The organism is Mesorhizobium sp. M7A.F.Ca.US.005.03.1.1 (assembly GCF_003997975.1).
Lineage (GTDB): Bacteria > Pseudomonadota > Alphaproteobacteria > Rhizobiales > Rhizobiaceae > Mesorhizobium > Mesorhizobium ciceri.
This window is the reverse complement of record NZ_RZRO01000062.1, coordinates 1-42,268: the sequence shown is the minus strand read 5'-3', so window position 1 is coordinate 42,268 and position 42,268 is coordinate 1. Positions and strand designations below refer to the sequence as shown.

Sequence of the window (42,268 nt, the reverse complement as noted above, 5' to 3'; positions counted from 1 at the left end):
GAGGTTGGACAAAGGCTCGTCGAAAAGGAACAGTTTGGGGTCGCGCACCAGCGCCCGGCCCATGGCGACGCGCTGGCGCTGGCCGCCCGAAAGCTGGCTCGGCTTGCGCTGCAAGAGGTGGCCGATCTGCAGCACCTTGGCCACCTTGTCGATCGCCTTCTGGCGCTCCGCCGCCGGCACGCCGCGCATCTCCATGCCGAAGGAGATGTTTCCGGCCACCGTCATGTTCGGGTAGAGCGCATAGCTCTGGAACACCATGGCGATGTCGCGCTTGGAGGGGTGCAGATCGTTGATGGCGCGGCTGTCGACCCGGATTTCGCCCGAGGTGATCGTCTCCAGGCCGGCGATGGTGTTGAGCAAAGTGGACTTGCCGCAGCCGGAAGGGCCGACCAGCACCAGGAAACCGCCTTTCTCGAGCTCGACATCGATCCCTTTCAGGATCTCGACCTGGCCGAAGCGCTTTCTCAGACCATCAATTTCCAGAAAAGCCATCAGATCATCCTTTGACGGCGCCAGCCATGAGACCGCGCACGAAGTAGCGGCCGGCGAGCACATAGACGAGAAGGGTGGGCAGTGCCGCGATCATCGCGGCGGCCATGTTGACGTTGTATTCGACGACGCCGGTCGAGGTGTTGACGACGTTGTTGAGCGCCACCGTCATCGGCATCGCGTCGCCGGTGCCGGCGTAAGCCGAGGCGAAGAGGAAGTCGTTCCAGATGTTGGTGAACTGGTAGATGACGGTGACGACGAAGATCGGCATTGAGTTCGGCAGCATGATGCGGCGGAAGATCTGGAAGAAGGATGCGCCGTCGACCTGTGCCGCCTTGACCAGTTCGGTCGGAAACGCCTCGTAGTAGTTGCGGAAGAACAGCGTGGTGAAGCCGATGCCGTAGACGACGTGGACGAAGACCAGGTTGACCGTCGGGTTGCCGAGACCGAAGCTCGTTCCGACCGAGTTCTGCAGTGTGACGCCGAAGCGGCCGAGGCTGCCGAGGATGGTCGCCATCGGCAACAGCACCGACTGGAACGGAATGAAGCAGGCGAACAGCATCAGCCCGAACACCAGCGTTGCGCCGCGGAAACGCCATTTCGTCAGCACGTAGCCGTTCAGCGCGCCCAGCATGGTCGAGATCAGAACGGCCGGAACCACCATCTTGATGGAGTTCCAGAAATAGCCCTTAATGCCGGCGCAGGTGAGGCCGACGCAGGTCTCGCCCCACGCCTTCAGCCACGGGTCGAAGGTCGGCGCCTTGGGCAGCGCCAGCATGTTGCCGTTCTGGATCTCGTCCATGGTCTTGAACGAGGTCACCAGCATGACGAACAGCGGCATCAGGTAAAACAGCGCAAACAGAGCCAGCAGCCCGTAGATGACGATGCGGTTGATGACCTTGACGTTGACGCCGCCGGAGGCCTGGCGGGCGGGAGTGGTGACGGCGCTCATCGCGGCTTCTCCCGCAGTTCCGAATAGAGATAGGGCACGATGATGGCGACGATGGTCATCAGCATGATCACCGCACTGGCCGAGCCGACGGCCATTTCGTTGCGCTTGAACGTGTACTCATACATGAAGTTGGACGGCAGCCACGCCGAGCCGCCGGGCCCGCCGCTGGTCAGTGCGACCACGAGATCGTAGGACTTGATGGCGAGGTGCGCGAGCACGATGAATGCCGACAGGAAGATCGGCCGCAGCAGCGGGATGACGATGCGGCGATAGAGCTGGAAGGTGGTGGCGCCGTCGATCTGCGCCGCCTTCATGATCTCGCCGTCGATGCCGCGCAGGCCGGCCAGGAACATCGCCATGATGAAGCCGGAGGCCTGCCAGACGCCGGCAATGACCACCGTGTAGATGACGAAATCCTTGTTCTTGATCCAGTCGAAATGGAAGCTCGTCCAACCCCATTGATGCAAGGTCTGCTCGAGACCGAGGCCGGGATCGAGGAACCATTTCCAGGCGACGCCGGTGACGATGAAGGACAGCGCCATCGGATAGAGATAGATCGGCCTCAACACGCCTTCGCCGCGGATCTTCTGGTCGAGCAGGATGGCCAGGAACAGGCCGAGCGCCAGGCAGATCGCGATGTAGAGGAAACCGAAAATACCCATATTGGTGATCGACGTGTACCAGCTCGACGGCGGGTCTGTGTCGAAGGTCCAGCCCCACAGCCGCTGATAGGCGCGCGAGCCGGTTAGGACATAGGACGGGAAGGTCTTGGAATTGGTGAAGGACAGATAGATCGTCCACAGGATGAAGCCGTAGACGAAGACGATGGTGATGGCGAAGCTCGGCGCCAGCACGATCTTCGGCAATGCGTCCTGCAGGCGCGAGCGCACCGAGGCGCGTGGCCGCGCATGCTCCGGCGTCAGCTTGATCTGGCTTGTCGCTACCGTGCTCATGGGGCTCCTCCCGTCGACTCGCGGCCAACCAGCTTCGCGGATCTATGTTCGCGGATCTGGGCCTTCCCCGCCGGAGCGGGGAAGGCGTTTTTGGTGCGTGGCGCTTACTTGGCGTCGTCGATCGCCTTGACCAGCTCGGTCACGGCTTCGTCCGAGGTCTTGATCTGACCATGGACGAATTTGGAGACGACATCCTTATAGGCATTGGCGACCGCCGGAGGCGCGCCATAGCCCTGGGCCAGCGAGCCGAACAGCGTGCCGCCTTCATTGGCTGCCTTCAGGTCGGCGATGCCCTTCTTGCCGCAAGCGTCGAAGTCGGTGTCCGGAACATCGGTACGGGCCGGGACCGAACCCTTGACGACGTTGAAGGCCGACTGGAAGCTCTTCGACAGGGTGGCGGTGGCCAGTGCGACCTGGGCGGCCTTGCGGTCGTCGGGAACATTGAACATGCCGAACATGTCGGAGTTGTAGATCACCGAGCCGTCGGTACCCGGGAAGCGATAGCACAGGAAGTCGGTGCCCGGGGTCTTGTTGGCGGCGTGGAACTCGCCCTTCGCCCAGTCGCCCATGACCTGCACCAGGGCATCGCCCTTGATGACCATGGCGGTGGCAAGGTTCCAGTCGCGGCCCGAGAAGTTGGGGTCGACATAGGTGACGAGCTTGGCCAGATTGTCGAACGACTTCTTCATCGTGTCGGACTTCAGGGACTCGTCATCGAGGTCGTTGAAGGCCTTCTTGTAGAACTCGGGTCCGCCGGTCGACAGCACGACGGAGTCGAACATGGTGGCTTCCTGCCAGTTCTGGCCGCCGAGAGCGAGCGGGATCACGCCTGCCGCCTTGGCCTTGTCGAGCAGGGCAACGAAGTCGTCGAAGGTCTTCGGCTCGGTGCCGCCGATCTTGTCCAGGACGGCCTTGTTGATCCACAGCCAGTTGACCGAGTGAACATTGACCGGCGCCGCGACCCACTTGCCGTCATAGACCGAAAACTTCTGCAGGGCTGCCGGAACGGACTTGTCCCAGCCTTCCTTCTTCGCCGTTTCGGTCAGGTCGCCCATGACGCCGGCGGCTGCATAGTCGAGCACGGTGTAGCCGAGCATCTGCGAGGCGGTCGGATAATTGCCGGCCGCGACCATCGCCTTCAGCGCGGTCATGGCGGCATCGCCGCCGCCGCCGGCCACCGGCACGTCCTTCCAGGCATAGCCTTCCTTGGCCAGATCACCCTTGAGGACGTTGAGAGCAGCCGCTTCGCCGCCCGAGGTCCACCAATGCAGCATCTGGACTTCCTTGACGTCCTCGGCGTGGGCCGCGAAAGCCAGGCCCGACGCGAGAGCCGTTCCGATAAGCAGTTTGCGCAACATGTACTTCCTCCCTTGTTGCATTACACGACCGGCGGATGCCGCCGGGTTCTTCTCAACTCAGCCGACCCACCACCCGGTGCGCTGGCCGCGATGAAACTGGATTGTCTTTTCCTCGGTATAATCCTCGACGGCGCGTTTGCCGAGTTCGCGTCCGAGACCGGACTGCTTATAGCCTCCGAAAGGCAGCTCGGGATAACCTTCCATGAATGTGTTCACCCAAACGGTTCCCGAACGCACGCCGCGCGCGACCGACATGCAAGTGTCGATGCTGGCGCTCCACACGCCCGCCGACAAACCATAGGGCGTGTTGTTGGCGATGTGCAACGCCTTTTCAATCGATTCAAAAGTCAGCACCGAGAGCACCGGGCCGAACACTTCCTCGCGCGCTATGGCCATGTCCTCGGTGACGCCGCGGATGATGGTGGGATCGAGGTATTGACCGATATTGGAGGCCAATTGCTTGCCTCCGCTGTAGATGCTGCTGCCCTCGGTCGCGGCTGCCGCAACGTAACCGGCAACCTTGGCCAAATGGTCGGACGAGATCATCGCGCCGACCTTGGTTTGGTCATCGAGCGGATCGCCGACCGTGACCCTGGCGGCAAGCGCCTTGACGGCGCTGAGAAAATCGTCGGCGATCGCCTCGTGCACGATCAGCCGGCTGCCGGCATTGCAGCACTCGCCGGCATTGAAGAAGCCGCCGAACACCGCCGCATCGGCGGCCGCTTCGAGGTCGGCGTCCTGGAAGACGATCTGGCCGTTCTTGCCGCCGAGCTCCATCGAGACTTTCTTCAGCGACTGCGCGGCGGATGCCATCGTCATCTTGCCGACGCGGGTGGAGCCGGTGAACGAGACCATTTCGACCAGCGGGTGGCTGACCATCGGCGCACCGACATCGGCGCCAAGTCCGGCCAGGATATTGACGACGCCGGCGGGCAGGCCGGCCTGCATCAGGATGTCGCCGAGCACGAAGGTCGAGGCCGAGGTCATTTCGCTCGGCTTGACCACCGCCGTGCAGCCGGCGGCGAGCGCGAAGGGCAGTTTCTGGCTGACGATCAGGAACGGGAAATTCCACGGGGTGATGATCGAGACGACGCCGATCGGTTCGCGCAGGACGACACCCAGCATGGCGTCGCCGAGATTGGCGTAGGTTTCACCATGCAGGGTGCGGGCAAGCGAGGCGGCATAGCGCCAGATGTCGACGGCGCCGCCGATCTCGCCGCGTGCCTGGGCGATCGGTTTGCCCGATTCCAGTGCGTCGAGCCGGGCGATGTCTTCCAGCCGGCCCTCGATCAGATCAGCTGCCTTGAGCAGGATCCCGGCACGTTCGGCCGCCTTCATGCGCGGCCATGGACCCGTTTCGAAAGCCCTGTGGGCGGCAAGCACAGCGGCTTCCACTTCGGCCTCACCGGCCTGCGCATAGTGCGAGACGGTGAAGCCGTGGCCGGGGCTGTTTCGAGCAATCGTGCGGCCGTCGCGGGCATCGACATGCTTGCCGTTGATCAGCAGCTTGTAGCCTTTCGGGGCTTCGGCCGCCTCGGCCGGCATGGCGATCTTCAGGGGTGCGTTCATATGTTTGCTCTAGGATCTCGAAAAGGCCGGCTTCTGCTTGGCCTTGAAGGCATCGACGCCGGCCTTCAGATCGCCGGTCAGGGCGATGAAGCCGCTGGCCAGCGCTTCGGTGGCGGCGGCACTTTCCTCGCCTTCGGCGACCGCGATCATCAGCTTGGCGGCTTCCGTCGCCAGCGGGCCGCGCTCGGCGATCTTTTCCGCCCACGCCTTTGCTTCTTCGTGTGCGTTGCCAGTTGCGACCACCCGGTCGACGATGCCCAGGGCGAGTGCCTCGGGGGCGAGAAGGATCTCGCCGCCCAGCGCCATGCGGCGCACCGTCTGCGCGCCGAAGCGGCGCACGGCGCGCTGCGTACCGGACCAGCCGGGCACGACGCCAATCGAGGTTTCCGGGAAGCCTAATTTCACTTGTGTTTCCGCCACGCGCAAGTCGCAAGCCGCAGCCAGTTCCAGGCCGCCGCCAAGCGCATGGCCGGACAGGACGGCGATTGTCGGCTGCCGCAGCCGCGCCAAGCGGTCGAAGACGCGGTGGCCGTAGCGCACCCACTGCACCTGGAAATCGGCGGCACTCATCTGCGCCCAGGCTTCGACATCGCCACCGGCGCAAAAGCCCTTGCCTTCGCCGCGCAGCAGCACGACGCGGACGCCCTCGGCCATCTCGGCCGCGTCGAGCGCCGTCTCTAGCGCCCGCAGCATCGGAATGTCCAGTGCGTTGAATTTCTCCGGCCGGCGCAGCGTGATGGTACCGATGGCGCCATCCTGCTCGAAGGTGACGAGAGGCTCAGCCACGCGCGCCTCCGACCGAGGCGCCGCCATTCAGCGACAGGCCTATCGGTTGCTCCTGATAGAGGGCTGCCGGTGTCGTCTTGAGGTCCCTGGCAACGGCCAACGGAATTTCCGACTGGGCCAGCACATCACGCTGCAGATCGATGCCGGGTGCGAGTTCTGTGACGACCAACCCCTCCGGCGTCAGCTTCATCACGCAGCGTTCGGTGACATAGGTGATGTCCTGTCCCTGCGCCACCGCGCGCTTGCCCGAAAACGAGATGTGCTCGACTTCGTTGACCACCTTCTTGACCTTGCCCTCGTGGTCGATGCGGATGCCGCCATCGGCCAGAGACAGCTTGGCGCCGGCATTGAAGAAGCCGGAGAAGACGATCTTCTTCGCCCGTGCGGTGATGTCGACAAAGCCGCCGGCGCCGGCGGTGACATGCGGCCGCGCCGAAAGCTTCGAAACATTCACAGAGCCGTGTCGATCGATCTGCAGGAAGGACAGCAGCGAGGCGTCGAAGCCGCCGGCCTGGAAATAGATGAACTGGTGCGGCGAGGGCATGAAGGCGTCGGCGTTCGATGAGCAGCCGAATTTGAAGTCGAGCAGCGGCACGCCGCCGACCGCGCCCTGTTCGATCACCCAGGTAATTTTGCCGTGCTGGCCTTCCTCGAGAAGGATGCGCGGCACATTGGCGGAAATGCCGAACCCGATATTGACGGCCATGCCGTCGCGCAACTCCATGGCGACGCGGCGCGCGATCACCTTCTGCACGTTCATCTCCGGCGTGCGGAAGCTCGACAGCGGCCGGAAGATTTCTCCCGAGATCGCCGGGTCATAGGGTGTCAGCGTCGTCTGCAACTGGTCGGGCGCAACGACGATATGGTCGACCAGGACGCCCGGCACGCGCACGTCATGCGGTTTCAGCGTGCCGTTCTCGACGACGCGCTTGACCTGCGCGATGACGATGCCGCCATTGTTGCGGGCGGCGAGCGCCTGTTCCAGTCCGCCGAGATAGGCGCCCTCATGCTCGTAGGTGAGGTTGCCGCGCTCGTCGGCCGACGTGGCGCGGATGATCGACACCTGCGGCACGATAGAGCGGAAATAGAGCCATTCCTCGCCGTCGAACTGCTGCACCGAAACGATCGGCTCGCTGGCGGCGTCGTTCATGGCGCAGCCCTGGTGGCGCGGGTCGGCGAAGGTGTCGAGACCGACTTTGGTCAGCACGCCCGGCCGCTTGGCCGCGGCTTCGCGGTGCATATCGAACAGGATGCCGGACGGCACGTTGTAGGCGGCGACCGAATTGTCGCCGATCATCTTCCAGATCTGCGGCGGTTCGGAAGAGGAGGGGCCGGACGGGTAGGAGCCGCACAAGGTACGCTTCAGCAGTCCCGGCTTGGCCAGATGGTCGATGCCTTTGATGCCATACATGTCGCCGGCTGCGATCGGGTGCAGCGTGGTGATGTTCTTCGGATGGCCTTCTGCGTCGAAGCGTTCGCCGATCGCGGCGAGCACCGCATCGGGGCAGCCGAGGCCGCTCGACGAGGACACCGACACGACCATGCCGTCCTTGACCAGGCCGGCTGCCTGCGCCGCGGAGACCACCTTGCTCAATTCATACTCCCGAATTCAGGGTCGATTGCGACCGCCTTGCCTGATTTCGCGGTTTGCAATGCTGCTTCGGTTGACGCCGATGACCAGATGCTGTCCTCGCCTTGCGCGCGGATGGCGTTGATCATGAACTGCCTGACGATCGTGCTGGCGCCGATCAAGCTCCATTTGACGCTCATGCAGCGCCTCCCGAACCGGCCGCCCTGTTTCGAATGCGGCGATCCGGGCCGCAGCTTTCCCTGACCACCAGATTGACCGCGCCGATATGGTCTTCGGCCCGTGTGGTGCGCGACTGGATCATTTTCAGCATGACATGGGCGGCACGTTCGCCAAGACCCGCCGAGTCCACCGCGACGCTGGTCAGAGCCGGCATGTAATGCTCGGCCTCGGCCACATCGTCGAAGCCGACGATGGCGAAATCAACTCCGGGCTCAAGCGCGCGCTTGCGCAGCGCCAGCATGGCGCCAAAGGCGACGGCGTCGTTGAAGCAGAGTGCCGCAGTCGGCGGTTCAGCCATTGCGAGAGCGGTTTCGAGGCATGCGATACCACCTCTGCGGCTGGTCTCTCCCTCGACGACCAGAGTGTCGCGGTCGGAGATGCCCTGCGTCTCGCAGGCTTCGCGAAATCCGCCAAGCCGCTCGTGATAGACGACGAGATCGGACGAGCCGCCGAAGAAGACCAGCCGGCGATGTCCCTTGCCGATCAGATGAGCGGTGGCGAGATAGGCGCCGCGATGATTGTCGGGCGCGATGACCGGAATGCGGCTCTCGGGAAGCCGGCGCATGGCGAAGACCACCGGCAGACCTGCCGTCTCGATCCGCCTGAAGGCGCCCGGCGTCGTGCCGCGAGCCGGCGACACGATGAGGCCGGCGACGCCTTGCTCCATCAGCGACTTCAGCACTTCTTCCTGGCGCACCGGATTTTCCGCCGTGTTGGCGATGAACGGCACGATGCCGGCCGACTGGAAGACCCGCTCCATGCCGACCGCCAGCTCCGCGAAGAAAGGATTGGTGAGATCGTTGATGACCATGCCGATGACGTTGGAGTGCGCCTTGCGCAGATTGGCGGCGCCGCGGTTGTAGACGTAACCGACATCCTCGATCGCCTTGCGCACCTTGCTCGCTGTTTCGGGCCGGATCAGTCCGCTGCCCTGGAGCACGAGCGATACCGTCGATTTGGACACGCCCGCTTCGCGGGCGATGTCGAATATCGTCGCCTTGGCCCGGTTGGCCATCCAGATGCATCCTCCCCACTGCAGGCCCAAAACTATTGGAACGTTCTAATCTCTGCTCCGCTCGTGAGTCAATCGGGATTTTTCCCGCGCCTCGAACATCGATTGTGCGTACTCAAATGGCATGCTTCATAAGGCTTTCCTGTTGCAATGCAGCATTTCATCCTGCAGGGAGTTCGAATCTTAAAGGTCCTTGATTTATTGGAACGTTCCATTTAGTAGCGTTGTGAAGGGAGCGATGGATGGACATTTCCTTGCCTGGTGAGGGTGGCGGCAGCACCCGGTACACGCTGGTCGGCGAGCCCGTGCAGCCTGACATCGGCGCGCGATTTTCGCGTATCGCCTATGCCGCCGCGCACGTCGTTGCCGATCCGCTCGCCATGACCGATCCGTGGTCCAGACCGGTGATCGACTGGGAGAGGACGATGGCGTTCCGTCACCATCTGTGGCGGCTGGGCTTCCGCATCGCCGAAGCGATGGACACGTCGCAGCGCGGCATGGGCTTCGACTGGGCAAACGCGCAGGAATTGATCCGCCGCTCGATCGCCGAGGCGCGCACGGTCGATGGCGCCGATCTCGCCTCGGGCGCCGGCACCGACCATCTGGCGCCCGCCGCCGCCAAAACAATCGATGACGTCATCAAGGCCTATGAAGAGCAGTTCGCTTTAATCGAAGGGCTCGGCGGCAAGGCGATCATGATGGCCAGCCGGGCGTTGGCGGCAGTTGCCAAAGGGCCGGACGACTATGTCAGGGTCTACGACCGCATCCTGTCACAGTCCTCCGGCAAGGTCATCCTGCACTGGCTGGGCGACATGTTCGATCCGGCGCTCAGGGGCTATTGGGGCAGCGAGAATTTCGAGGTCGCTCTCGATACAGTCGTTGCCATCATCGAATGCCACGTTGGCAACGTGGAGGGGATAAAAATCTCACTGCTCGATGCCGGCAAGGAGGTCGCGCTGAGGAACCGTCTGCCGGACGGCGTCGTCATGTTCACCGGCGACGATTTCAATTATCCCGAACTGATCGCCGGCGACGAGAAAAGGCACTCGCACGCATTGCTGGGTATTTTCGACGCGATTGCGCCGGTTGCCAACGCGGCGCTGGCGAAACTGGCGGAAGGCGACCGCGCCGGCTTTGACGCGTTGATGGCGCCGACCGTGCCGCTGTCGCGAAAGATCTTCGAGGCGCCGACCGAGTATTACAAAGCCGGCATCGTCCTCATGGCCTGGCTGAACGGCCATCAGGATCATTTTGCGATGGTCGGCGGTATGCAGTCGGCGCGCGGCATCCGTCACTATGCCGACGTGTTCCGCCTTGCCGACCAGGCCGGATTGCTGGCCGATCCGGAACTGGCGGTGACCAGGATGAAGAGCCTTTGCACCGTCGCGGGTGTTTGAAGCGCGGAAAGTGGTTCTCATCATCGACGTAACAGGCCAGGAATGCCGGGCGTCGCTAATGTCTCCGCCACAGCCAAAAAGGCGCGATTGCCTCGTCTGGATGAAAAATGGGCTTGGTCGCCCTTCCCAGATCGGCAGGTGGCATTCCTGCGGGATCATGGTGCGTCAGGTCGAGAAGCAGCGGCCCAAGCCGATCCGGATCGACAGTTTCGGCCGACATGGTGTGTGGCTTGTTCTCGTGCGCAACAAGCCAGTGCAGCGCCTGGACCAGTCCCAGTCCCTCGGCTGTCTTGTGTTGCCAGAGATTGTCACCGACCGAAGACAGGACACGGGCCAGCGACGTCCAGCCTTGCAAGGTAAACATGGCGTAGTGCCTGGGGCGCGTGCGGGACAGTTCCCTGGGCAAGGAGCCATCGGCTGCGATCTGGGTTGCTAGTCTCTCCCGAGCATAGAGGCTGATCTTGGCCAGGGTGGCGCTGTCGCCAAGAAACGTGGCGATCGATGCCCGCTGCAAATCGTAATATGTTCCTTGGTTGCTGCTGCTGCAGAAGGCCGTCGCGGCTGCCGGCGCGGTGTCCAGCCATTCGCAGTAGGAACCGAGCCAGGCTCTGAACGCCTCGCGATCCTCGTCGCCCAGTACTCCTGTTCGCTCGAGCAGGCGTACGGCATCCAGGAAGAAATAGAAATCCTTCAGCTCGATGATGCCGTGGCCGGACCCTTCATTGTTGTCGTGGCCCGACCGCACCTGCGCATAGCGCAAATGCGGGTTCATTCTTGTCCTGGGATCGATAAACCATGCGCGAATGAGCCTGGCGGCGTGGACGGCATAATGATGCCCATCAAGCACGGTTGCGGCGAGCGCAAGCACGGTTGTGTCGTCGAAGACGCGCTGCAAGCGTGTGCGATCGTAGGTTTCGCTTCCTGCTGCATACAATGCCGTGCCGGGCACGCGTTCGCCATCGCGCCGGATATAGGGCAGGCCGTCGGGTCTGTCGGGGTCGGGCCACCAGTAAGGCGCGGGGTGAAAATAGTCCTGGGGATCCCCGCTGGGGGCTAGGCCAGTCTTGTCGAGCACGCTGAACGGACCGCGGGCGAGTGCCTGTCCGGCCGCGGTTTCGAGATGGTGCAGGATGAGCCCGTCCTTCACCGCGTGGGCCAGGGCGTCTTCGTCATAAAAGGCCAGGCGGGAGGCATCGAGCCGAGCGGCGACTGCCTTGGCGTCACATTGATCGACCATATCGACGATCGCCTGATCGCGGCTGACCAGACGCGCGACGAAGCCGGCCTTGCCGATCTCCAGATGCGAACGCCCTGAATCCAGGCGCGCCACCCAGCCCGCTTTCTGGAGCAGCCCGGCATCCGCTGCCCGGACCGGGCGTGGAAAATCCCAGGCGTCGTCGCGGTAGCGGTCCCAGGGGCCGGGAACTGCCAACCGCCACAGCATCTCGATTTTTGGCCGCCTTCCGTAACCATAGTTTTCGTCGAACAGTTGCGTGGTATCGGCTCGAAACATGATCTGCGGCTCTTCCTCGGCCGGCGGCTGGAAGCTCTGGTCCAGCAGAAGCGCATTGTCGACAATGCGCGCCATGGGCACCACAGCGTAGGGAAGGTGCGGGTTTTTCTCGATCGCGGACCGTATCCGCTGGAACGCAGAGTCTGTCAGGTAGCAGTTCCCGTCCCAGGGCATCAGCCATTTTGCCCTGTCGCGGGCAATCGCGAGCGCGGCGTTGCGAGCCCCATTGTTGTTCATCACATAGAGGTTCTTGCTGCGGCGGATGTGCGTTTCGTAACGCGCGGACTGTCCGCTCGCCCGGCCCTTCTCTGAGAATCGGAGGTCGCTGGCAACAAGCTGGTCGACGTCCCAGGATATCTTCCGGTACTGATCGAGTTCGAAGGGGATTGTATGAAAATTCTGGCGGCGGCTTTCGAGCAGGCCGATGATCCGGGCTTCCTCGTCGGTGTCGACTATTCGATTGACGATCCAGAATTTTTCGCAGGCGTCGAAGACCGGTTCGTTGTCCAGAATGAACAGCACGTTGTCGAATGACTGGCCCTTGCGGTGTCGCGGTTCCAGATCATTGCCGATGATCCGGACAAGCATGAAGCTGTCGGCAATCTGCGAGATCGGCGACGCCGTGTAAGTCTCGCGGGCGGCCTCGATCCGCTTGCCGAGTCCGCGCCGGTATTCAGCATTCTGCTTTGCGGAAATGAGCGCGTTGCCCAATGTCGACCACGGCGACCGCAATTGCGTGCGCACACGGTTCAGTTCGCGATATATCTTCGGCCAGGACGATAGTTTTGTCCTACCGGGCTGTGAGCTCATGACGGCACGCAGGGAGACCGGATCCCGATCACCGCCTCGGGGATGCGCGCGGTTTCGCCAATCATTCCGACTTCGACTCTGGACCATTTCTGAGCGTGAGGCGACCAAGCCCTGAATTGTGCGACACGATCAATCATGGAAAACGTCTCTCGCATGTAGCGTTGCGAATGTCCTGTTATGTTCTGCTGAATAAGTGACGGCAGGTTGCCAGGCAACGCCGACAGGACAATGCGATAAATCAAATCCGAAAACCACATAGCATGGCAAATGCCCCGGCATCGGCGATTCGCCTTCACGCAAAGGCAAGCTCGCGAAAGATGCGCCGGTGATCGCAATTTTCTTGGAACCAATCCTCCCGGCGCGCGACCAAGCGATGTGTCCAAACATGGTCAGCTTGTGGCGGCCGCATTCGACCGCCATTGCATCGAATGCATGAGTTATCTGCCACTCCCCGCATATCACCTCACGGCCCTAGCCTCGTCCGTCCTGCATTGTTGAACCCGACAACCCTTTGCTTACTATATGGTTTTCCAGGCCTTGCCGGCTGCTCCTATGCGTGCTTACTTGTGGTTGTTTTCATGAGGGGGATACAATCATGCGTTTTCTACTTGCTGCGGTCGCCATGCTGTCGTTCGCCGCCACCGCGGCTCTGGCCGATCCAGCTTCGGATTTCAAAAGAGCCGATCAGGCATTGAACCAGACCTTCAAGCAAATCCAGAAGCGGCTTACGGATGATTCCGACGGCAAGGCACGGTTCGTGAAAGCGCAGAGAGCGTGGATTGCGTTCCGCAACGCCGAATGCACGTTTCAATCCAGCGGTGACGATGGTGGCTCCGCGGCGCCGATGGTTGCCGCTGCTTGTCAGGCTGACCTGACCAAGGCCCGCACCAGGCAGTTGAAGGCCTACCTGAACTGCCAGGAGGGTGACCTCTCTTGCCCGGTGCCATCAGAATAATCTGGAGTGACAAAATGCCGAATTTCAAGATGAGATATGTGCTGATCGCGCTTGTGCCGTTGGCGGTTGCCGGTTGCGTCAGCGCTGAGGATCAGCGCGCAATGGATCAGCAACAGTGCGCGTCTTACGGCTACAGGCCAGGAACCAACAGGTTTGCCGACTGCATGATGCAACAGACCTCACAACGTTCAGAAGATGAGCAGCGCTCATTGGATCGCATGGCCGCGCAAGAACAGAGAGACAAGGATCGCAAGGAAGCGCGTCGAAAGGACGACAGCTACATCGATCCAAGGCCGAGTTACGACAAGGACGGCAATCCGAATTTCGACACTCAAGGCAATTACCAAGGGTGTCACGGCGCGGGATGTTTGGTCGACAATCCAGACAATAACGATGACGATGACCAGTAGGCTGGCTCCGCGAGGCTCTCCTTCCTGCCCCCTATAGTCCGGACCTCAACCCAATCGAGAAACCCTTCGCCAACTTCAAGCACTACATGCGGCGTTGCGCCAGGTGCAGGCTAGAAGTCAACCCAAATGCGAACCGCTCTACCTCTGGCGAACAGCCGGGAAATGCCGATCCTGCACACGCGATCCGCGATTCCATCAGCTTGAAGGATGGTTCCGGAACTTTTTGCCGCAATGGCAGGTTCGAGCGACATGACGAAACTATCTGACCCCTGGCCCGCCGTTCCCAGCAAGCTGCACGGCGGCCAGGATATCCCGGAAGAGAGCATTTCTATCCATGCTCATACCGCAGGCAGACGGTTGACCGGCGCGATTTACTCCAGGTGTTCTGGAGGAAGAGCCGGGGCATTGAGCGCTGGAACCGAGCCAGCTGCAACGATCATCGAATTTCCCCGAAGAAAGTACCTGCCTCTAGAAGCGCTTTCGGATCAGGGGCCGTTTCAGGGCAAAGCGGGCGATATTGTCGAGCGTTCTTGGCACCGCCATCTCCCCGATGCCCTCAATGGCGCCCTTGGCCGCTGCGTCCTCACGAAAGCGCACTATCCATTCTTCCGTGAGGCTGTCCCGTTGAACAGTGAATCTCGAATTGGCGGTGTCTTCCGGGACCTGGACGCCCATATAATCCGCCACAGCTTCCAGATAGGGCCGTGGGTCTTGCTGCAAATCTTCGTAGACGAATTGACGACAATCCAGCCCCGCAAGTTGTAGGTAGGACCTCCAGAACGCATAGCTTCGATCAATCTGGAAATACGCTTGGCTGATGTCGGCGAAGCTATAAGGAACAGAGCGCGGATTGACTTTCCCTTCGTGCCGGCTCGTCCACACTCCAGACATCCTAGCTCGGTAGAACGAAATAGCTTGCTGAATTCGGTCGCGACGTTCCAACAAAATGAATTCCAAGCCGTGTTTTCTTCGAATCTCGAATAGAAAATCCTTTCCGAATTTCTCCTTACACCAGGCCAGATGGCGCGGAAACAACTTGATCGCAAACCGCCCGTTGTCGGTCGACGCTTTCTCGATGACCGCTTTTTCAAGATCATCATAGGTGCGGGGATCGAAACGTAGATAGGCCGGATCAAGCCATTCCTCCGACCGTCCCATCAGGCCAGTTGCGTTCGTCAGGCTTCCCAGCCAGTTCGAACCGCTTCTTCCCTCTGTAAGAATCGCAACGCCCCGCATAAACTCCTCACTTCACCTTGTCCCGGAACGCATGCCGCAAGGCCCGCTTATCTTCAACCCAAATCAGTGCTGCGTTCCCGCCCCAGGTCCAGGAACACCGTGCTCAGCTTATTGCCGCCGTGATCTTCGTTGCCATCTTGTCGGCATCACCAGGGCTTTGGCTGGATTCTAGACCAGATGACCACGCAATTCATCTAGGACGCCGCATCGGCCGCCATCGTCATCGTGGGCGTGTTCGCCGTCGCCGACACGTCGCCACGCGATTGCTGCGCCTGCCCAGGAGTGTCCTCTGTCGAATAACCGTGAGGGTTGTTTTCGCCGCCATCACTATTTTTGTGAACCAATTCACCCGAGGCGCGACCAAGTGATGTGTCCAAACATGGTTCATCAAGGAGAACGTCTTATGTTTACTGTCTCGAGAAACGTCTTTTTGGCCGCCATCGCCGTTTCGGTGCTGGCCGGCTGCAAGACAACCGCTCCCAGGGAATGCGACAAGCTGAAGCCTGGCGTCACCTATAACGGCAAATGCTGCGGCATCGGCGAGCCTTGCCGCGAAGGCAAGGGCGGCGGCGACAGGCCGGGAAATACGCCTGATCCAGCGCCGCAATGATCTGATTGCGTGTCGCCCGTTCCGGTCAGCGCTGGGACGGGCGGGTTGCGCTCGAAAGCTCGCCAACGTCCAGCCTCCCCTTGAGGCACCGAAATCGTCCACCTCTGTGTAACGCGCGCCCTGGACGGCCCTGTGCCACGCTGTGCCCTGCTTATCCCAAGTGAGGCGTTCTTCCGCCAGCACCTCGACGCTGCTCATCCCGCGCGTCATGCCCACGCGCTTTGTCTGGCGAGCCGGCCAGCATGTCGATCCAAGTCTGATTTGTCTGGTTGGATGGTGGGCGTGACAGGGATTGAACCTGTGACCCCTGCAATGTCAATGCAGTGCTCTCCCGCTGAGCTACACGCCCATCCGAAGCCGCGCATACACCATTTTTGATCCAGCGCGTCAATAGCAGGAAAAAGGAAAGAAGGCGTCGTCTCGCCGCAGTGGCGAAGAGGTGCGGCGCCTCGCCTAGAAAACGGCTCAGGCCGCCTGCAGCATCTTCTCCACCTCGTTGACGAGGTCGCGCAGATGGAATGGCTTCGACAGCACCTTGGCGTCTTTCGGCGCCTTGGAATCCGGGTTCAACGCAACGGCGGCGAAACCGGTGATGAACATGACTTTCAGATCGGGATCGATCTCGGTGGCGCGGCGCGCCAGCTCGATGCCGTCCATCTCCGGCATGACGATGTCGGTCAGCAGCAGCGAGAACGGCTCTTCGCGCAGCCGCTCATAGGCGCTGGCGCCATTGTCGAAATCGCTGACCTGGTAACCGGCGCGCTCCAGCGCCTTGACGAGGAACCGACGCATATCGTCGTCGTCTTCCGCCAGAAGAATGCGTGCCATGATATCCTGTCCGAATCACCCGCCCGAGATTGCCGTTGGGCAAGCCCGTTAACCATCCTGTATATGAGGAGGTGAGGGTAAACATCAAGTGAACGCGGACGGCGATGATCCATATTTGCCGGGGGTGTGCCGCCGCTGAAATGCTGGACACGCGGCCTGCAAGGTGGCACTTTCACATCATGATGCACTGGTGTTTTCGGGTTCGTTCAAATTGAAGACGGCAGCCGAGGATTTTTCGGTCTTTCCACCCTTCGAAATCCGGTCGGGCGCCGAGCAGCGCGTCCCCTTCCTCTTCAATTCGCCGCATAGCGGCCGCTACTATCCCGAACGGTTCCTGGCCATGGCAAGGCTGGACCGCAACGCCATCCGCCGGTCGGAAGACTGTTACGTCGATGAGCTGTTCGGCGGTGCCGTGGCGCTCGGCGCGCCGCTGCTGGCGGCGAATTTTCCGAGGGCCTATCTCGACGTCAATCGCGAGCCGTGGGAGCTCGATCCTCGCATGTTCGCCGAGCCAGTGCCGTCCTTCTGCAACATCCGCTCGGCGCGGGTGGCGGGTGGGCTTGGCACGGTGCCGAAGCTGGTCGGCGAGGGGCTCGACATCTATTCCGGCCGCCTGCCGCTGTCGGAAGCCGTTGCCCGGATCGAAACCGTCTACAAGCCCTATCACGAGACGCTGAAGCGGCTTTTGACCCGGACCCATGCGCGGTTCGGTTTTGCCGTGCTGATCGACTGTCATTCGATGCCGGCGAGCATCCGTGTCGGCGACAGCGGGCTGCGGCCCGACTTCATCATCGGCGACCGTTTCGGCATCTCGGCAACCGCCGCCCTGACCGAGACCGCGATCGGCCTGCTCAGCGCCATGGGCTATTCGGTTGCCCACAACAAACCCTATGCCGGCGGCTTCATCACCGAGCATTACGGCCGCCCGGCGCGCCATCTGCATGCGCTGCAGATCGAGGTCAATCGCGGGCTCTACATGAACGAACGGACATTCGAGAAGGCCGCCGGCTTCGATGCGCTGGCCGACGATCTGACGCGGTTCTCAGCCGACCTGATGTCGATGCCCGACCATCATTTCATCGACCTGCCGCTGGCCGCGGAGTGAAATCGCGGCGTAAAAAAAGACCGCATCGTTTGCACGATACGGTCGAAGTCTAGGGAGGAAACGCCCAAGGAGGGCATGGACAGGAAACCCTGTCCGAGGTCAAGGGTATTGTGCGTTGCACAAATGTCAAGCGACCTTCAGGCTTTTTTAATTCACTCTGATGTGGAAATTGCGTTTCGACGACGCTTATGTGACATCCGGGCAACAGATGCCGTCGCGGAGAAGTCGTCGAACACACTTGTTTTGGTACGAAATTGGCGGCAGAGCACGGCTCGGACATGCTGCAGTGCGGGAGAATCAGTTGGACATCAGTGTCGATTTCATGCGCCGCATCGCGCAGGTGGCGGCGGCGGAGACCTTGCCGCGCTTTCGTGCCCAAGGCGCGGTCGCCAACAAGGAACAGGGCAGTTTCGATCCGGTCACCGAGGCCGATCGCGAGGCCGAGCGCGCTATCCGGGCGTTGATCTCTGCCGAGTATCCCGACCATGGCATTCTTGGCGAGGAGCATGGCAGCGAGAACATTTCGAGCCGGCATGTCTGGGTGATCGACCCGATCGACGGCACGCGCGCCTTTATTTCCGGCCTGCCGGTGTGGGGCACGCTGGTCGGGCTGACGGTCGACGGTGACGCCGTTGCCGGCATGATGGCGCAACCCTTCACCGGCGAGCTGTTCTACGCCAACGCCTCAGGTTCGCACTATGAGGGGCCGGGCGGGCCGCGAAAACTGACGACCCGCAAGACGACGAAGTTGGACCAGGCGACGCTGTTCACCACCACGCCGGCGCTATTCAAAGGCGAAGCGCGCAACCGTTACGATGCATTCGAAAGACAGATCCAACTCGCCCGCTATGGCGCCGATTGCTATGCCTTCGCCATGATCGCTTCGGGAAGCGTCGATATCGTCGCCGATCCCGGTTTGAAGCCATACGACATCGTGGCGCTGATCCCGATCATCGAGAAGGCAGGCGGTGTGGTCACCACATTCGATGGCGGGCCTGCGGAAAAGGGCGGCGATGTCCTGGCGGCTGCAACGCCGGAACTCCACGCAGCTGCCATGGCTGCCTTGCGCGGCTGACCAGCGACCGGCGGCCGTCAGGCCGTGGGGTCGTCGCTGCCGGGAATGAAGGCGTCGAAGGCGGCGAGCAATTGCTCGCGGTAGATGTCGGCTTCCTGCAGGATTTCGTGGCGGGAGCCGTCGATCATCAGCAATGAACCGAGCCGCAGACGCCTGGCGTAGGCTTCGACAGCCCTGGTCGAGACGACCTGGTCGGCGCCGGCGGCGATGATCAGCAGCGGGACCTGGATCCGGGCCATGAAGTCGGGGTCGTTGACGGCTTCCGAAGCTTTCGCGGCTGCCCGCAGCCAACGGATCGTCGGCCCGCCAAGCGCCAGTTGCGGGTATTCTTCATAGATCCGTGTGTTGCGCCGATAGCGTTCCGGGTCCGATGTCAGCTTGTTGGTCTCGAAAGGGGCCGTTACCCTCGGCCGCGGACCCCAGGCGGCATAGAGCCGGCCGAGGCCGAGAGCGCAGAACAGGGAACAGACGCGGCGAACCGTCGAGATCGAGACCGGCAGGTCGGGCAGCGTCAGGAAGGGCGCGATCAGCACCATGCGCCGGACGCGGTTCACCATCGACGGCGCGGCCAGCAGGGTGATCAATGCGCCTGCCGAATGGGCCAGGATGTAGTAGGGTCCGCGGCAATCGGGCAGCACGATCTCCTCGAAGAACTGTTCGAGGTCGGCGGTGTAGTCGCGGAAGCTGCTGACGTAGCCGCGCTGGCGATCGCGGATCAGCCGGTCTGAATCGCCCTGGCCTCGCCAGTCGAGCGTGGCGACGCCAAAGCCACGATCGGCAAGGTTGCGGATGGTTTCGAAATATTTCTCGATGCACTCGTTGCGGCCGGTGAGCAGGACCACGGTGCCCTTCATCGGGCGAGCGACCGCGCCGAACAGGCCGTAGCGGATATTCTTGCGGTCACGCGTGGTGAAGAAGCCGCCGGCGGCGTTTTCCGGCCGCGGATTGCCCTCGATTTCGTGAAAAAGGGAGTTTTCGGTGAAAAGATCCGTCATTCGGCGCTTCGTGCTCGGCGTCTCGCATGCCCGCCTGCGCTGGCCGGCTCCGCTAAGGTGATAGACGCCCATGCGCCAAAAGCCAAGGAATTCCCGGTGACTGACTGGGCTGCAACAGGGAAGGCCGGAAGCCGCTTGAAAGCGTGCTTCCGGCCTCTGTCGATCCGGGAGGAAGGGACGTTACACCCGGTCGGCCTCGTTGCGGTGCCTGTTGTGCAATCGGCGCCGCCAGTCCTTGATCCTGGAATGGACTTTAGCGCCGGCTGCCTGAACGCGCGCCGAAGTGCCGGTTCATCTGCCGTTCATCAAGGGCCCGGCCGCCGTGGCTTTTGCCGCCAGGTGAAATCTTGAAATGCTTTCCAGCGCTCCCCAAATGTCTCGTGCGGTCGCCAATGTCGGGGCCGCTGGCCCACCCGAAACGCCGCTCAAGGGTTTCGCACCGGCCATACGCAAACCATGTTGCTCAACAGGAGAACACCTCATGCGTCACGTTGATTTTTCCCCGCTTTATCGCTCGACCGTCGGCTTCGATCGTCTGTTCACGATGCTCGATTCGCTTGCGCAGCCGGATGGCGCGCAGACCTACCCGCCCTACAACATCGAGCGCACCGGTGAGGATTCCTACCGGATCTCGATGGCGGTTGCCGGCTTCTCTGACGAGGAAATCTCGATCGAAGCCCATCGCAACGTGCTGACCGTGAAGGGTGAGCGCAAGGACGAGGGCACCGGCGAAGGCTCTGAACTGCTCTATCGCGGCATTGCCTCGAGAGCCTTCGAACGCCGCTTCCAGCTTGCCGACCACGTCGAAGTTGTCGGTGCTTCGCTGAAGAACGGCCTGCTGTTCGTCGACCTCAAGCGCAACATCCCCGAGGAGCTGAAGCCGCGCAAGATCGCGATTACGGCATCTTCGGCCAAGGCCAAGCAGATCGAGGCCAAGACCGCTGCCTAAAGTACAAGTCTCCTCCCGAGACGGAAGCGGCGCCGAAAGGCGCCGCTTTTTTGTTATCGGGGATTTCGGTATCAGGCGATCAGCTGGCCAAAACGGTCGACCTCATCGGCCGTCGTCGCGAAGCTGGTGACGAAGCGATACAGCAACTCGTCCTCGCTGATGTGGCCGTCAAAGCCGTGCGGCTTGTGCCAATCATAGAACGCCGCACCCGCTGCCTGCAGCTTTTCAGCTTCGGCTTTCTTGATCACTGCGAAAACCTCGTTTGCCTGCGGCAGCCATGCCAGCTTTGCCGTGGCCGAATCCTCGATCGCAGCGGCAAGGCGTGCGGCCATGGCGTTGGCGTGGCGGGCGGTGTCCAGCCACAATCCGTCTTTGAAATAGGCCTCGAACTGCGCCGCGACGAAGCGCGATTTCGAAAACAGCTGGGCGGCGCGCTTGCGCAGGAACGCCAATTCCCTGGCACGATCAAGATCGAACAGCACGATCGCTTCGGCGCACCAGCAGCCATTCTTGGTGCCGCCGAAGGACAGGATGTCGACGCCGCGTTTCCAGGTCATTTCGGCTGGCGACGTGTCGAGCGCGACCAGCGCATTGGCAAAGCGGGCGCCGTCCATGTGCAAGGGCACCGAATATCGTTTGGCGATCGCCGCGATCGTCTCGATCTCATCCAGGCCGTAGATAGTGCCGACCTCGGTCGACTGGGTGATCGAAACGGCCATCGGCCGTCCCCAATGGACGATTTCCGGTGCGAAACGGCCGATGGTCCTTTCCAGATTGTGCGGATCGATCTTGCCCAGCGCGCCATCGATCTCATGCAGGCGTGAGCCGCCGGAAAAATACACCGGCGCGCCGCATTCGTCCTCGATGACATGCGATTCGCGATGAGCAAAGGAAATGCCGCCCGGCTTGTTGTAAGCGGTCAGCGCCAGCGAGTTGGCGGCCGTGCCGGTGGCGACGAAGAACACCGCGACCTCGCGTTCGAAAATCTCGCTGAAGCGCTGGTAGACTGCCTGGTCGAGCGCTCCGTCGCCGTAGGCGGTCGAAAAGCCGCCGGCATTGGCCGACAGGCCGGCGGCAATGTTGGGGTGGGCGCCTGCCCAATTGTCGGAAGCGAAGAACATGCATCTGCCTATGTCTTGGGAGAACGGGGGGTTGGGGAAATCAGATTGAAGTTGACCGGTTTCGCGTGCTGATCGCAAGGGCCAGGCGCCGGAAAAACAGTAAAGCCAGCCAACGGGCAAAGCCCAGGCCGACGACTGAAGCTTACGTTTTTCCTCAGCTTCACGACATTTTCTGTCGCGAATGCCCCAAGTTTTTTGCAAATCGGTCTTGTGTGGGTCCGGGATTTCTGCCATAAAAATTTAGGACAGTAGTGCTGTCTTATTTTGTCGCACAAAACGAGCTGGATTGGCGTATCATTTGGGCCTCTCCGGCTGTTGCCGCGAGCGACAGGTGGACAGCCAGACTCTGGCCTGTACGATTACCAGATGCGATCCATGCGGAAAGCCGCCTGGTTCGACAGGATTTCGCAAGACGTGCCACAAGGATCAGGGTGAGCCAAGCGCTTGCCGAGGCAAACCAGCGCCTGAATGGCTGGGAAGGAGGACAGGAGATGACGGACATGACGCACTCTGCGACGAACGGCCAGGCCGCGCAGACGAAAGCGGCAACCGTCAAAACCACCTTGCGATCCAATATTGGCCGAAGCGCCAACGGATTTTCCGCCCAGGGCCTCTACGATCCACGCAACGAGCATGACGCCTGCGGCGTCGGTTTCATCGTCAACATGAAGGGCGTGAAGTCGCATCAGATCGTCGAGGACGGGCTTGCTGTGCTCGAAAACCTGACGCATCGCGGCGCCGTCGGCGCCGATCCGCTGGTCGGCGATGGCGCCGGCGTGCTGGTGCAGCTTCCCGACCAGTTCTTCCGTGACGAGATGGCAGCCCAGGGCATCGAGCTGCCGCCGGCGGGCCAGTACGGCGTCGGACACTGGTTCATGCCGCAGGACGCGGCCCTTCGCGCCCATATCGAGGACATCATTGCCGAATCGGCGCAATCCGAGGGACTTCCGCTCATCGGTTTCCGTGACGTGCCCGTCGACAATTCGTCGCTGTCGAAGGCGCCCGACATCGTGGCATCCGAGCCGTTCCATCGGCAGATCTTCATCGGCCGCACGCCAGACATTACCGATGACGAGGAATACGAGGCCAGGCTCTATCTGCTGCGCAAGGTCATCTCGGGCCGCATCTATGCCGAGAACGACAACAAGGACATCGGCGCCTATTGCGTGTCGCTGTCGGCGCGCACCATCGTCTACAAGGGCATGTTCCTGGCTTATCAGGTCGGGGCCTACTACAAGGACCTCAAGGACCCGCGCTTCGAAACCGCGCTGATCCTCGTCCACCAGCGCTTCTCGACCAACACGTTCCCGTCATGGAAGCTGGCGCATCCCTACCGCATGGTCGCCCACAATGGCGAGATCAACACCGTGCGCGGCAACAACAACTGGATGGCTGCGCGCCAGGCGTCGGTCGATTCCGAACTGTTCGGCAACAACATCTCGAAGCTGTGGCCGATCTCCTATGACGGCCAATCCGACACCGCCTGCTTCGACAATGCGCTCGAGTTCCTGTTCCAGGGCGGGTACAGGCTCAGCCATGCCATGATGATGCTGATCCCGGAAGCCTGGGCCGGCAACAAGCTCATGGATGCCGATCGCAAGGCCTTCTACGAATACCATGCGGCACTGATGGAGCCGTGGGACGGACCGGCGGCGGTGGTCTTCACCGATGGCCGCCAGATCGGCGCCACGCTCGACCGCAATGGCTTGCGCCCGGCGCGCTACATCGTCACCGACGATGACCGCGTCATCATGGCCTCGGAAGCCGGCGTGCTGCCGGTGCCGGAGGAGAAGATCGTCAAGAAGTGGCGGCTGCAGCCCGGCCGCATGCTTCTGATCGACCTGGAGAAGGGGCGCATCGTCTCCGACGAGGAGCTCAAGTCGGAGATCGCGACCAAGCATCCCTACAAGACCTGGCTCGCCAACACGCAGCTGATCCTCGAAGATCTGAAGCCGGTCGAACCGCGCGCGTTGCGCAAGGATGTCAGCCTGCTCGATCGCCAGCAGGCATTCGGCTACAGCCAGGAGGACACCAAGCTGTTGATGTCGCCGATGGCGACGACAGGCCAGGAAGCGGTGGGCTCGATGGGCACCGACACGCCGATCTCGGCGATGTCGGACAAGTCGAAGCTGCTCTACACCTATTTCAAGCAGAACTTCGCCCAGGTCACCAACCCGCCGATCGATCCGATCCGCGAGGAGCTGGTGATGAGCCTGGTGTCCTTCATCGGGCCGCGGCCCAACATCTTCGATCTTGTCGGCAATTCGCGCCGCAAGCGGCTCGAAGTTCGCCAGCCGATCCTGACCAATGGCGATCTCGAAAAGATCCGCTCCATCGGCCACACCGAGGACCGTTTCGACACCAAGACGATCGACATCACCTATGGCTCCGCCGAAGGCGCCGCGGGCATGCAGGGCGCCATCGATCGGTTGTGCGAGCGGGCGGAGGCGGCGGTTGCCGGCGGCTACAACATCATCATCCTGTCCGACCGCCAGGTCGGGCCCGACCGCATCGCCATCCCGGCGCTGCTGGCGACGGCGGCGGTCCATCATCACCTGATCCGCAAGGGGCTGCGCACCTCGGTCGGCCTCGTCGTCGAATCCGGCGAGCCGCGCGAAGTGCATCATTTCTGCTGCCTCGCCGGCTATGGCGCCGAGGCGATCAATCCCTACCTCGCCTTCGACACGCTGCTCGACATGCACAAGCGCGGCGAACTGCCGAAGGAAGTGGACGCCTACGAAGTCGTCTCGCGCTACATCAAGTCGATCGGCAAGGGCATCCTCAAGGTGATGTCCAAGATGGGCATCTCGACCTACCAGTCCTATTGCGGCGCGCAGATTTTCGACGCCATCGGCCTGAAGACCGATTTCGTGCAGCAATACTTCACCGGCACCGCGACGCTGATCGAAGGCGTCGGCCTGGACGAGATCGCGGCCGAGACGCTCAGCCGCCACAATGACGGTTTCGGCAACGACCCCGTGCTGCGCAACAGCCTCGAGGTCGGCGGCGAATACATGTTCCGCATGCGCGGCGAGGCGCATATCTGGTCGCCAGATGCTGTCGCCACCTTGCAGCACGCCGTGCGCCAGGGATCGTGGGAAACCTTCAAGGACTATTCCGCCCAGATCGACAGCGAGACGGCCCGCGCCCAGACCATTCGCGGCCTGTTCAAGCTCAAGCTGGCCGGGGAAACCGGCCGCAAGAAGGTGGCGCTCGACGACGTCATGCCGGCGGCCGACATCGTCAAGCGGTTCTCGACCGGGGCGATGTCGTTCGGCTCGATCTCGCGCGAAGCGCACACGACGCTGGCGCGCGCGATGAACCAGATCGGCGGCAAGTCGAACACCGGCGAGGGCGGCGAAGAGGCCGACCGCTATCTGCCGCTGCCGGGCGGCGGCAAGAACCCGGAACGCTCGGCGATCAAGCAGATCGCCTCGGGACGTTTCGGCGTCACGGCCGAATACCTCGTCAACTCCGACATGATGCAGATCAAGGTGGCGCAGGGTGCCAAGCCCGGCGAGGGCGGTCAGCTGCCCGGCCACAAGGTCGACGCCACCATCGCCAAGGTCCGGCATTCGACGCCGGGCGTCGGCCTGATCTCGCCGCCGCCGCATCACGACATCTATTCGATCGAGGATCTGGCACAGCTGATCTACGACCTGAAGAACGTCAATCCGGCGGCCGACGTGTCGGTCAAGCTGGTGTCGGAAGTCGGCGTCGGCACGGTTGCGGCGGGCGTCGCCAAGGCGCGCGCCGACCACATCACCATCTCTGGCTATGACGGCGGCACCGGTGCCTCGCCGTTGACCTCGCTCAAGCATGCCGGCAGCCCGTGGGAAATGGGCCTTGCCGAGACACACCAGACGCTGGTGCTGAACGGCTTGCGGTCGCGCGTTGCGCTGCAGGTCGATGGTGGCTTGCGCACAGGGCGCGACGTCATCATCGGGGCGCTGCTCGGCGCCGACGAGTTCGGCTTCTCGACCGCACCGCTGATCGCGGCCGGCTGCATCATGATGCGCAAATGCCATCTCAACACCTGTCCGGTCGGCGTCGCGACGCAGGATCCGGTGCTGCGCAAGCGCTTCAAGGGCACGCCCGAGCATGTCATCAACTTCTTCTTCTACGTCGCGGAAGAGGTGAGGGAGCTGCTCGCCGAGATGGGCTACACCCATCTCGACCAGATCATCGGCGACACCGATCTTCTGGAAAAGCGCGACCTGATCGTGCACTGGAAGGCGCGCGGGCTCGATTTCTCGAAGATGTTCTTCAAGCCGGATGCGCCGCATGAAGCGGTGCACTGGACCGAGCGGCAGAAGCACCCGATCGACGACGTGCTCGACCGCAAGCTGATCGAACTGGCCAAGCCGGCGCTCGAGAGCAAGCTGCCGGTCAAGATCGAGGTCGATATCCGCAATGTCGACCGCTCCGCGGGCGCCATGCTGTCGGGCGAAGTGGCCAAGCGCTTCAAGCACAAGGGCCTGCGCGAGGATACGATATCGGTGAAGCTGACCGGCACTGCCGGCCAGTCCTTTGGCGCCTTCCTGGCGCGCGGCATCTCGTTCGAGCTTATCGGCGCCGGCAACGACTATGTCGGCAAGGGCCTGTCGGGCGGACGTATCGTCATTCGGCCGCCGGAAGAGGCCAAGATCGTCGCGGCTGAATCCATCATCGTCGGCAACACGGTGCTCTATGGCGCAACCGAGGGCGAGGCCTATTTCGCCGGCGTCGCCGGCGAGCGTTTCGCCGTGCGCAATTCGGGCGTCGCCGCCGTCGTCGAAGGCGTCGGCGATCATGGCTGCGAGTACATGACTGGCGGCATCGTCGTCGTCATCGGCAAGACCGGCCGCAACTTCGCCGCCGGCATGTCTGGCGGCGTCGCCTACGTGCTCGACGAGGCGGGCGATTTCGCCGAGCGCTGCAACATGGCGATGGTCGAGCTGGAGCCGGTTCCGGAAGAAGACGATCTGATGGAAAGGCTGCTGCACCATGGCGGCGACCTCGACCACAAGGGCCGCGTCGATGTCTCCGGCGACATGACCAGCCATGACGAGGAGCGGCTCTACCAGCTGATCTCGAACCATGTGCACTACACCGGGTCGGTACGTGGTCGCGAGATTCTCGACGACTGGGCGACGTTCCGGCCGAAGTTCCGCAAGATCATGCCGGTCGAATACCGCCGCGCCCTGATCGAGATGGAACGCATGCGCATGGGCGTTGCGGCGGAATAGGCTTTGCAATGGCCGGGGAGCCCAGGCTTCCCGGCCCATCTTCATCGACAGTTTGACCTCCGGCGCAAGGTTGCCATGGCTGCCTCAAGGGGTTAACGGGTGCGGCGAAAACCGCACCATCTGGACAGCAGGAACTGGACTATGGGCAAGGTAACAGGCTTTCTCGAAATCGACCGGCAGGTGCACAAGTACCAGCCGGCCTCAGACCGCATCCGGCATTTCCGCGAGTTCACGCTGCCGATGTCTGACAAGGAGGTCGAGAAACAGGCCGCGCGCTGCATGGATTGCGGCATTCCGTTCTGTCACGGGCCGACCGGCTGCCCGATCCACAACCAGATTCCAGACTGGAACGACCTCGTCTACAATGGCGACTGGGACAACGCGATCCGCAACCTGCATTCGACCAACAATTTCCCGGAGTTCACCGGCCGCATCTGCCCCGCGCCCTGCGAGGAAGCCTGCACGCTGAACCTCGAGGACATTCCCGTCGCCATCAAGACGGTCGAGCAGGCGATCGCCGACAAGGCCTATGAAACCGGCCATATCAGGCCCTATCCGCCGGAGAAGAAGACCGGCAAGCGGGTCGCCGTCATCGGCTCCGGCCCGGCCGGCATGGCGGCTGCCCAGCAGCTTGGCCGCGCCGGTCACGACGTCCATGTCTACGAGCGCGAAAGCCGGCCCGGCGGGCTGATGCGCTACGGTATTCCCGACTTCAAGATCGAGAAGCACTATATCGACCGGCGCATCGAGCAGATGCAGGGCGAGGGCGTGACCTTCCATTGCGGCGTCAATGTCGGGGTCGACAAGCCGGTCGCCGAACTGCTCGCCGAACATGATGCCGTGCTCTATTGCGGCGGTTCCGAAACGCCGCGCGCGGCCGGTATTCCCGGCGACGATCTCGGCGGCGTGCATGACGCGATGCCCTATCTGGTGCAGCAGAACAGGCGGGTCGGCGGCGAACCGATCCAGTCGGTGGCGTGGCCGTCGCATCCCATCATCGCCGGCGGCCAGCATGTCGTCGTCGTCGGCGGCGGCGATACCGCGTCCGACTGCGTCGGCACCGCTTTCCGCCAAGGTGCGGTTCGCGTCACACAGCTCGACATCCGCCCGCAGCCGCCGGAGAAGGAAGACAAGCTTTCGGTCTGGCCATACTGGGCGACGAAGATGCGCACCTCGTCCTCGCAGGCCGAAGGCGCCGAGCGCGAATTCCAGGTGGCGACGCTCGAATTCATCGGCGAGGAAGGCCAGCTGACCGGCGTCAAGTGCTGCGAGGTCGACGACAAGCGCAAGCCGATCGCCGGTACCGAATTCGTCATTCGTGCCGATCTCGCTTTCATCGCCATCGGCTTTGCCGGGCCGGCCGCGGCCGGTGTGGCGAAGGAATTGGAGGGTGAGATGAAGATCGCCACCGACAGCCGCCGCTCCAGGAATGTCGAGGCCAATGACCGCGACTACAAGACCAGCGTCGACAGGCTCTATGCGGCCGGCGACGTGCGTCGTGGCCAGTCGCTGGTCGTCTGGGCGATCCGCGAGGGCCGCCAGGCGGCGCGCGCGATCGACGAGGCGTTGATGGGGTCGAGCGTTCTCCCGCGCTGAGCCCGGCCTCGGAGCCGCGCTGCGACACTAACGATTGATCGCGGTCGTGGTGTCGGTCGCGGCTGCGGCCTTCGGCGGCCAGGAGAAATCGTCGGCGCGGCCGGGCGATGCAATCGGTGCCTTGCCCTCGACCACAAGCTTTTCACCGGGCAGGTCCGGATTGGCCTTTGCCGGCGGTGCCGCGCCAAGCAGCTCCGAGCCGCCGTCGAGTGCCGGATCGCTGAGCAGCATCGGCGCAGTGCGGTCGATGACGATGGGGGGCGCGGCCGGCGCCGGCGTCTCGACAGGGGCGCCTGCCGGAGCGGACGGTGTAATCATGCTTCCCGGCGCGGTCAGGCCGAGGATCTTCAGCAGCGGTTTTTCGGTGTAGAAGGCGAGCTTGCGCTTGCCCGCCTTCGAGATATTGATGCCGTCATCGGCGCGCAGCCGCACCGGCTGGCCGTTGATGTTGGGGCCGCTGGTGACGAAGGCGCCGTTCTCGTCGACAAAGCCGTCCCAGATATCGACGAATTCGCCGCCATGGCTTTCTGCGGCCTGATGGTAGATGTCGTTGAAGGCAAGCATATCCGAGGTCATCTTCGGCACCCGGAACGCCGGCATGCCGACCCAAAGGAAGGGGACCTTGGCCGCGGCGATGGCTTTGCCCAGCGCGTCGGTCCTGCGTTCATATTCCTTGGTCCAGTTCTCGGAACGTGGCTGTTCGCGCACGTCGCCCACCTTCATCGACTGGCGGTCGTTGGAGCCCAGCATGACGATCACGGCGGCGGGTTTTTCGGTCTCGATCAGCGATTTGATCTGTTCGGGCCAGTTGTAGAAATCATCGCGCACGAAGCCGGACGAGCCATTGCTGCGAACGACGATCCTGACGCCGGCATTCTCTGCGAAAGCGGTGTCGAGGCCTTCGGCGAGGCCGGCCGCCATGAAGTCGCCGACCACCAGGACGGTGCGGGCGTCCGGCGCCTTGTCGACCACCGGGATTTCCGGTTCCGCGGGCGGGCGCGGGGCGCGGGGTTTTTTCGCCTTGGGCCTGGGCCTCGGCTTCTGGATATCCAGCGGCGGCTCAATGCGCTCGCTGCGGCGCGGAAACAAAAGGTCGCGCAACGACCAGCCGCGGTTTTGCTGCTCCTGCGCCATGGCCGGCGCATGAAAGGCGCCAGCAACGCCGACGGCAAGCACGACCACGGCCAGGACGAGCACCGGCATGCGACGAACAAGCCCTGCGATGCGCGCAGCCGAAGCCAATCGTTTCCTCCGTCCCTTGGCGCAGTCCTGCCGAAAAACCGCATCGGTTTCTCGGCAAATGCCGCGCCAACCAGATTGCTACAGTGTCCTTTGCGCGCCTGGAAGGCCGCGCGGCACCGCAGGCGGCTCTATTTCTGCCGGAGCCACTTCAGCACTTCCATGCTCGGATAGCCGTCCTGGGTCAAGCCGGCCTTGGCCTGGAAGGCCATGATGGCAGTCTTCGAGCCGTCGCCGATCTTGCCGTCGAACTTGCCGTCGTAAAGGCCATGCTGGGAAAGCCGCTTCTGCAGCTCCTGTCTTTCCTCGAAAGTAAGCTTGGTGAAAGGCCGCTTCCAGTCCTGCACCAGACCGCTCGAGCCGGCGATTTCGTCGGCAAGAAGGCCGACGGCCAGCGCATATTTGTCGGCGTTGTTGTAGGCCTTGATGACCGTGAAATTCTTGATCATCAGGAAGGCTGGCCCGCTGCGGCCGTCCGGCACCTTCAGCGTCGCCTTGTCGGAGCCGTTCTTGAACGGCTTGCCGTTGGCCCTGACGACGCCGAGCGCCTGCCACTGCGACAGTGTCTTGGAACCGCCGGGAAGTTTTCCGGCTGGCAAGGCGACCTCATAGCCCCAGGTCTTGCCGGCTTGCCAGCCATTCTTCTTCAACAAATTGGCTGATGTCGCCAGCGCATCGGGGATCGAATTCCAGATGTCTCGCTTGCCATTGCCGTCCATGTCCACGGCATAGTGCAGATAGCTGGTCGGGATGAACTGGGTGTGGCCCATGGCGCCGGCCCAGGATCCGCTCAGATGGCTTTCGTCGATGTCGCCGGTCTGCAGGATCTTCAGCGCGGCGATCAGCTGTGTGCGGGCGAATTTCGCCCGCTTCGGATCGGCGTAGGCCAAGGTCGCCAGCGAGCGCACGACGTTGCGCATGATGTCGTCGCGCTTGAGGATCTCGCCATAATTCGATTCCATCGACCAGATGGCCAGCAGGATGTAACGGTCGACGCCGAACCTGGCCTCGATCCGATCCAGCCACGGCTTCCATTTCCTGGCCATCTGCTGGCCGACGGCGACGGACTGATCATGGACGCGGTTGTCGAAATAGTCCCAGGCAGGGGCCGTGAATTCAGGCTGCGTGCGCGCCTTTTCCAGCACCACGGGATCGATATCCCTGATGTTCCTGAAGGCCTGGTCGTAGAGGGCGCCGGAAACGCCGCTCTGCACGGCGGTGGCGCGGAAGCCGGCGACCCATTGCCGGAAACCGGCATCGGCGAAAGCGGGGCCAGGCATCAGCAGAGCGAGCGATAGGCTGGCTGCCGCCATGACGCTGGTAAAAATTTTTGCGGCATTGCGAACGGACATCTTTTCCTCCTTCTCTGTCTCAGGAAAGACCATTCATCGCCGAACCAGGTTAGGAATTAGTTTACCATAGGTGCCACCGGGAACGAAAAGACGCTTCGAAGCTTTACCGGTGGACGTTCCCCTCAGTTTCCCAGTAATCCCCAATTCCGGCGTGAAAATGTCTTGAAACGGGGATTGCGGAGCTGGCCCTCAAACGGATAATTGAAAGCATGAAGAGAGTTCGCAAGGCAGTCTTCCCGGTCGCCGGTCTCGGCACACGGTTTCTTCCGGCCACCAAGGCTGTCCCCAAGGAAATGCTGACCGTCGTCGACCGGCCGGTGATCCAGTATGTGGTGGATGAGGCGCGCGAGGCCGGCATCGAGCATTTCATCTTCGTCACCGGTCGCAACAAGGCCGTCATCGAGGACCATTTCGACATCCAGTTCGAACTCTATGACACGCTGGCCCAGCGCGGCAAGGACGACCAGCTCGCCCGCCTGCAGCGGCTGCAGCCGGCGCCGGGGCAGACCAGTTTCACACGCCAGCAGGTGCCGATGGGACTTGGCCACGCCGTCTGGTGCGCCCGCGAGCTCGTCGGCGACGAACCCTTCGCGCTTTTGTTGCCTGACATGATCATGCAGTCGGAGAAGAGCTGCACGAAGGCAATGGTCGAGCTCTACGAGGAGACGGGCAACAACATCATCGCGGTGCAGGAATGCGATCCCGCCGAAACCCACAAATACGGCATCGTCGGCCGCGGCGAGGACACGCATCACGGCTTCCGTATCACCGAGATGGTGGAAAAGCCGAAGGCCGGCACCGCGCCGTCCAACCTCTACATCAACGGCCGCTACATCCTGCAGCCGGAGATCTTCAAGATCCTAGAAGGTCAGGAAAAAGGCGCCGGCAACGAGATCCAGCTCACCGACGCCATGCTGAAGCTGGAAAAGCAGCAGCCTTTCTACGGCTACCACTATCGAGGCCGCACGTTCGACTGCGGATCGCCGGAGGGTTTTGTCGAGGCCAATGTTGCCTTCGCGCTGTGGCGCAGCGACATGAACGAGAACATGGCGGGCGTCATCCGCACGCTTCTCGACGAGCTGAAGCCGTTAGAGCGCCGTGGCGCTGCGTTTTAAAACATCCTAGCGAGCGGCCGGATGTCGTTGGTGCGGCCGTTCAGCGCTGCACCTTGACGCCGAGGAAGATGCTGTTGGCGGTGTAGTCCCGGCCCGGCAGGTTGCTGGTCAGTTTCTCGGTCCTCACTCTTGTGGTCAGGCCGGCGTAGCGGTTCAGCCACCAGGTCAGGCCGGCCTCGGCGCTCAACACCCTGTCATGGCCGTCGATGCCGATGTAATCACGCCAGTCGAGACCCAGAGCCGCGTTGGCGGTGAGGTTGGCGCGAATCTGGCGTTCGCCGGTCAGGCGACCGGAATAGAGGATGTCGCCGCTCTCGCCCGATGTGGTCGTGGGCTCGACGGTGGTCCGCCCGGTCAGGCCGATTATGGTGCCGCGCTCGGGTGACCATTTGAGGTCGGCGTTGACGGTGGCACCCGATATCGCATCAAGGTTTTTGTCGTCGATCGCTTCCCTGAGCCAGCCGGCCGAGAATTCGCCCGACAGCTTCTCACCCATGTCGAGTGCAAGGCCGGCGCGGGCGCCGAGTCGCGTCGACGAGCGCTCGAAGCCTTCATTGTCGATGCGTTGATCATAGGTCCGGCGGCCGACCTCGATTTCGGTGAAGGGGGTCAGGGCAGGGGAGATCTCGTAGCCGGTGCGCAACGTCGCCGTGTAGAGCGTCGAGTCCTGATCCTTCTGCGATAGCGAGGTGCCGTCCGAGAGCTTGGCGTCGCCGTAGAAGTCGTGCGAGACCGCGCCGGTCAACGTGTACTGCATCTTGCCGAGATGCTTTTCGACGGCCAGGCTGCCATCGATGGTCTGCCGCAGCGGCTGCTTGCTGACGCCGGCAATGGCATCAGGCGATGATGCCGATTCCGGCACGGCCTCGTAGCCGAGCTTGGCGATGGCGCGCAATTCATTGTCGAGATCGACATTGAGCTGGCCTTCGATGCGGCCTTGCTCGTCGTGAACCGGGTAACCCGAGACGGTCTCACGAAAAAGGCCATAGCCGTCGATCGTAGCGGAGTTCTCGCGCCAGTCGGAGGCGGCGGAAAAGCGCAGCGCGGTCTCGGACAGCAGCGCCGACTTGCCTGCACTGCTCGAATCGCCGTTCGAGGTGGCGGTCAGGCCCTGTTCGATCGTCGGCCGGATGACGAAGGAGCCCCATTTGACGCCGGTGGCGGCAAACGGATCATCCTCCAGCTTCTTCTTCTGGCCTTCGATGGCGTCCGTACGCTCCGCTCCTGGGTCGAGCTTCTGCCTGTCGGCGCTGTCGATGGTGAGTGCGCGGCGGTTGGCCGTGTCCGCATCGGTCTCTGCAGCATCGGTGGCGTCCGGCGTGGAGGCGGTCGTGGAAGCGGTGATGTCGGAGGTGTCGGCCGTCGATTTCTTCTTCTTTTTCGACTTGTCGGCAGCCCTGTCCTTGGCCTGGTCAGCCGCATTCTGCCTGGCGCTCGATGAGCGGCGGCGAGGCTTGGGCGGCGCCGCCGTGTCGGCGGACGTGTCGTCAGTGGCTGCCGGCGGGTCAAAGAGGCTGCCGGTCGCGGTGGCGTCGCCAGTGTCGGCGTCGTCAGGCACGGCACCGGCGCTGGCCGGCAGATAGGTGCGGGCCGGCGCATTGTCCTGCGCGGCGTTGGCCGGCTGTTGACCCTGCGCTGCCAAGGCCAGCTGTCTCGCCTTGCGCTGCTGGTCGGACAGGATCGCCGATTCCGAAACTTCGCCGCGCAGTTCGGTTTCCTGGGCATGGAGCGCCGTTGGGCGCAGCAAGGCAAACATGCTGGTTGCCAGCAGCAAGGCGCAGACCGCCTTGCCCCCACGTCGCGTCGAATTTTCTGGCTGGACCCCGGACATCGCCACCACTGCTTGCGCGGCGCACGCGCGCCATACTTACCGAACCGTAAATGGGGATGGTTAACGGAGGGTTGAGGCAGCGGCCCGTCAGCTGCCTGAAGCGCTGATTTCCAAAGGGATTCATACTGCGTGCGTTTTCTCGCCTGCCGTCGTCTGAACCACCGCACACGTTCGGGCGATATGCCTGGGCCATTTCCGTTGGACAGCGCGCCGGCAAAGCGCTAATCGCATCAGCCATGCATGCGGGATCCCTGGATAAGAAGCCTTTGGACAGGCAAGCCTCGATCGCTTCGGCGCTGAGGACGGTGGCGACAGAACAGGCTGGTGTCGCAGCCCTCGCCGAGGCGCTGGAGAATGGGCTGGCCGCGCCTTTCGCCCAGGCGGTCGAGATGATCTCGGGGATTGAAGGCCGGCTCATCGTCACCGGCGTCGGCAAAAGCGGCCATATCGGTTCGAAGATCGCGGCGACGCTGGCCTCGACCGGCACGCCGGCTTTCTTTGTCCATCCCGCCGAAGCCAACCACGGCGATCTCGGCATGATCGCCAGGGACGACGCCATCATCGCCATGTCGTGGTCGGGCGAAAGCAAGGAACTCATGGGCATCGTCGCCTATTCCAGGCGCTTTTCCATTCCGCTGATCGCCATCACCGCCGGAGAGACATCGGCGCTGGCGCGGGCGGCGGACGTGGTGCTGCTTTTGCCGCGCGCTCCGGAGGCCTGTCCGCACGGCCTGGCGCCAACGACATCGACGCTGCTGCAACTGGTGATGGGCGACGCGCTGGCGATCGCGCTGCTCGAAGCACGCGGCTTCACGCCGGACCATTTCCGCACCTTTCACCCGGGCGGCCAGCTCGGCGCCAACCTGACGCAGATCCGCGAGATCATGCATGTCGGCGACAGGCTGCCGCTGGTGGTTGCGGGCACCGGCATGCAGGACGCGATCCTGGAACTGTCGCGCAAAGGGTTTGGCTGCGTCGCGATCACCGATGTCGACGGTGCGCTGGTCGGCATCATCACCGATGGCGACATCCGCCGTCACATCGGCAGCAATCTGCTGGCGATGACGGTGGATCAGGTGATGACAAGAGGTCCGAAGACCGCGACGCCGGACACGCTGGTGGCAACGGCGCTGCAGACGATCAACAATTCAGCCATCACCAGCCTGATGGTGGTGGAGGGCCGGAAACCAGTCGGCCTCATCCACCTGCATGATCTGCTGCGTATCGGCGCCGCCTGAACGTTCAGACCGCCTCGACGGTCAGTTCCAGATCCGTATCGGCCGCACCCGTCACGCGCACTTGCGTGCCGGCCGGCAGGTCAGGGCCGGAGACACGCCACAGTGTGTCGCCCAGCTTGATGCGGCCGCGCCCGTCACGGATCGGTTCGGCAAGTGTCGCCATCCTGCCGACCATTTGCGCGCCGCGCCGGTTGAGCAGCGGCTGATCGGTCGGGTCGTTGCGGCTGCCGACCAGCTTCTTGCCGACATAGGCCGAGACCAGCGACAGCGCCAGGAAGGCGAGGACCTGGACCTGCCATGTCCAGAAGCCGGTGTCCCAGATCAGCAGCGACACAGCGCCGATGATCAGCGCGGCGATGCCGATCCACAGCATGAAGATACCCGGCGCGATGATTTCCATCACCAGCAGGACGAAACCGAGAACCATCCAGTTCCACGGGCCGAGTTCGGAAACGATGCGGTCGATCATTGGTTTCGACCTCAGTTGTCGGTTGGGCGAACGACCGGCGGGCGCGCGGCCTGCCTCTGCGAGCCGGTCGTGCCTTCGCTGCGGAAGACTTCCTTGGCGATCTCGCCAATGCCGCCGAGCGAACCGATCAGCGACGATGCCTCGAAGGGCATCAGCACGATCTTGCTGTTGGTCGCGGTGCCGATCTTGCCCAACGCTTCGGTGTATTTCTGGGCTACGAAGTAGTTCAGCGCCTGCACATCGCCTTTGGAGATCGCTTCCGACACCACCTGGGTGGCGCGGGCCTCCGCCTCGGCCGAACGTTCGCGCGCCTCGGCATCGCGGAAGGCGGCTTCCTTGCGGCCTTCGGCCTCGAGGATCTGCGACTGCTTGAGGCCTTCGGCGGCAAGGATCTGGGCGCGCTTGTTGCGTTCCGCGGTCATCTGCCGGCCCATCGATTCGATGAGGTTGGCCGGCGGGTTGATGTCCTTGATTTCGACGCGGGTGATCTTGATGCCCCACGGGTGGGCCGCTTCATCGACGACGCGCAGCAGGCGCTCGTTGATGGCGTCGCGGTTCGACAGGAGTTCATCGAGATCCATCGAACCCATGACGGTACGGATGTTGGTCATCGTCAAATTGAGGATGGCATTCTGCAGGCCGGAAACCTGGTAAGCGGCCTGCGCGGCGTTGAGGATCTGGAAAAAGGCGATGCCGTCGACACCGACAATGGCGTTGTCGCGAGTGATGATTTCCTGGCTTGGAACGTCGAGCACCTGCTCCATCATGTTCATCTTGGCGCCGATGCGGTCGATGAACGGGTAAATGAAATTGAGACCCGGGCTCAGTGTCTTAGTGTAACGGCCAAAGCGCTCCACCGTATAGTTGTAGCCTTGCGGGATTGTCCTGATGCCTTTGATCAGCAGCACCAATACCAGAAGGGCAAGTGCACCAACCGCAATATCGAAACCACTGAAATCCATTTGGCTCTCCCTCAGACGAAGGCCGCACAAGCCATTCTCGCGCGGCCGACTTCACCAAAGACTTAAGTGTGTTTCAGATGCGTTACAATCAGGTGATGACGGATTGTTTGCGGGTGCGATCAGCGGTTGAAGGCAAACAATCTTGCATCCGTGTCCTCCAGCCCGTTGATCGAAGCCGGGACAATCTCGGAAGCGATCTGCGAGAAGGTGATGCCGTTGCCGCCGTAGCCCATCACCGCATGGATGCGCGGGTGGCGGGGAATGGCACCGATATAGGGCAGGCCGGTGGTTGTGGTGCCGAACGAACCGGTCCAGGCAAAATCGGGCCTGGTGTCGAGATGCGGAAATACCAGGCCGAGCTTCTCGGCGATGCGTGTGCTCTTGTCGGCGATCAGCTCGTCGCGCCGCGCTTCGTCGACAAAATCCTCGTCCTCGCCGCCGCAAATGACCCGGCCGTCGATCGTCGTGCGCATATACAGATACGGCTCCGACGCTTCCCAGATGAACGCTGCGTCCGGCCAGAGCTTTCGCGGTTGCGGGCATGTTGCGATCGCCCATGTCGAGATGATCCGGTGGGCCGCGGCCGGCACGATCTCCACAAGTTCGTAGCCGGTAGCCAGAACAACATGTCGCGCGGTTATGGTCGGGCCATCCCTGGTCGCGACGACAACAGCTTCGGCGCTATCCTCGATCACTGTCGCTTCGACGGGGGCGTAGAAGCGAGCCTTGCGCTGAAGGGATTTCAGCAGCAGCCCAGCCGTCAGCTTACGCGGGTCGAGCGCGATGTTGCCGTGGCTGAGAATGGCGCCTTCGCGGTCGATGCCGAATGTCTCCGCCAGCGGCGCCGGCGTCAGATAGGTCGCGGCGATGCCGGCTAGCCGCCGTGCCTTGGCCTCGTCGCGCAGTTCCGACGGACCAAGTATCGTGCCAGACAGATAGAGCGACGGCGCCCGGCTCAGGCCACAGTTGATGCCGAGTTCGGCGATGCGTCCGGCGAGATTGGAGACGGCGAGCCGCGAGCGCCGCCAGGCCTGCTGCGCCGAGGCTCTGCCGACCATCTTCGAGAGCGTGGAGAGAGGCTGGTCTATTTCGAATGCCACCAGTGCGGTGGTTGCGGCCGTCGAGCCCTTCAGCGGACCGCGCCGGTCGATACAGATCACCCGATGGCCATCGGCCGTCAGCGCCTCGGCCATCATGGCGCCGCTGATGCCCATGCCGACGACCAGCACATCTGCCTTGACGTCCCGGATCAGGCCGTCCGTCGGCACCGCAGGCGCGCTATAGGCTGACCAGACGGGCTGGCCAGTTCTGAGGTCGAGTTTGCGGGACATCGCATTCTCCGGCGGCGCGCCTTAACGCCCCGGAGCTTGTGTTGTTCCGGAGTTAGAGCGGCGAGCCGCTCTAACTCCGGTTGACGAAATTCCCAAGGGAAAGCGCTATCGCTTTTCCCGGGAAAACCGTTTCACACTTTTCCTGGAATTTCTCCTAGACCCAGCCAGACAGTTCGCGCCGCACCATCGCCTCGATCACCGCCATCCCCTCCGCGCTGTCGTTGAGGCAAGGGATATGGGCGAAATTCTTGCCGCCGGCATGGTGGAAGGTTTCGGCCGCCTCGCGGCCGATCTCATCCAGCGTCTCGATGCAGTCGACGGAAAAGCCGGGATTGACGACGGCGATCGACTTGACGCCGTCCTGTGCGAGTTTCTCCACCGTCTTGTCGGTATAGGGTTGCAGCCATTCCTGCGCGCCGAAGCGCGACTGGAAGGTGATGATCAGTTTCTTGTCATCCCAGCCGAGCCGTTCGCGCAACAGCCGCGTCGTCTTCTGGCAGTGGCAATGATAGGGATCGCCCTTCTCGAAATAGGGTTTTGGAATGCCGTGATAGGAGGTGATGACCACCTCCGGCTCGAAATCCAGCGTCGCCAGATGCCGTTCGATCGAACGCGCCAGCGCCTCGATATAGACCGGCTCGTCATAGTAGGGCGGCACGCTGCGGACGGCCGGCGCGCGGCGCATCTTCATCAGCGCGCGAAACAGCTGGTCGTTGGCTGTTGCCGTGGTCGTCGCCGAATATTGCGGATAGAGCGGAAACGAAAGAATGCGATCGCAGCCCTGGTCGGCCAGACGCTGGGCAATGCTTGCAGTCGAAGGATTGCCGTAGCGCATCGCCCAGTCGACGACGACATCAGGCAGGTCGCGCAGCGCTTCGGCCAGCTTTTCGGCCTGGGCACGGGTGTAGGTGCGCAGCGGCGACTCGTTCTTTTCCCGGTTCCAGATCCGGGCGTAATTGGCGCCGGACTTCTTGGGGCGCGTGGTGAGCACAAGTCCATAGAGGATCGGATACCAGATCGCCCTGTTGAGCTCGATGACGCGCGGATCGGACAGGAATTCACGCAGATACCGCCACATCGGCTTGAAATCGGTGCCATCGGGCGTGCCCAGATTGACCAGCATGACGCCGATCTTGCCCGCCTTGACCGGCGGATGCCCAGCGGGCAACGGGCCGAGCGCTTTTGCGACCTTGGGATCGGCAGGGGTGGGAAGCGTCATAAGGGTTCTCCGGGAGACGCGAACCTAACCATCTTGCGCGCGCATTCAATGCAGCGTCTGGCCGCACCTTAAAGCGGATTGTCCGAATGGATTCAGACGGCCCGCTTTAAGTCTTTGTTTTTATGCATGTCGTTCTCCCAAAACCGAGGTCACTTTTGAGCGACATGCATTAGCCCGAAAACAGGACGCCCGTCCGGTTTTCGGACGGGCGGTGTCATTCAGGCATATAAGCGAGCTATTTCGGCGGGATGGTCAGGGTTGCGCCGACAGGAAGCCGGCGGGGTTCGTAGCCCTTGTTGGCGCCCGAAATGACCTTCCACCTGGCGCCGTCGCCATAGGCTTTCTTGGCCAGATCCCAATAGGTGTCGCCGGCAACGATGACATGGCTGGCTTCCGCTGGCGCGGCCTCAGCAGGCTTTGCCGGCTCGGCCGGTGCCGGCGCGGCTGGTTGCGCTGGCGGGGGAGGTGCTCCTTCCGTCGATATGGCCGGTGGTGTGTTGGCGATATCGCCCGAGTTGGCCGGCAATTCAGGCATTGCCGGTGCCGCTTCGGCAGGCTTGGCGGCTTCAGCCGGTGCGGGCGCCGGGGTGGCCGGGGCTGCTTCGGCTGGCTTGGCCGGATCGCTTGCCGGGGCCGCAGGCGCCGCGGCGACGGTCGCGGCTATTTCGGTGATGCGGCCGTCGAGCTTCGGCGTGTAGGGCCGGTGGGCGCCGAGATAGTCGGCAACCACCTGTTCGAGGCCGGGGCCGTAGTCGTAGGCATTCCTGGCCTTGTCGGCAAAGACCTTGTAGCCGTCGCCGCCCTGGCGAACATAGTTGTTGGTGGCGACCAGATAGTCCTTCTCCGGCTTGATCGGCGTCCAGGCACCGCCTTCCATGACCTCCACCGATTTGACCCGGCCGGCATTGGGCGCAACGGATTTGTCGAAGGAATATTTCAGGCCGGCGACCTGGGGGAAGCGCCCGGCGCCGTCCTCGACCTGACTGAGACCGCCCTCGAGGCCGGCCACCAGATCCTTGCCCGAAATCTGGAAGGTCGCCAGCGTGTTCTGGAAGGGCAGCACGGTCAGCACCTCGCCCATGGTGACGGTGCCCTTGTCGATCGAGGCGCGCAGGCCGCCGCCATTGGAGATGACGATCTCGACGCCCTGTCCCTTGACGCGGTCGAGGATGGCGTCGGAGACGAGATTGCCCATCGCGCATTCGCGGGTGCGGCAGCTCTCGCGACTGCCGTCGATGACGTCGGTGGTTTCGGCCACTTCCTTGTTCTTCAACGCCTCGATCGGCGCCCCAAGCTCCTTGATGCGGGCGAGCACGGCCGGGTCGGGGGTGATCGACTTGTCGAGATAGATCGGGTCGCCGCTGGCCGATTTGACGACGCCATTGTCGTCGAACACCACCTTGAACTCGCCGAGATATTTCGAATAGGAGGCCGCCTGCACCACCGGCACCTTGTAGCCGTCCGGATTGTCGACCATCGTCGGGTAGGGGCCTTCCGCCTTCGGGTCGGTGTTCGACAGCAGGGAATGGCTATGGCCGCCGACGACGACATCGATGCCCGGGATCTTGGCGATGACGTCACGTTCGCGCCTGTAGCCGATATGGGTCACGGCGATGATCTTGTTGACGCCTTCGCCCTTGAGCTTCTCGACTTCGGCAGTGATCGACTTGACGTCGTCCTCGATGGCGACGTTGGGACCCGGCGAAGCGAGGTCCGGCGTGTCGTTGGTGATCGCGCCGATGATGCCGATCTTCTGGCCGCCGACCTCGACGACAACAGATGGCTTGACGCGGTCGCCGAGCTTGGATTGCGCGTTGGCCTTCACATTGGCGCCGAGCACGGGGAACTTGATCATGTCGAGGAACGGCGCCAAGGCGGCCTCGCCGTCGTCGAATTCATGGTTGCCGAGGGCCATGGCATCGAACTTCATGTCGTTGAGGAATTCGCCTTCGACCTTGCCCTTATAGGTCGTGTAGAACAGCGAGCCCTGGAAATTGTCGCCGGCGCTGAGCAGCAGCACGTTCTGGCCTTCCAGCTTCTTGCGTTCCTGGGCAATCGCGGTGATCAGCCGGCCCGCGCCGCCGATGCACTCGCCCTTGGTCTCCTCGTCCGCCGAGCAGGTCGATTCATATTTGTTGTTGCCTTCGATGCGGCTGTGCCAGTCGTTGATATGCAGGATGTTCAGCGTGTAGTCGGCAAAGGACGCGCCGGCCGACAGACCGAGGGCTGAGGCTGACAGGGCTGCAATGGCGGCAAGCTTCTTCATCTTCGTCTCCCGGAAAGCTGATCAGAGGCCATTAGCGCTCTTGCTTGACTGGAACATAACAGCCGGCGCTTTGGCCATGTTCCCATCGCGTTCCGGATGACGCAAGCGGAATCCGGGACCCTTTGCCGGCACAAAAAAGGACGGCGGCCAACCAGCCGCCGTCCTTGGAAAACGAATGGTCGTGGGTTCAGACGCGCCTTGTCAGCACGAAATTCTGACCGCTGGAGCTCGTGCAGTTGAGCTGGCTTGTCGACACCATCAGGCAGTTGAAGCTGACCGCGGTCTGGCGGATCAGCGAGGTGCCGTTGATCTGCACCGATGTGGCGCCGGTCATCGTGTAGCTGCCGTCGGCAAGCTTCTGGCCGGTGTCGGTGGCTACCGTCGTGAAGGTGCCGCCGGTGAAGGTCGACAGGCCGGTGCCCTTGGCGTCTATCCACGAGCCCTCGACGCCTTTCGGCGCCGCTGCCATCGGCGGTTGATCGGGGCCGC

The 42,268-nt window shown here is 62.6% G+C and carries 35 protein-coding genes and 1 tRNA gene; 11 read left to right on the top strand and 25 right to left on the bottom strand.

The genetic code is table 11. The annotated features are described in order from the left end of the window. The 9 genes from EN990_RS23105 to EN990_RS23065 form a co-directional block, all read right to left on the bottom strand. On the bottom strand, positions 1 to 492 hold a 492-nt coding region (locus tag EN990_RS23105; protein ID WP_164766147.1), incomplete at its 3' end, for an ABC transporter ATP-binding protein. 4 nt (positions 493 to 496) lie between these two features. After that, positions 497 to 1,441, bottom strand: coding sequence for a carbohydrate ABC transporter permease (locus tag EN990_RS23100; RefSeq protein WP_024502751.1), 945 nt, complete (start codon positions 1,439 to 1,441; stop codon positions 497 to 499). Continuing rightward, positions 1,438 to 2,394, bottom strand: a complete 957-nt coding sequence (locus EN990_RS23095; protein WP_024502750.1) for a sugar ABC transporter permease — start codon at positions 2,392 to 2,394, stop codon at positions 1,438 to 1,440. Before EN990_RS23095 ends, EN990_RS23100 begins: the two co-directional genes overlap by 4 nt. Before the next feature lie 104 nt (positions 2,395 to 2,498). Then, positions 2,499 to 3,752 carry an ABC transporter substrate-binding protein gene (locus EN990_RS23090; RefSeq protein ID WP_013529701.1) on the bottom strand — a complete coding sequence of 418 codons (1,254 nt, stop codon included), beginning with the start codon at positions 3,750 to 3,752 and terminating at the stop codon, positions 2,499 to 2,501. Between the two features lie 57 nt (positions 3,753 to 3,809). After that, positions 3,810 to 5,321, bottom strand: a complete 1,512-nt coding sequence (locus tag EN990_RS23085; RefSeq protein WP_063168955.1) for an aldehyde dehydrogenase family protein — start codon at positions 5,319 to 5,321, stop codon at positions 3,810 to 3,812. Between the two features lie 9 nt (positions 5,322 to 5,330). After that, positions 5,331 to 6,107 carry an enoyl-CoA hydratase/isomerase family protein gene (locus EN990_RS23080; RefSeq protein WP_013529703.1) on the bottom strand — a complete coding sequence of 259 codons (777 nt, stop codon included), beginning with the start codon at positions 6,105 to 6,107 and terminating at the stop codon, positions 5,331 to 5,333. Continuing rightward, the gene (locus EN990_RS23075; RefSeq protein ID WP_127369151.1) at positions 6,100 to 7,701 is read right to left on the bottom strand and encodes an acyl CoA:acetate/3-ketoacid CoA transferase; all 1,602 of its coding nucleotides are present in this window, start codon (positions 7,699 to 7,701) and stop codon (positions 6,100 to 6,102) included. The genes EN990_RS23080 and EN990_RS23075 overlap by 8 nt, the downstream gene beginning before the upstream one ends. After that, positions 7,698 to 7,877 (bottom strand): hypothetical protein, encoded by a 180-nt coding sequence (locus EN990_RS23070; RefSeq protein ID WP_063173051.1) that lies wholly within the window; start codon positions 7,875 to 7,877, stop codon positions 7,698 to 7,700. The genes EN990_RS23075 and EN990_RS23070 overlap by 4 nt, the downstream gene beginning before the upstream one ends. After that, entirely contained in the window at positions 7,874 to 8,932 is a 1,059-nt protein-coding gene (locus tag EN990_RS23065) for a LacI family DNA-binding transcriptional regulator (RefSeq protein ID WP_127365982.1), read from the bottom strand. The genes EN990_RS23070 and EN990_RS23065 overlap by 4 nt, the downstream gene beginning before the upstream one ends. Before the next feature lie 239 nt (positions 8,933 to 9,171). Here EN990_RS23065 and EN990_RS23060 point away from each other — a divergent pair, with 239 nt between their 5' ends. After that, positions 9,172 to 10,326: a dihydrodipicolinate synthase family protein gene (locus EN990_RS23060; RefSeq protein ID WP_127369152.1), complete on the top strand. Its 1,155-nt coding sequence runs from the start codon at positions 9,172 to 9,174 to the stop codon at positions 10,324 to 10,326. Between the two features lie 55 nt (positions 10,327 to 10,381). Here EN990_RS23060 and EN990_RS23055 read toward each other — a convergent pair whose 3' ends face one another. Continuing rightward, positions 10,382 to 12,649 carry an alginate lyase family protein gene (locus EN990_RS23055; protein ID WP_127388394.1) on the bottom strand — a complete coding sequence of 756 codons (2,268 nt, stop codon included), beginning with the start codon at positions 12,647 to 12,649 and terminating at the stop codon, positions 10,382 to 10,384. Between the two features lie 129 nt (positions 12,650 to 12,778). Next, entirely contained in the window at positions 12,779 to 13,069 is a 291-nt protein-coding gene (locus EN990_RS23050) for a hypothetical protein (protein WP_127368816.1), read from the bottom strand. Between the two features lie 175 nt (positions 13,070 to 13,244). Between EN990_RS23050 and EN990_RS23045 the strand changes: the two genes are divergently transcribed. Together EN990_RS23045 and EN990_RS23040 are read left to right on the top strand one after the other, a co-directional pair. Next, entirely contained in the window at positions 13,245 to 13,604 is a 360-nt protein-coding gene (locus EN990_RS23045; protein ID WP_024502741.1) for a lysozyme inhibitor LprI family protein, read from the top strand. 14 nt (positions 13,605 to 13,618) lie between these two features. Continuing rightward, positions 13,619 to 14,014, top strand: a complete 396-nt coding sequence (locus EN990_RS23040; protein WP_013529710.1) for a hypothetical protein — start codon at positions 13,619 to 13,621, stop codon at positions 14,012 to 14,014. Between the two features lie 468 nt (positions 14,015 to 14,482). Here the strand turns inward: EN990_RS23040 and EN990_RS23035 are convergent, their stop codons facing one another. Next, positions 14,483 to 15,250, bottom strand: a complete 768-nt coding sequence (locus EN990_RS23035; protein WP_027161395.1) for a Stf0 family sulfotransferase — start codon at positions 15,248 to 15,250, stop codon at positions 14,483 to 14,485. Positions 15,251 to 15,653: 403 nt separating this feature from the next. Here EN990_RS23035 and EN990_RS23030 point away from each other — a divergent pair, with 403 nt between their 5' ends. Next, positions 15,654 to 15,860, top strand: coding sequence for a hypothetical protein (locus EN990_RS23030; protein WP_013529712.1), 207 nt, complete (start codon positions 15,654 to 15,656; stop codon positions 15,858 to 15,860). A 274-nt stretch (positions 15,861 to 16,134) separates the two neighbouring features. Here the strand turns inward: EN990_RS23030 and EN990_RS23025 are convergent. Continuing rightward, a tRNA-Val gene (locus EN990_RS23025) sits at positions 16,135 to 16,209 on the bottom strand. Positions 16,210 to 16,325: 116 nt separating this feature from the next. After that, positions 16,326 to 16,688, bottom strand: coding sequence for a response regulator (locus EN990_RS23020; protein ID WP_006199474.1), 363 nt, complete (start codon positions 16,686 to 16,688; stop codon positions 16,326 to 16,328). Positions 16,689 to 16,851: 163 nt separating this feature from the next. Here EN990_RS23020 and EN990_RS23015 point away from each other — a divergent pair, with 163 nt between their 5' ends. Then, positions 16,852 to 17,793, top strand: a complete 942-nt coding sequence (locus tag EN990_RS23015) for an N-formylglutamate amidohydrolase (protein WP_013529713.1) — start codon at positions 16,852 to 16,854, stop codon at positions 17,791 to 17,793. A 301-nt stretch (positions 17,794 to 18,094) separates the two neighbouring features. After that, positions 18,095 to 18,868 carry a histidinol-phosphatase gene (hisN, locus tag EN990_RS23010; RefSeq protein WP_024502739.1) on the top strand — a complete coding sequence of 258 codons (774 nt, stop codon included), beginning with the start codon at positions 18,095 to 18,097 and terminating at the stop codon, positions 18,866 to 18,868. A 17-nt stretch (positions 18,869 to 18,885) separates the two neighbouring features. Here hisN and EN990_RS23005 read toward each other — a convergent pair whose 3' ends face one another. Continuing rightward, a complete protein-coding gene (locus tag EN990_RS23005) occupies positions 18,886 to 19,863 on the bottom strand; it encodes an alpha/beta hydrolase (RefSeq protein WP_127368815.1) in 978 nt (325 codons plus the stop codon). Between the two features lie 481 nt (positions 19,864 to 20,344). Between EN990_RS23005 and EN990_RS23000 the strand changes: the two genes are divergently transcribed. Next, positions 20,345 to 20,812 (top strand): Hsp20 family protein, encoded by a 468-nt coding sequence (locus EN990_RS23000; RefSeq protein ID WP_013529716.1) that lies wholly within the window; start codon positions 20,345 to 20,347, stop codon positions 20,810 to 20,812. Between the two features lie 71 nt (positions 20,813 to 20,883). Here the strand turns inward: EN990_RS23000 and EN990_RS22995 are convergent, their stop codons facing one another. After that, positions 20,884 to 21,933 (bottom strand): low specificity L-threonine aldolase, encoded by a 1,050-nt coding sequence (locus EN990_RS22995; protein ID WP_013529717.1) that lies wholly within the window; start codon positions 21,931 to 21,933, stop codon positions 20,884 to 20,886. A gap of 491 nt (positions 21,934 to 22,424) precedes the next feature. On the opposite strand from EN990_RS22995, the gene gltB reads away from it, so the two are divergent. Both gltB and EN990_RS22985 read left to right on the top strand, forming a co-directional pair. Further along, on the top strand, positions 22,425 to 27,161 hold the full coding sequence (gene gltB / locus EN990_RS22990; protein WP_127388393.1) for a glutamate synthase large subunit: 4,737 nt from the start codon (positions 22,425 to 22,427) through the stop codon (positions 27,159 to 27,161). Positions 27,162 to 27,302: 141 nt separating this feature from the next. Beyond that, the gene (locus tag EN990_RS22985; protein WP_127388392.1) at positions 27,303 to 28,757 is read left to right on the top strand and encodes a glutamate synthase subunit beta; all 1,455 of its coding nucleotides are present in this window, start codon (positions 27,303 to 27,305) and stop codon (positions 28,755 to 28,757) included. Between the two features lie 27 nt (positions 28,758 to 28,784). Here the strand turns inward: EN990_RS22985 and EN990_RS22980 are convergent, their stop codons facing one another. Beyond that, positions 28,785 to 29,999 carry a DUF459 domain-containing protein gene (locus tag EN990_RS22980; protein WP_127385187.1) on the bottom strand — a complete coding sequence of 405 codons (1,215 nt, stop codon included), beginning with the start codon at positions 29,997 to 29,999 and terminating at the stop codon, positions 28,785 to 28,787. A gap of 128 nt (positions 30,000 to 30,127) precedes the next feature. Then, complete coding sequence (locus EN990_RS22975) at positions 30,128 to 31,348, bottom strand: lytic murein transglycosylase (RefSeq protein ID WP_027161398.1); 1,221 nt, start codon at positions 31,346 to 31,348, stop codon at positions 30,128 to 30,130. Positions 31,349 to 31,557: 209 nt separating this feature from the next. On the opposite strand from EN990_RS22975, the gene galU reads away from it, so the two are divergent. Beyond that, the gene (gene galU / locus EN990_RS22970) at positions 31,558 to 32,463 is read left to right on the top strand and encodes a UTP--glucose-1-phosphate uridylyltransferase GalU (RefSeq protein WP_127370531.1); all 906 of its coding nucleotides are present in this window, start codon (positions 31,558 to 31,560) and stop codon (positions 32,461 to 32,463) included. Positions 32,464 to 32,503: 40 nt separating this feature from the next. Here galU and EN990_RS22965 read toward each other — a convergent pair whose 3' ends face one another. Then, the gene (locus EN990_RS22965; RefSeq protein ID WP_164753776.1) at positions 32,504 to 34,294 is read right to left on the bottom strand and encodes an outer membrane beta-barrel protein; all 1,791 of its coding nucleotides are present in this window, start codon (positions 34,292 to 34,294) and stop codon (positions 32,504 to 32,506) included. Positions 34,295 to 34,530: 236 nt separating this feature from the next. Between EN990_RS22965 and EN990_RS22960 the strand changes: the two genes are divergently transcribed. Next, positions 34,531 to 35,532, top strand: a complete 1,002-nt coding sequence (locus EN990_RS22960) for a KpsF/GutQ family sugar-phosphate isomerase (RefSeq protein WP_024502733.1) — start codon at positions 34,531 to 34,533, stop codon at positions 35,530 to 35,532. Between the two features lie 4 nt (positions 35,533 to 35,536). Here the strand turns inward: EN990_RS22960 and EN990_RS22955 are convergent, their stop codons facing one another. The 6 genes from EN990_RS22955 to EN990_RS22930 all read right to left on the bottom strand — a co-directional run. Further along, positions 35,537 to 36,001: an NfeD family protein gene (locus EN990_RS22955; protein WP_013529725.1), complete on the bottom strand. Its 465-nt coding sequence runs from the start codon at positions 35,999 to 36,001 to the stop codon at positions 35,537 to 35,539. 11 nt (positions 36,002 to 36,012) lie between these two features. Beyond that, the gene (locus EN990_RS22950; protein ID WP_013529726.1) at positions 36,013 to 36,963 is read right to left on the bottom strand and encodes an SPFH domain-containing protein; all 951 of its coding nucleotides are present in this window, start codon (positions 36,961 to 36,963) and stop codon (positions 36,013 to 36,015) included. 119 nt (positions 36,964 to 37,082) lie between these two features. After that, positions 37,083 to 38,294 (bottom strand): FAD-binding oxidoreductase, encoded by a 1,212-nt coding sequence (locus EN990_RS22945; RefSeq protein ID WP_127385189.1) that lies wholly within the window; start codon positions 38,292 to 38,294, stop codon positions 37,083 to 37,085. 154 nt (positions 38,295 to 38,448) lie between these two features. After that, positions 38,449 to 39,513, bottom strand: coding sequence for a ferrochelatase (gene hemH, locus EN990_RS22940; RefSeq protein ID WP_027161401.1), 1,065 nt, complete (start codon positions 39,511 to 39,513; stop codon positions 38,449 to 38,451). A gap of 235 nt (positions 39,514 to 39,748) precedes the next feature. Beyond that, positions 39,749 to 41,779: a bifunctional UDP-sugar hydrolase/5'-nucleotidase gene (locus tag EN990_RS22935; RefSeq protein ID WP_127369345.1), complete on the bottom strand. Its 2,031-nt coding sequence runs from the start codon at positions 41,777 to 41,779 to the stop codon at positions 39,749 to 39,751. Positions 41,780 to 41,966: 187 nt separating this feature from the next. Beyond that, a partial coding sequence (locus EN990_RS22930) for a hypothetical protein (RefSeq protein ID WP_127388391.1) occupies positions 41,967 to 42,268 on the bottom strand: 302 nt, incomplete at its 5' end.

Bases quoted from the DNA above. Each gene is read 5' to 3' on its own strand.
- EN990_RS23100 (WP_024502751.1), bottom strand. From the start codon at position 1,441: ATGAGCGCCGTCACCACTCCCGCCCGCCAGGCCTCCGGCGGCGTCAAC.
- EN990_RS23095 (WP_024502750.1), bottom strand. From the start codon at position 2,394: ATGAGCACGGTAGCGACAAGCCAGATCAAGCTGACGCCGGAGCATGCG.
- EN990_RS23090 (WP_013529701.1), bottom strand. From the start codon at position 3,752: ATGTTGCGCAAACTGCTTATCGGAACGGCTCTCGCGTCGGGCCTGGCT.
- EN990_RS23085 (WP_063168955.1), bottom strand. From the start codon at position 5,321: ATGAACGCACCCCTGAAGATCGCCATGCCGGCCGAGGCGGCCGAAGCC.
- EN990_RS23070 (WP_063173051.1), bottom strand. From the start codon at position 7,877: ATGAGCGTCAAATGGAGCTTGATCGGCGCCAGCACGATCGTCAGGCAG.
- EN990_RS23065 (WP_127365982.1), bottom strand. From the start codon at position 8,932: ATGGCCAACCGGGCCAAGGCGACGATATTCGACATCGCCCGCGAAGCG.
- EN990_RS23060 (WP_127369152.1), top strand. From the start codon at position 9,172: ATGGACATTTCCTTGCCTGGTGAGGGTGGCGGCAGCACCCGGTACACG.
- EN990_RS23055 (WP_127388394.1), bottom strand. From the start codon at position 12,649: ATGAGCTCACAGCCCGGTAGGACAAAACTATCGTCCTGGCCGAAGATA.
- EN990_RS23050 (WP_127368816.1), bottom strand. From the start codon at position 13,069: ATGGCGGTCGAATGCGGCCGCCACAAGCTGACCATGTTTGGACACATC.
- EN990_RS23045 (WP_024502741.1), top strand. From the start codon at position 13,245: ATGCGTTTTCTACTTGCTGCGGTCGCCATGCTGTCGTTCGCCGCCACC.
- EN990_RS23040 (WP_013529710.1), top strand. From the start codon at position 13,619: ATGCCGAATTTCAAGATGAGATATGTGCTGATCGCGCTTGTGCCGTTG.
- EN990_RS23035 (WP_027161395.1), bottom strand. From the start codon at position 15,250: ATGCGGGGCGTTGCGATTCTTACAGAGGGAAGAAGCGGTTCGAACTGG.
- EN990_RS23030 (WP_013529712.1), top strand. From the start codon at position 15,654: ATGTTTACTGTCTCGAGAAACGTCTTTTTGGCCGCCATCGCCGTTTCG.
- EN990_RS23020 (WP_006199474.1), bottom strand. From the start codon at position 16,688: ATGGCACGCATTCTTCTGGCGGAAGACGACGACGATATGCGTCGGTTC.
- EN990_RS23005 (WP_127368815.1), bottom strand. From the start codon at position 19,863: ATGACGGATCTTTTCACCGAAAACTCCCTTTTTCACGAAATCGAGGGC.
- EN990_RS23000 (WP_013529716.1), top strand. From the start codon at position 20,345: ATGCGTCACGTTGATTTTTCCCCGCTTTATCGCTCGACCGTCGGCTTC.
- EN990_RS22995 (WP_013529717.1), bottom strand. From the start codon at position 21,933: ATGTTCTTCGCTTCCGACAATTGGGCAGGCGCCCACCCCAACATTGCC.
- gltB (WP_127388393.1), top strand. From the start codon at position 22,425: ATGACGGACATGACGCACTCTGCGACGAACGGCCAGGCCGCGCAGACG.
- EN990_RS22985 (WP_127388392.1), top strand. From the start codon at position 27,303: ATGGGCAAGGTAACAGGCTTTCTCGAAATCGACCGGCAGGTGCACAAG.
- EN990_RS22975 (WP_027161398.1), bottom strand. From the start codon at position 31,348: ATGTCCGTTCGCAATGCCGCAAAAATTTTTACCAGCGTCATGGCGGCA.
- galU (WP_127370531.1), top strand. From the start codon at position 31,558: ATGAAGAGAGTTCGCAAGGCAGTCTTCCCGGTCGCCGGTCTCGGCACA.
- EN990_RS22965 (WP_164753776.1), bottom strand. From the start codon at position 34,294: ATGTCCGGGGTCCAGCCAGAAAATTCGACGCGACGTGGGGGCAAGGCG.
- EN990_RS22960 (WP_024502733.1), top strand. From the start codon at position 34,531: ATGCATGCGGGATCCCTGGATAAGAAGCCTTTGGACAGGCAAGCCTCG.
- EN990_RS22955 (WP_013529725.1), bottom strand. From the start codon at position 36,001: ATGATCGACCGCATCGTTTCCGAACTCGGCCCGTGGAACTGGATGGTT.
- EN990_RS22950 (WP_013529726.1), bottom strand. From the start codon at position 36,963: ATGGATTTCAGTGGTTTCGATATTGCGGTTGGTGCACTTGCCCTTCTG.
- EN990_RS22945 (WP_127385189.1), bottom strand. From the start codon at position 38,294: ATGTCCCGCAAACTCGACCTCAGAACTGGCCAGCCCGTCTGGTCAGCC.
- hemH (WP_027161401.1), bottom strand. From the start codon at position 39,513: ATGACGCTTCCCACCCCTGCCGATCCCAAGGTCGCAAAAGCGCTCGGC.
- EN990_RS22935 (WP_127369345.1), bottom strand. From the start codon at position 41,779: ATGAAGAAGCTTGCCGCCATTGCAGCCCTGTCAGCCTCAGCCCTCGGT.